Source organism: Acaryochloris sp. 'Moss Beach', assembly GCF_021497025.1.
GTDB classification, from domain to species: Bacteria; Cyanobacteriota; Cyanobacteriia; order Thermosynechococcales; family Thermosynechococcaceae; genus Acaryochloris; species Acaryochloris marina_A.
The window spans coordinates 1-57671 of the sequence record NZ_CP071717.1 but is presented as its reverse complement, the minus strand read 5'-3'; the positions used below and the strand labels follow the sequence as shown (position 1 = coordinate 57671).

Annotated in this window: 50 protein-coding genes, 1 tRNA gene and 7 pseudogenes (1 of these 58 running past the window's edge); 37 read left to right on the top strand and 21 right to left on the bottom strand. The window is 47.1% G+C overall.

Translation table 11 applies throughout. The features are described 5' to 3' along the window. Positions 1 to 11: the final stretch of a hypothetical protein gene (locus HRE53_RS00315; RefSeq protein WP_212661702.1), read on the top strand. The gene continues 277 nt to the left of window position 1, outside the view; 11 of the gene's 288 nt are visible here — the last part of the coding sequence; its start codon lies beyond the left edge, outside the window; its stop codon occupies positions 9 to 11. A gap of 245 nt (positions 12 to 256) precedes the next feature. On the opposite strand, the gene HRE53_RS00310 is transcribed toward HRE53_RS00315, so the two are convergent. Both HRE53_RS00310 and HRE53_RS00305 read right to left on the bottom strand, forming a co-directional pair. Further along, on the bottom strand, positions 257 to 1048 hold the full coding sequence (locus HRE53_RS00310) for a PD-(D/E)XK nuclease family protein (protein ID WP_235108657.1): 792 nt from the start codon (positions 1046 to 1048) through the stop codon (positions 257 to 259). A gap of 89 nt (positions 1049 to 1137) precedes the next feature. Beyond that, the gene (locus HRE53_RS00305) at positions 1138 to 1485 is read right to left on the bottom strand and encodes a hypothetical protein (RefSeq protein ID WP_212661700.1); all 348 of its coding nucleotides are present in this window, start codon (positions 1483 to 1485) and stop codon (positions 1138 to 1140) included. A 387-nt stretch (positions 1486 to 1872) separates the two neighbouring features. On the opposite strand from HRE53_RS00305, the gene HRE53_RS00300 reads away from it, so the two are divergent. The 3 genes and pseudogenes from HRE53_RS00300 to HRE53_RS00290 all read left to right on the top strand — a co-directional run bounded on the left by HRE53_RS00300 (position 1873) and on the right by HRE53_RS00290 (position 4923). Continuing rightward, the gene (locus tag HRE53_RS00300) at positions 1873 to 2415 is read left to right on the top strand and encodes an SRPBCC family protein (RefSeq protein WP_235108656.1); all 543 of its coding nucleotides are present in this window, start codon (positions 1873 to 1875) and stop codon (positions 2413 to 2415) included. Positions 2416 to 2477: 62 nt separating this feature from the next. Further along, positions 2478 to 3701, top strand: a complete 1224-nt coding sequence (locus HRE53_RS00295; protein ID WP_235108655.1) for a leucine-rich repeat domain-containing protein — start codon at positions 2478 to 2480, stop codon at positions 3699 to 3701. A gap of 3 nt (positions 3702 to 3704) precedes the next feature. Next, positions 3705 to 4923: pseudogene (locus tag HRE53_RS00290) on the top strand (DUF790 family protein). Positions 4924 to 4939: 16 nt separating this feature from the next. Here the strand turns inward: HRE53_RS00290 and HRE53_RS00285 are convergent. Then, entirely contained in the window at positions 4940 to 5446 is a 507-nt protein-coding gene (locus HRE53_RS00285) for a PH domain-containing protein (RefSeq protein ID WP_235108654.1), read from the bottom strand. Positions 5447 to 5686: 240 nt separating this feature from the next. Between HRE53_RS00285 and HRE53_RS00280 the strand changes: the two genes are divergently transcribed. The 3 genes from HRE53_RS00280 to HRE53_RS00270 all read left to right on the top strand — a co-directional run bounded on the left by HRE53_RS00280 (position 5687) and on the right by HRE53_RS00270 (position 8185). Then, entirely contained in the window at positions 5687 to 5989 is a 303-nt protein-coding gene (locus tag HRE53_RS00280; RefSeq protein ID WP_212661695.1) for an SH3 domain-containing protein, read from the top strand. A gap of 575 nt (positions 5990 to 6564) precedes the next feature. Beyond that, complete coding sequence (locus HRE53_RS00275) at positions 6565 to 7176, top strand: hypothetical protein (RefSeq protein WP_235108652.1); 612 nt, start codon at positions 6565 to 6567, stop codon at positions 7174 to 7176. Between the two features lie 244 nt (positions 7177 to 7420). Further along, entirely contained in the window at positions 7421 to 8185 is a 765-nt protein-coding gene (locus HRE53_RS00270; protein ID WP_235108651.1) for an SDR family oxidoreductase, read from the top strand. 611 nt (positions 8186 to 8796) lie between these two features. On the opposite strand, the gene HRE53_RS00265 is transcribed toward HRE53_RS00270, so the two are convergent. Genes HRE53_RS00265 through HRE53_RS00250 form a run of 4 tightly spaced genes read right to left on the bottom strand, consistent with a single transcriptional unit; the run spans position 8797 to position 11260 of the window. Beyond that, the gene (locus HRE53_RS00265; RefSeq protein ID WP_235108650.1) at positions 8797 to 9363 is read right to left on the bottom strand and encodes a DUF2062 domain-containing protein; all 567 of its coding nucleotides are present in this window, start codon (positions 9361 to 9363) and stop codon (positions 8797 to 8799) included. A 49-nt stretch (positions 9364 to 9412) separates the two neighbouring features. Then, entirely contained in the window at positions 9413 to 9865 is a 453-nt protein-coding gene (tsaE, locus tag HRE53_RS00260) for a tRNA (adenosine(37)-N6)-threonylcarbamoyltransferase complex ATPase subunit type 1 TsaE (RefSeq protein WP_235111290.1), read from the bottom strand. A 59-nt stretch (positions 9866 to 9924) separates the two neighbouring features. Then, entirely contained in the window at positions 9925 to 10605 is a 681-nt protein-coding gene (locus tag HRE53_RS00255; protein ID WP_235108649.1) for an SDR family oxidoreductase, read from the bottom strand. Then, the gene (locus HRE53_RS00250) at positions 10595 to 11260 is read right to left on the bottom strand and encodes a HEAT repeat domain-containing protein (protein ID WP_235108648.1); all 666 of its coding nucleotides are present in this window, start codon (positions 11258 to 11260) and stop codon (positions 10595 to 10597) included. Before HRE53_RS00250 ends, HRE53_RS00255 begins: the two co-directional genes overlap by 11 nt. 723 nt (positions 11261 to 11983) lie before the next feature. Here HRE53_RS00250 and HRE53_RS00245 point away from each other — a divergent pair. The 8 genes and pseudogenes from HRE53_RS00245 to HRE53_RS00210 all read left to right on the top strand — a co-directional run bounded on the left by HRE53_RS00245 (position 11984) and on the right by HRE53_RS00210 (position 21866). Next, positions 11984 to 13780 (top strand): iron uptake porin, encoded by a 1797-nt coding sequence (locus HRE53_RS00245; RefSeq protein ID WP_212661690.1) that lies wholly within the window; start codon positions 11984 to 11986, stop codon positions 13778 to 13780. A gap of 659 nt (positions 13781 to 14439) precedes the next feature. After that, the gene (locus tag HRE53_RS00240) at positions 14440 to 15606 is read left to right on the top strand and encodes a coenzyme F420-0:L-glutamate ligase (protein ID WP_235108647.1); all 1167 of its coding nucleotides are present in this window, start codon (positions 14440 to 14442) and stop codon (positions 15604 to 15606) included. Positions 15607 to 15845: 239 nt separating this feature from the next. Continuing rightward, positions 15846 to 17060, top strand: a complete 1215-nt coding sequence (locus HRE53_RS00235) for a GNAT family N-acetyltransferase (protein WP_235108646.1) — start codon at positions 15846 to 15848, stop codon at positions 17058 to 17060. 5 nt (positions 17061 to 17065) lie between these two features. Further along, positions 17066 to 17500, top strand: coding sequence for a Holliday junction resolvase RuvX (gene ruvX, locus HRE53_RS00230; protein WP_212661687.1), 435 nt, complete (start codon positions 17066 to 17068; stop codon positions 17498 to 17500). Positions 17501 to 17624: 124 nt separating this feature from the next. After that, the gene (locus tag HRE53_RS00225; protein ID WP_212661686.1) at positions 17625 to 18179 is read left to right on the top strand and encodes a DUF3727 domain-containing protein; all 555 of its coding nucleotides are present in this window, start codon (positions 17625 to 17627) and stop codon (positions 18177 to 18179) included. Positions 18180 to 18207: 28 nt separating this feature from the next. Then, entirely contained in the window at positions 18208 to 19308 is a 1101-nt protein-coding gene (mltG, locus tag HRE53_RS00220) for an endolytic transglycosylase MltG (RefSeq protein ID WP_212661685.1), read from the top strand. 22 nt (positions 19309 to 19330) lie between these two features. After that, positions 19331 to 19769 (top strand): annotated as a pseudogene (locus HRE53_RS00215) (YqeG family HAD IIIA-type phosphatase); the annotation flags it as partial. A 630-nt stretch (positions 19770 to 20399) separates the two neighbouring features. Continuing rightward, positions 20400 to 21866: a Rieske 2Fe-2S domain-containing protein gene (locus HRE53_RS00210; RefSeq protein WP_235108644.1), complete on the top strand. Its 1467-nt coding sequence runs from the start codon at positions 20400 to 20402 to the stop codon at positions 21864 to 21866. A 34-nt stretch (positions 21867 to 21900) separates the two neighbouring features. On the opposite strand, the gene HRE53_RS00205 is transcribed toward HRE53_RS00210, so the two are convergent. Both HRE53_RS00205 and HRE53_RS00200 read right to left on the bottom strand, forming a co-directional pair. Continuing rightward, complete coding sequence (locus tag HRE53_RS00205; protein WP_235108643.1) at positions 21901 to 23352, bottom strand: pentapeptide repeat-containing protein; 1452 nt, start codon at positions 23350 to 23352, stop codon at positions 21901 to 21903. A 209-nt stretch (positions 23353 to 23561) separates the two neighbouring features. Continuing rightward, complete coding sequence (locus tag HRE53_RS00200) at positions 23562 to 24257, bottom strand: helix-turn-helix transcriptional regulator (protein WP_235108642.1); 696 nt, start codon at positions 24255 to 24257, stop codon at positions 23562 to 23564. A gap of 64 nt (positions 24258 to 24321) precedes the next feature. Between HRE53_RS00200 and HRE53_RS00195 the strand changes: the two genes are divergently transcribed. Continuing rightward, the gene (locus HRE53_RS00195; RefSeq protein ID WP_235108641.1) at positions 24322 to 24825 is read left to right on the top strand and encodes an MAPEG family protein; all 504 of its coding nucleotides are present in this window, start codon (positions 24322 to 24324) and stop codon (positions 24823 to 24825) included. Here the strand turns inward: HRE53_RS00195 and HRE53_RS00190 are convergent. The 3 genes from HRE53_RS00190 to HRE53_RS00180 all read right to left on the bottom strand — a co-directional run bounded on the left by HRE53_RS00190 (position 24793) and on the right by HRE53_RS00180 (position 26720). Beyond that, positions 24793 to 25800 (bottom strand): adenosine kinase, encoded by a 1008-nt coding sequence (locus HRE53_RS00190; RefSeq protein WP_235108640.1) that lies wholly within the window; start codon positions 25798 to 25800, stop codon positions 24793 to 24795. The genes HRE53_RS00195 and HRE53_RS00190 overlap by 33 nt on opposite strands. Positions 25801 to 25925: 125 nt before the next feature. Then, a tRNA-Arg gene (locus HRE53_RS00185) sits at positions 25926 to 25998 on the bottom strand. An 89-nt stretch (positions 25999 to 26087) separates the two neighbouring features. Next, positions 26088 to 26720 (bottom strand): hypothetical protein, encoded by a 633-nt coding sequence (locus tag HRE53_RS00180; protein ID WP_235108639.1) that lies wholly within the window; start codon positions 26718 to 26720, stop codon positions 26088 to 26090. A 157-nt stretch (positions 26721 to 26877) separates the two neighbouring features. Between HRE53_RS00180 and HRE53_RS00175 the strand changes: the two genes are divergently transcribed. The 13 genes and pseudogenes from HRE53_RS00175 to HRE53_RS00115 all read left to right on the top strand — a co-directional run bounded on the left by HRE53_RS00175 (position 26878) and on the right by HRE53_RS00115 (position 42808). Continuing rightward, a complete protein-coding gene (locus HRE53_RS00175) occupies positions 26878 to 27828 on the top strand; it encodes an RsmB/NOP family class I SAM-dependent RNA methyltransferase (RefSeq protein WP_235108638.1) in 951 nt (316 codons plus the stop codon). A gap of 313 nt (positions 27829 to 28141) precedes the next feature. Further along, positions 28142 to 28795 carry a hypothetical protein gene (locus tag HRE53_RS00170; RefSeq protein WP_235108637.1) on the top strand — a complete coding sequence of 218 codons (654 nt, stop codon included), beginning with the start codon at positions 28142 to 28144 and terminating at the stop codon, positions 28793 to 28795. Beyond that, on the top strand, positions 28731 to 29525 hold the full coding sequence (locus HRE53_RS00165; protein WP_235108636.1) for a tetratricopeptide repeat protein: 795 nt from the start codon (positions 28731 to 28733) through the stop codon (positions 29523 to 29525). The genes HRE53_RS00170 and HRE53_RS00165 overlap by 65 nt, the downstream gene beginning before the upstream one ends. Before the next feature lie 23 nt (positions 29526 to 29548). Beyond that, positions 29549 to 30484, top strand: a complete 936-nt coding sequence (locus HRE53_RS00160) for a caspase family protein (RefSeq protein WP_235108635.1) — start codon at positions 29549 to 29551, stop codon at positions 30482 to 30484. Beyond that, positions 30471 to 30764: a hypothetical protein gene (locus HRE53_RS00155; protein WP_235108634.1), complete on the top strand. Its 294-nt coding sequence runs from the start codon at positions 30471 to 30473 to the stop codon at positions 30762 to 30764. Before HRE53_RS00160 ends, HRE53_RS00155 begins: the two co-directional genes overlap by 14 nt. Next, positions 30724 to 32688, top strand: a complete 1965-nt coding sequence (locus HRE53_RS00150) for a WD40 repeat domain-containing protein (RefSeq protein WP_235108633.1) — start codon at positions 30724 to 30726, stop codon at positions 32686 to 32688. Before HRE53_RS00155 ends, HRE53_RS00150 begins: the two co-directional genes overlap by 41 nt. A gap of 143 nt (positions 32689 to 32831) precedes the next feature. Then, on the top strand, positions 32832 to 33296 hold the full coding sequence (locus HRE53_RS00145; RefSeq protein WP_212661675.1) for a hypothetical protein: 465 nt from the start codon (positions 32832 to 32834) through the stop codon (positions 33294 to 33296). Between the two features lie 299 nt (positions 33297 to 33595). Then, positions 33596 to 34921, top strand: a complete 1326-nt coding sequence (locus HRE53_RS00140) for a PhoH family protein (protein WP_235108632.1) — start codon at positions 33596 to 33598, stop codon at positions 34919 to 34921. Between the two features lie 214 nt (positions 34922 to 35135). Next, complete coding sequence (locus tag HRE53_RS00135; protein WP_212661673.1) at positions 35136 to 35537, top strand: response regulator; 402 nt, start codon at positions 35136 to 35138, stop codon at positions 35535 to 35537. 12 nt (positions 35538 to 35549) lie between these two features. After that, complete coding sequence (locus HRE53_RS00130; protein WP_235108631.1) at positions 35550 to 37874, top strand: ATP-binding protein; 2325 nt, start codon at positions 35550 to 35552, stop codon at positions 37872 to 37874. 93 nt (positions 37875 to 37967) lie between these two features. Beyond that, on the top strand, positions 37968 to 40208 hold the full coding sequence (locus HRE53_RS00125) for an EAL domain-containing protein (protein WP_235108630.1): 2241 nt from the start codon (positions 37968 to 37970) through the stop codon (positions 40206 to 40208). Between the two features lie 145 nt (positions 40209 to 40353). Beyond that, complete coding sequence (locus tag HRE53_RS00120; RefSeq protein WP_235108629.1) at positions 40354 to 41454, top strand: hypothetical protein; 1101 nt, start codon at positions 40354 to 40356, stop codon at positions 41452 to 41454. A gap of 102 nt (positions 41455 to 41556) precedes the next feature. Beyond that, positions 41557 to 42808, top strand: a pseudogene (locus tag HRE53_RS00115) (uracil-xanthine permease family protein). Between the two features lie 14 nt (positions 42809 to 42822). On the opposite strand, the gene HRE53_RS00110 reads toward HRE53_RS00115, so the two are convergent. Next, complete coding sequence (locus HRE53_RS00110) at positions 42823 to 43890, bottom strand: DMT family transporter (protein ID WP_235108627.1); 1068 nt, start codon at positions 43888 to 43890, stop codon at positions 42823 to 42825. A 369-nt stretch (positions 43891 to 44259) separates the two neighbouring features. Here HRE53_RS00110 and sppA point away from each other — a divergent pair, with 369 nt between their 5' ends. The 3 genes from sppA (at position 44260) to HRE53_RS00095 (ending at position 46232) form a co-directional block, all read left to right on the top strand. Further along, on the top strand, positions 44260 to 45081 hold the full coding sequence (gene sppA / locus HRE53_RS00105) for a signal peptide peptidase SppA (protein ID WP_212661667.1): 822 nt from the start codon (positions 44260 to 44262) through the stop codon (positions 45079 to 45081). A gap of 192 nt (positions 45082 to 45273) precedes the next feature. Next, entirely contained in the window at positions 45274 to 45684 is a 411-nt protein-coding gene (gene aroH / locus HRE53_RS00100) for a chorismate mutase (protein ID WP_212661666.1), read from the top strand. 56 nt (positions 45685 to 45740) lie between these two features. Then, on the top strand, positions 45741 to 46232 hold the full coding sequence (locus tag HRE53_RS00095) for a CBS domain-containing protein (protein WP_235108626.1): 492 nt from the start codon (positions 45741 to 45743) through the stop codon (positions 46230 to 46232). A 47-nt stretch (positions 46233 to 46279) separates the two neighbouring features. On the opposite strand, the pseudogene HRE53_RS00085 reads toward HRE53_RS00095, so the two are convergent. The 6 genes and pseudogenes from HRE53_RS00085 to HRE53_RS00045 form a co-directional block, all read right to left on the bottom strand. After that, positions 46280 to 47058 (bottom strand): annotated as a pseudogene (locus HRE53_RS00085) (hypothetical protein). 106 nt (positions 47059 to 47164) lie between these two features. Continuing rightward, a pseudogene (locus HRE53_RS34825) lies at positions 47165 to 48199 on the bottom strand (isochorismatase). Between the two features lie 14 nt (positions 48200 to 48213). Continuing rightward, positions 48214 to 48543 (bottom strand): hypothetical protein, encoded by a 330-nt coding sequence (locus HRE53_RS00065; protein WP_235108620.1) that lies wholly within the window; start codon positions 48541 to 48543, stop codon positions 48214 to 48216. Between the two features lie 69 nt (positions 48544 to 48612). Continuing rightward, on the bottom strand, positions 48613 to 50097 hold the full coding sequence (locus HRE53_RS00060) for a hypothetical protein (RefSeq protein WP_235108619.1): 1485 nt from the start codon (positions 50095 to 50097) through the stop codon (positions 48613 to 48615). Positions 50098 to 50255: 158 nt separating this feature from the next. Beyond that, positions 50256 to 51067 (bottom strand): annotated as a pseudogene (locus HRE53_RS34820) (ADP-ribosylglycohydrolase family protein). Next, positions 51045 to 51896 (bottom strand): protein phosphatase 2C domain-containing protein, encoded by an 852-nt coding sequence (locus HRE53_RS00045; RefSeq protein WP_235108608.1) that lies wholly within the window; start codon positions 51894 to 51896, stop codon positions 51045 to 51047. The pseudogene HRE53_RS34820 and the gene HRE53_RS00045 overlap by 23 nt, the downstream one beginning before the upstream one ends. Before the next feature lie 84 nt (positions 51897 to 51980). On the opposite strand from HRE53_RS00045, the pseudogene HRE53_RS34815 reads away from it, so the two are divergent. Continuing rightward, positions 51981 to 52674, top strand: a pseudogene (locus HRE53_RS34815) (NUDIX hydrolase). Between the two features lie 222 nt (positions 52675 to 52896). Here the strand turns inward: HRE53_RS34815 and HRE53_RS00030 are convergent. After that, the gene (locus HRE53_RS00030; RefSeq protein WP_235108614.1) at positions 52897 to 53712 is read right to left on the bottom strand and encodes a hypothetical protein; all 816 of its coding nucleotides are present in this window, start codon (positions 53710 to 53712) and stop codon (positions 52897 to 52899) included. Positions 53713 to 53799: 87 nt separating this feature from the next. Here HRE53_RS00030 and HRE53_RS00025 point away from each other — a divergent pair, with 87 nt between their 5' ends. The 4 genes from HRE53_RS00025 to HRE53_RS00010 all read left to right on the top strand — a co-directional run bounded on the left by HRE53_RS00025 (position 53800) and on the right by HRE53_RS00010 (position 56373). After that, positions 53800 to 54321, top strand: a complete 522-nt coding sequence (locus HRE53_RS00025; protein ID WP_235108613.1) for a winged helix-turn-helix domain-containing protein — start codon at positions 53800 to 53802, stop codon at positions 54319 to 54321. A 189-nt stretch (positions 54322 to 54510) separates the two neighbouring features. Continuing rightward, complete coding sequence (locus HRE53_RS00020; RefSeq protein ID WP_235108014.1) at positions 54511 to 55458, top strand: transposase; 948 nt, start codon at positions 54511 to 54513, stop codon at positions 55456 to 55458. A 14-nt stretch (positions 55459 to 55472) separates the two neighbouring features. Continuing rightward, a complete protein-coding gene (locus HRE53_RS00015) occupies positions 55473 to 55706 on the top strand; it encodes a hypothetical protein (RefSeq protein WP_235108558.1) in 234 nt (77 codons plus the stop codon). A gap of 187 nt (positions 55707 to 55893) precedes the next feature. Beyond that, on the top strand, positions 55894 to 56373 hold the full coding sequence (locus HRE53_RS00010; RefSeq protein WP_235108611.1) for a transposase: 480 nt from the start codon (positions 55894 to 55896) through the stop codon (positions 56371 to 56373). A 464-nt stretch (positions 56374 to 56837) separates the two neighbouring features. Here the strand turns inward: HRE53_RS00010 and HRE53_RS00005 are convergent, their stop codons facing one another. Further along, complete coding sequence (locus HRE53_RS00005) at positions 56838 to 57182, bottom strand: hypothetical protein (RefSeq protein WP_235108612.1); 345 nt, start codon at positions 57180 to 57182, stop codon at positions 56838 to 56840. Between the last annotated feature and the right edge of the window lie 489 nt (positions 57183 to 57671).

Below are 57671 nucleotides of genomic sequence, written 5' to 3'. Positions count from 1 at the left end.
AACGTCTTTAGTTCACGACTATTAACCCTGCCAATAACTTCCGAGCTGAAAAACCTAGTTTGCATCAGGATTACTCTTCATCCTGGATGTTTTCCGATCTGAATAAGGGGAAAAGCTTGGATGTTTGGTACTGAGTTAATTTTGGGCAATAATATTTCAGATGATCAAAAAAAGCTTTCAACCAGAATTAGCGAGATCTCGGGTGAGATTATGGCCTGCTCTCAATGCTTTACTGCAGGGGAATGAAAAAAACTATTCAAAGGAATGGCAGAGCTAATTGGACCTTTTGCGGAGGTTTTGCGGTTTGTGGGAGAGGTTCAGGGTTAGGCGTTTGGGCACTGCAATATTGTCGATACCCGCAGCGATCGCATTGTGATCCTTCCTGAGGATGCCAGTCTTGATCAGACCTGAGTTTCAAAGCTAAGTCCCCAATCAAATCTTTGATTTGCTCTAAATGATCTGGAGTCACCTCATAAGAAATGCATTGATTACTGCGTAAATAAAGCAAACTCAGTCGTTTAAGAGCATGGTGATACGTTTGCTCCAATGCCAAATAATAAAGCCCCAACTGCACATCAATGGCTTCTGGGGGCTTTACGGTTTTACTGGTTTTGTAGTCGATCAGTTCTAGACCATCGTCTAGCCAATCTAATCGGTCATAGCGACCGGACAAGGCAAACTCAATATTACTAACTTGAAAAGAGGCTTGAATCTTGCCCTCAATGCCCACTGGTTTTCGCAGCATGGGTTGAGGGGCCACATATTGGTGATAGTAGGTCTCTAGGGCTTGCCAGCCTTCATGAATTTGAGACTCCTTTAGCTCACTAATATGCTGTTGCCAACAATCAGCAAACCATTGCAAGGGCGGAAGAGGGTCGGCATAGGACCAGTCCTGGTAGATCTGGGCCAAAGCTCGATGGATTGCCTTACCGAAGGTGGGTGAACCGAAGGCAGAGGGGACCGTTAACCGTCGCTCATGCTTGAAATAGTAGGCTTGAGGACATTGACGATAGGTCTGAAGCTTGGTTGCTGAAAGTGGGTAGGCCATGACCCCGATACCCGCTAAATAGTTTATTTGTACTTATATTTTAGCGGCAATTGAGAATCATGACTGTCAGGCGTTAACCCTCAATGTAGTTATGCTTTGCAGCCTACGAAGTAAGGAGAGAGGGAAGTGGGCAATCCAGTGGCTTTATCTTTGGAAAAGCTGAACTGGGACTTAATGAGCAGACTAATGGCTTCGTTCTCGTTGAGTTGGCTTTGCATATTGCTCATGGAGCAGCTGCACATCTGCTTGGCTTGGGCAGGAGTGTAACCTTTGCCCGTCACTTTCTCGACGCAACCAGAGTTATAGCGTTGAACCAGGATGGGGTCGTAAGTGTGCTTTTGACCGGCCAGGGAAATTTGGGGGAAGGCGGCAACCACTAATCCAGCGACGCTTGTAGTGGCGAGCAAACCGGCAATCATTTTAATTTGGCGAGTCATAGGAGTCTCCTTCAATGCAGGGGGTAAAGAATTAGTGTTTGCTTAGGCTTTGTGTCGTGGCCTCGACCAGATTGTTCCTGGGCTGTGGCTCACTGAAATTAAGAATATAATTTACGCTAGATGAAAAATATGATGTGCGTCACAAGAGAAGGTGTTGTTTATCACTTCTTATGTAGTCAAGCAATCATCTATCCCTAGCAGGTTATAGCTCACTGTCATACCCAAAGTGAGGTTCTAAACTAAATCATGCCCTTCTATATTATTCCTGCGTATGAATTGTAACGATTAGTAATCTTGAGGGCTTAAAACAATGTTCAATCTTGATTCGAATTCTGTATTCTCTTTTTACACTGAAAGCGAATAGACAATCTAGGAGATCCCTCGATTATGGCTATCTTCAGAAATGCGATTGGTGGACTGATAGGGCTGTTTTTACTGGTGGTGATAGGAGGCTTGATCCTTCCTAGCGAAGTGCATGTTGAACGAAATATCTTAATCAATGCGTCTCCAGCTGCCATTTTCCCCATTGTCAGTGATTTATCAGAGTGGTCTGCTTGGTCTCCCTGGGCAAAAATGGATCCCGACATGGCTTTAACGATTGAGGGAAATGGTATAGGGCAGACGATGCACTGGCAAAGTGAGGATCCGATGGTGGGGACGGGTACTCAAGAAGTTACAGCTATGACTGAGCCCAGCTATATCCAGACCCATCTAGATTTTGGACCACAGGGAACTGCGGATGCAGCGTTACAATTGACGCCTCAGGACAATGGTACGCTGGTTGCCTGGTCCCTAGATACAGATATGAGTGCGGGGGCGCCTCCTTTAATGAAGCCTGTTAGTTCCTACCTTCGGTTTGTTCTGGATAGTGCTGTGGGGCAAGATTATGAAGCGGGGTTAGGGAATCTCAAAGCATTAATAGAGCAATAGCCTATTGATGATTCTTGAGAGGCAGTGTTTTTTCCGGTTAAAGGGCTTAGATATCAGAAGTAATGGAAAAAAATTCGGCCTATCGAGAAGCCGAGAGGCTGATAGATATTGCTCGTCTTGAAGGAGCAACGGAGCTAGATTTAAGTGATATTGGGTTGAGTGAGTTACCAGAGTCGATTGGTTCCCTCTCTCAGTTGAAATCTCTTTACCTATCTGAAAATGAACTGATGCGACTGCCCAAATCCTTGGGGCGATTAACTCAGCTCCAAGGGTTGGACTTAGCCCGTAACCATCTGCCTATCCTAACGGAGGTTCTGGGGGATTTAACCCAGTTGAGATCGCTGGATCTCACGGGAAATGCCCTTGTGGAACTCCCGGAATTTATAGGTGCATTATCACAGTTGCGATCGCTAAATCTAACATCCAATCAACTGGTTCATTTGCCCTCTTCCATCGGGAAGCTGGAAACCCTCAAAGAATTGCAGCTTTCCTACAATCCCATTGCCCAGTGGCCAGAGGAGTTGGGATTGTTGACGGGGTTACGATCTCTTGAAGTTGCCAGTACCGGACTCCATGAAATCCCGACTATCTGGAAATCTTTTCAGGGATTGGCATCTCTGAACCTTGCTTTTAATCATCTGGAGACTCTCCCGGCATGGTTGGGGACATTGGCGGAATTGCGTTCCTTGGACCTGTCTTTTAACCAGTTGACTGAATTACCCACAGTCCTGGGCGCGCTCACCCAACTGGCGAGTTTGGATATTCAATCTAATCAACTTCAATCTTTGCCACCGCAAATTTGCAGTTTAGTGAATTTGACCTCATTGTTGGCCTATAACAATCAGCTCACCCATCTTCCCGAATCCTTTGGTCACTTAGTGGCCTTGGCTAGTTTGGGCATTGCTGGCAATAGCATTCGTCAGCTGCCAGAATCTATCGGTAAACTCCACAATCTTAAGCAGCTAATTTTCAATCTAGACCCAGACCAACCCGTTCCTTTGCAAGCGTTTCCATCGGAACTACGGGGTTGCCGCTTATTGGAACAACTGACGTTTGTCGCTTGTGAGTTAAGGGCATTACCCCATTGGATAGGGGAACTGACTCAGCTAAAGAGTCTGAATGTGAGCCACAACAATTTGACGGATCTCCCCCCTTCTTTAGGGAAGCTAGACCATCTCAAAACCCTTGATCTATCCAATAATCCCCTTAGATCTGAGCTAGATGTGCAGTGGGAGCGAGGGGCTAGGGCAGTTACAGACTATTTGCGAAAGAGTGTTGAGGGTTAGGACATGTTGCCCTCTGACTTACTGATGCATCGCTATCAGGGTGAAGCGATTATTCCGAAACGGCTGGCGGTGAATGCGGGGAATGTTGAGATCGCAACAGAAGCCATCGATTGTTTTAACGCGGCCTGCAATCAAACCCGAGGCGAACTCAGCCAGCAGTTACTAGATCTTGAAGGAGATGGAACAGACTATCGGGTGAAGCGGGGACTGGCCCATCTTTTATCCAGTGGCTTTTCCACCTTTGAAGTCATTAGTCCCCTCGATCCACCCATGTTGCGGCAGCGAGTCTTTTCTCTGTCTGCCCAGTCAGTGCCAAGTCCTCAAGCGACAACCCAGACTCTAGAACGACTAGCCGTTAACTTGAGCCAAGAGCTAGAGCGAGACGTTAGTGCGATTCAAATCCAAGAAGGGCTTTATGCCGATCGACCAGACAATCAAATCTTGACTGCCTTTGATGCCCCTACCCCTGAAGCGTTGCTACACCGCTATAACTTATCTCAGGCTCAAGGCGTTTTTTACAAAGCAACTCAAATTATCATCAATGCCCATCGGAATGACCCCGGAGAGTATAAGCTTCTATTTCGCTATCTGAAGCTGTTTTGTCTAATGGCCTATATCGAGGGCGATGCTGATCAAGGATTTACCCTCAAAATTGATGGGCCTGCCAGTGTATTTAGTGCTAGCACCCGCTATGGCTTAGCTTTAGCAAAGTTGCTGCCAGCATTACTGCATGTGACGAAGTGGAGCCTGTCTGCAACCTTAACCAGCAAAGACACCTATTCCAAACAACAGCGAACCAGTCGATTTGCCCTTGATTCTGAATGTGGTTTGGTCAGTCACTATCCACCGGGTAAGCCCTATGACAGTATGCTGGAAGCCAGCTTTGCCGAACGATGGCAGAAGACTAAAACGGAGTGGAAGCTAGAGCGAGAAATTGATCTGATTCCGATTCCGGGAAGCGTCATGATTCCAGACTTCCGCCTAGTTCATCCGGACGGTCGGACATTCCTCCTAGAGATAGTGGGGGTATTGGCGGCCCGAGTATTTAAAGAAAAAATTCTCTCAAGTGCAACAGGCTGATCGATCAGACTTGATTTTAGCGATTTCTGAACGACTCAACCTAGATAAAGCAGGCGTCAATTTCAGCAATACCCCAGCTCGATTGGTGTGGTTCAAAGACAAGCTTGCACCTAAAGCTGTGTTGCAAGTCTTGGCGGATTAGAATTTTAAAACCATCTTTAAGTCATGCCCTTTATTGCCTTGACCTGATTGACGAATGCTTGAGGTTTGTCAGGCGTAATAACAATCACCTTTTGATCGAACTTGAGGACAACACATCGCCGCATATCGGTGGCCAAAGCTCGATAGGCCCCTAAGCGTTTATTGCGAAAGGAGCCAGAGAAACTGAACAAACCTCCGTTACCCATCGTTTTGAGAGAGCTTTCCATGGCATTAGAATCGGCTTCAATCGTCTGTAGCCCTTGTAATGGTATTTCCGTATTCCAGACTAAGCGCTTCACAAGCAGAGCATCAGGCGTAAGGACATAGCCTCGAACTGTAAACAAAGCCGTAATTAACAAGATGCCAAGAGGGATAACTACCATACTGAGGATCCAAATCCAGTTACTTTTGGGGCCCGTGAGTAGACCAATAACAGCTATGCCGATCAGCAGCAGTGTTATTCCTCCAGAGATGGCTTTTAACGAAACTCCCCAAGGTGCAGGATAGCTGGTTGCGGCAAGCATCTTTATAACCTCTACCTAGAAAAAAATTGTCTACCTGAAATGGTTTAGTACCTAAAATATGGATATTAAAGGCAAATCACACCTTAAAAACATTTATCTACGAAAAAAATAATAAATATTTGCTACTTAGATACTATATGTTCTGATTATAGCTAAGTTACGCATTCTCACTGACGACGACTTTATTTCTCAGGATTAAATTAGAAGAACGTGGACACATGCAGACTTTTTCTAAAGTAGATGAAACTTACCCGATCACTTCTCTCTTTTGCTTCAATTTCTTTCTTGTCAATCCTAGCTGCCGTTCCAGCACTTGCTGCACCTGCCTACCTAGTAGGGGCTCAGCCAGGAAGTCGAGTGAATGTGCGTTCTGGCCCAAGCACCTCATCCTACTCCCCTCATTATGGATTGGTAGGCGATCGCGTACAGGTGATTGAATCTACAACGGGCAACGATGGTTATTACTGGTACCACGTTGAATTCGCTTCTGGTGCCCGAGGATGGATTCGGGGTGATTTTATTCAAGTACAACAACCTCGTTAATTCTAAGTCTTTTGTGAGCAAAGATTTATTTTTGGTGGTCAAACCGACAACGAATTATTTTTGCTAATTGATTAATGATTAGAAGATAAATTAAATAGGATACAACTCTAGGAACTTAATCATCAGCTAAGGTATTTATGTTTTGTTGAGTTCAAACTCATAAGATTCTAAATGGTGATGATTAACTGTTTCTAGGAGTATCAGGAAATGGCCTTCTAAGAATAGTTCTAAAAAATTTGCTAAACCTCGTATCTCTGTTGTTCTGTGGATAGAGATTAGGTGGCTATTTCATGCTTGATTTTGGAGAATTCGGGTTTCGGATTTCTCGCAAAAATCTATTGGTTTATTGAGCTTGAAATAGTGAATTTTTGATGAAAACTCTCCTCTGTCTACTGTAGCTGAATATATAATAATTTTTTATCTGATGCCTAACTATAAACTACCCCTAAAAAAGCCTACTATTTTCTTCTGCTCTGTTTGTCGCGCCTCAAGTTGCCCATGCGGCTCCCACAGGCACATGGCTCTCACAACCTCAAATTCGATACCATGTCTCTTCCAATACGTTGACTGAGGCAATGGCCAAGATTAAACAGCAAAAGTATAAGGTTGTTTTTCTGGATTATCGGAATGTCTCAGATGACGTTCAACAAAAGGTCAGTCAAGCTGCTCGGGACAACCAACTGAAGCCCGTGGTGTGGATTCAGTCGCCACAGTTGCGATCCCTAACGGTATCACAACTGATCAATGAGGCAAAGCATACGGATGGTCTTCAAGTAGATGATCACTATTTCAAGCACTATTCCGCAAAAGATTTTGTTGAGCTTCGATCGGCTTATACCAAGCCAATTTACTGTAGTATTCAGCCTTTTCAAGCTAAACAGTTACCTGCCCGGGGCTGTAATCAAGTTGATGTGCAATGTTATACCCCAAGTACCCTCCGACGATGTATGGGATTGGCAGATCGACTAAATGCGGTTACTAGTTTGGCTTCTAAGAGAACCTTGAAATATAAGCAAAAACTTGGCAATCGAAAGTTCAATGTTTTTCTTTGGCCTAATAGTAATGACTTTCATAAGAAAGCCCGTCAAGTGAAACCTCGAAATAATATGAATAATGTAGTAGAGGTAACTTCCCTAATGCTCAGTGAAGCGGCCATTTCGACGGTAATTCCGACTGAGTTTAGATAACTCTTTCCAGAGGTCTGCTGAAGTTAAATCAGGCTTGAACCTTGGCTGAATTTTTTGAATCTGCTTTCATGTATGCTTCTATTTCTCTCCTAGGCCATCAATGGCCTAGGGATCCATCACCACTGATCAGAAATAATTTATAGATTCGCCCTGGGATTCGCCCTTGGTGAATCTGCTGATCAGCTTCTGATAAAGTCAAGGAGAGACAAGTTGGTCACTCTTAAATAGACAGAGTTCAGAAGCTATGGCGACTAAAAAAGTATTGGTAACTGGGGCAACGGGACAAACCGGCTCGATTGTGGTGCACAAACTCCGCGAACGTGCCGATGAATTCGACGTGGTTGGCTTGGTCCGTTCTGAAGTGAAAGCGCAGAAAAAGCTGGGCTCTTTGGACGGTGTGGTGGTAGGAGATATTACTGATCGGGCCAGTATTGATTCTGCGATCGCAGATTGTGATGCCTTGGTAATCTTATCTAGTGCTGCACCTGTGATGAAAGGTCCGCCCCAGCCCGGACAAAGGCCCGAATTTGAATTTCCGCAAGGGGGCTACCCTGAAGACGTTGACTATAACGGCCATAAAAACGTGATTGATGCGGCGGCAGCTGCCGGTGTAAAGCATATTGTCATTGTCGGTTCGATGGGGGGAACTGATGAAAATCACTATCTCAATACCCTGGGTAATGGCAATATCCTGATTTGGAAGCGAAAAACTGAACAATATCTGATTGATTCAGGCATCCCCTACACCATTGTCCGAGCCGGTGGACTCATTGATGAGCGGGGAAGTCACCGCGAAATTATTGTCGGTAAAGACGATTCATTCTTTATCCCAGATTGCAATATGCCCCATAAGCTTCCCCGGGCAGATGTAGCTGAAGTGGTGGTTAAGGCTTTGCTAGAGCCCAACGCCCAGAATAAAGCCTTTGATGTCGTCACCCGAGAGGAAGGTGAAGCGCCCCCCACCTCAGATTTTGCAGCTCTTTTTGCCCAAACCACACCGGGCTTATAAGCTGAAATTTCTCTAGCTTGTATCTCCACCTAAGATGCACCTTGGGTGGAGAGCTTTTTTGGGTCTTGCGTACTGATTGAGTTGGGTTGATTTGTGGAGTCAAGTTCCCGGCTTTCCAGATAGAAGGTAGATGAGCCGTGCTGTACCCACTAGGAAAGCCTCTATTCTTAAGCAATCGAGCTTAAAATACTTCTATACAAGGACCTTGGGGATCTTTGATGCCATAGAAATGCTACTCTAGCACCCAAAGACTTGAACCCGTTCTAGGAGATTATTCATGGCATATTGTCTTGATTTTGGTTTAAAGAATTTTCTTGTCCTTTTATCTTCTACAAACGTTGGTTTGGGACACTTTAATCCTTTTGATTTTGTATTGATACTATCGTTGCTGGGGTTATTGGGGTTTCTAGTCGTCGTAGGACGTTAATGAGAGCTTGTGCCTTCTGAGAGGCGGTTATCTTATGCTTGAGAAGTTTTTGGTAGCAGACTCTCAGAAAGTCAAACGAAATTACTCCGGTTTCTCTTCACTTATTTTGGGTGGTTTGTGTAGAGCTAAAGATGTTCATGGGAGTTGATCAAAAATTCCCAGGGTCTGTTGAAGATGCTTTATATCAGGTCTTTTGACGTTGGGCAGCGTATTTGTGCCTCAATCGTAGAACTAACCATAAGCCGAGACCATAGCCCAGAATTGCGGCTAAACATCCCATGACAAAACAGCCCGTAAACCAAGTTGCGATAAAACCGGGTCCTAAGGCCAGGAGTTCTTGCCAGTTCAGCTTTTGGAGCTGATTGAACTCAAATCTCTTGGCTTGTAGAAGCCATTGCCCTACCTGAAAATTAAAGGCAAATAGAGGCAGATAGGTAAAGGGATTACTAATCCAAGTTGCGGCGGCGGCAGTTAACTTATTGCCTCGGACACAGGCAGCTAAAAAGATGCCAAATAAGATTTGGAACCCAAAAATGGGGAACATGCCAGCAAAAGCACCAACGGAGAGTCCCCGTGCGATCGCATTTGGGCTTCCCTGTAACCGTATAAACCGCAAATAGATATAACGCCCTCGCCGTTTCCAAGTTATTCTCTTGCGATGAGATGTTGTGCCCCGGAAGAAGCGTTTTGGATTAAGGCGTTGATGGGGCTGATGCATACGGTATTGTGGCCGCACAAAAATATTGATCAAGGGCTATTCTCTCTCAGCCCAATATAACCAACCCATGAAGCTTTGAGTACTAGGCTGAAGTAGATCTCAATGCTAATGGCACTTGCTCTAGGCCTAAGTTGTGGACAGAACCGACCGTTTGCAAGGTTGCCTGTCTTGCCCCTTTTTTGTGGTTTAACTTGATAAATAGGTAGCTAGAAGGTCGATGAAGAAGTCGCTCAGACCATTCAATGGCAACAATTCCAGGTGGTACTTCAACTCCTTGCCAGTAGGTTTCCAGATAGAGTTCATCCACTTGTTGCGGGGTAAGGCGGTAAAGGTCTAGATGGTAAAGGGGGACTCGTCCGTCATGGTACTCATTAATTAATGTGAAAGTAGGACTGACGATCGCATCAGAGATACCGAGTCCCTTCCCCAAACCCTGAATCAGGGATGTCTTACCAGTTCCCAAATCACCTTCTAGCAATAAGATATTTCCCGCAGGTAATATTTGGCCCAAGACTTTCCCTAATCGTTGGGTCATTTCTAGGTTTTCTAGGAATAGAGCGATTTCAGTCACGAGGGGGATAGCAATCAGGTTTGCTAATAAACAGTTAAGGCTTGACCGTTGTCGTTTTCAGAAAGTCTAAGGATAAATGGGACTGCTTTTTGTGCCCATGCAGTAGGAGAGGGATAACTGTGAGCTTGTTGACCAAAACAAGTTTCCAGCATTTCAGTATGAATGATGCCAGGGTTCAAGGCAATTGTGGCGATACCGGGGGGAACCTCTTGGGCTAAAGCCTGGTTAAGACCTTCAATAGCCCATTTAGAAGCGCAATAGGGGGCCACCCCAGGGGAGGTTGAACGTCCCCAGCCAGAACTGAAATTCACGATTATTCCTTGACCGTTTGTTTTCATGCTGGGGAGAAAACTACGAATGACGTTGATGGTGCCTTTGACATTGACATCCAATACATCGCTAATTTCTTGTTCAGGTACTTCCCATAAAGGGGCCACTTCATTGATTAACCCTGCATTGTTAATGATAATATCTGGTGCTTCCCAGGCCTCAATGATCTGGTCTGCCCAAGCCTGGACTTGTTGAGATTGAGCGATATCTACCACCGTAAACGTGTGAGGAGCCGCATATAGCTGAGTTAGGTGATCGATAGCGGTTGATGTCCGACCGCAGCCCCATACGGTCTGCCCTGCTTGAATAAACCCTAAGGCCAAGGCCTCGCCTAGCCCCTGGGTGACCCCGGTAATCACAATCTTATGATTCATGAATCAGTTCTAAGGCGATAGTGGCCGCAGAAGCAACATGAGGATGATCGTCTTTAGCTAAGTATTTGAGAGCCGAGATGCTTTGGGGGCTGGGAAGGTTTCCCAAGGCGGTGGCGAGATACTGCCGAACCATCCAGTCTTCAGACTGTACAAAGGGAAGAAGGGTCTCAAGGGCATCGAAGGCTTTAATTTCTCCGAGGGCTGCGATCGCAGCTTGTTGCACAATCACTTCCGAATGCTCCAGGGCATGTAATAGAACTGCATAAGCACTTGGATCCTTTAGGTTTCCTAAGGAAACAGCGGCACTAAAGCACACTAACCATTCCGTATCTTCAAGGAAGACTCTGGAAAGAGCTTGGACAATATTTTGATCGCCTACATATCCCAAAGCCCCGGCTGCTCCAGCTCTGATTTCATAATTCGGATCGTCCAAAAGCTGTATCAATAAAGAGACTGATTCGGCTGAGGGATGACTGGCCAGAGAGCGAATTGCCATTGAGCGGACTGGTAAGGAGTCGTCAAACAGCATTAGTTTAATCAGAGGGAAGGCTTCGGTCGTGGGGAGGTTCCGCAAGGCAACCAATGCCAAAAGGCGATCGCAGTTATCATCACTCTTGAGTTTTGAAGTTAGCTCTTGCAGTCGAGGGTGAGCCATAGGCCTTGTCCGTAGCTACACAAATTTTAGAGGAAAAGGGCAATTAGATGCCCTCAGTAGAGTATGGCGATGGGGCTAGAACTGGAAAATGGAACACAAAATTTGATTTTACTGTTCCAGCCAGGATCAACAAAAGATGCTCATGATGATATGTACTAGGTGTGTTAGCCCATATGGATGATGCTCATCCTGGCACTTTTATCATCTAGAGTCCGACTCAAGTTTTGAGTAGATGAGAATATTCACATTACGCCTGGTGTTATCTGGATCTTGAATCCTGAACGATATAACGATGTGAGTGCGCTTCTGGTGCGGGCTACCTTTAAGTTCTAGTTGAGATTGAACACCTTAGTTCTGTCACCAGTAACCCGTGGTCAAGTTTGCTGGTGAACTCTTTCACCCTCAAGGCCAGTCGAAATATTTTAGACTCTGCAATCTGGAGCTACGTTTCTTAACCTAACCTTTGTTGTGTCAGGCTTTTTTCGGATGGTATTGATTGCTGGGGAAGATCTTGGTCCACCCTCAGGGATGTGATATCGGAATATCTGATGAATAGTTGTTTATTGATAATAATTATCTAAAATAAAATCTCCCAAGATTTCGAAAAGATACGTATCATATGGGGTGGTTGTCCTGGTTGCAATCATTAGAGGTGTAACCAAGATTGCCTCAGAATTAGCGATTTTGTTGGTTCTTAATATTATGTGTGAGGAGAATTCTTTTATGTCGACTATTTGGCGTAAACTCGGGTTTTTTAACCCTGCTTTAGTTGGATTAGCTTTGTTAGTTCCCACTACTGCGATCGCAACCGAGTCTTTAGAACTCACTGAAGAAGTCGTTCCTGAAATTTCTGCAGTTGAGACAATTGAGACTGATGCTCTAGAAGAGACTGAGCCCCTAGTATTAGCTGATGCTGATGTGCCTACAACATCAGTTTCAGAGCTGATGAACGAGACTCAAGACGACGACTTAGCTCAGGTCACTTCTGTTTCTCAATTGTCTGATGTCCAGCCTGATGATTGGGCTTTCCAAGCCATTCAATCCTTAGTTGAGCGGTATGGTTGCGTCGCCGGTTATCCCAATGGAACCTTCCGCCCCAGTCGAGCCATGTCCCGCCGAGAAGCGGCTGCTCTAGTCAATGCCTGTTTAGATAACCTCAGCAATAGATTTGCTACTAAAGAGGATCTAGACGCTCTCAAAGCATTGCAAGATGAGTTTGCTGCTGAACTTGCGACCCTACGTGGACGAGTGGATGGTTTAGAAGCTCGTGTGGCCACCGTCGAATCCCAGCAGTTTTCCACCACTACCAAACTCAAGGGTGAAGTCGTATTTGGTTCTGCCTTCGTATTTGATGGAAATAATGATCCATTAGACAGCATCAATGGGGTTGATACTGATTTAGGTAACACCCAAAGTGGTGGTGTGGATGTTGCAGACCGTTTCTTCTTCGGTCATCGAACTCGACTGAACTTTGATACCAGTTTCAGTGGTACAGATCGGCTTCGTGTTCGTCTAGAAGCAGCTGATATTCCTGAGTTGGATGAATTTGGTTCTGCAGGTACAAGCTTGGCCAGATTCGGTTTTGATGAGAATGATCCTGCTGGAAATACGGTCATCCTAGACGAGCTGAACTATCGATTTAAGCCAGTCGAAGATTTAACGCTTAAAGTTGCAATTTTGGGTGGTGACTACAAGGACGACGTCGAAACCTTTAACCCCTTCTTGAAGAGTAGTGGTAGTGGTGCATTATCTCGCTTCTTCCGCTTCAATCCATTAACACAGCGGGGGCCAGGAGGAACGACCCTAAGTGCCGTCTATGATGTCAGCGAAAAGGTCAATCTCTCTGTTGTCTATGCAGCTGATGATGCCCAGTTTGCCACTACAGCTGGTAATGGTGCTAACAATGGTTTATTTGATTTTGAAAATGGCACCTATGGGGTATTTGCCCAGATTGGCTTTAATCCAACCGATGATATTGGTATTGGTGTCCAATATTCTCGTAACGAGTACACAGCGGGTAATGTTGACATCACCTCCGATACTGGAGATGCACCGACTACATCACTGGCACCTATAAATGGAGGTTTTGGTGATACTTCGGATCCTTTTAATGGACTGGAAACTATTACTGATAACTTTGGCCTTTCATTTAATGCCAGAGTCGTAGATGGGTTCCATGTAGCCGGTTGGGGTGGTCTCACTTTAGCCCGTACTCCTGACATTGCAAATTCTCGAATTACGTTGCTCAACTGGGCCGCTAACCTCGTCTTCCCTGACTTGCTCCTAGAAGGTAGCAGAGGATCACTCTCGTTTGGTCAGCAGCCTTACATTATTGATGGAGGTACATTGGGGATTGATGATGGAACTTCTTCCAACTTTACTGCTGAGGCACAGTACCAGTTCAAGGTTAATGACAACATCAAGATCTCTCCTGGATTGATTGTCGTTTTCAATGCAAACAACACCTCTTCGAATGACCCCATCTTTATTCCAGTTATTCGAACCACATTCAAGTTCTAACTTAGGAACTTAGGTCAACCTTAAGCCCCAAGTTCTGAACAAAGAACTTGGGGCTTAGACGTTAGATTCGTGAAGAATTGGAATAAGAGCAAACGTATATCTTTAAAAATGCGAATAACACCCAGAATCTTTCGCTTAAAGACTTCCTTGCATCAATAAAGGGCATTTGGAGACTGGGGCACTCCAGGAAATTAATCCTTGAATCCCATCTCCCATTTCTACATTTAAGGATGCTTAGCGATAGAATTGGGTGTCATTCTTATTTGACGAGACAGATGTTTGTATCAACAGCTCATTAACCTCTTTTATGGATTTGAATTTGGCTGTTTGATCTGCCAGGAAAGCATATCTGCTTCACCTCAGAGTATAGGTGTTTATGTATTAGTGGCGGGGCTTTTGCAAGGTAAATTTATTTCCGCGAAGCATCCACTATAACGAGTATTAACTTCAGTGAAAAATAGTGCGGACTATCGAATATAAAGGTTGCACTCACTCAATTAAGAGGTCTGGCAAAATTCTAGTTGGCTGAAATAAGTGCCGAACTGTCAGCCTTATGGCATGATCATCTCGGTTTGATACTTTTTTCCTTGTGAAAATAAAGTAATTAAGTCAATAGCCAGGTCTTGCAGGAGTCTCAAGGTAAGGATTCAAAATACGGAATGATCATCGAAAGCATTGGAATTGGTATTGTTGCAGCCTTTCTCATCGCATGGGGGGGCTTAGAGTGGACTCATCGTCGTCGCCAGGGGAATGCCTTACAAGCCTTACCAGGAAATTGGCAGTTTGAAAGTCGTGAGCCCCAGCATTATCGATTAGTCGGAAAGCAAACCTTTTTTAATCCCACCCATAAGCTGGAAGTCATGATCCCTGAGTTATCAGTGGATGTGACCCTGCTTTCGAAGGGCAGTCTAGATGAGATTCACCATAAGATTAAGATTTTACCGCAGCATCCAGATGCTGAGCCTCGAGAAGATGGTTATTGGTTTGCTTATATCGTCAAATCTCGATACGAGACCTCTGCAGAAATTACCCTGGATATTACGGGTCCTGACTTAACTCAACTCAAAGCAGTTTGGGTGCGAGTCAACTATATTTCCTATGGCCCGAAAGGCCGTATCCATAATACCCACCATGAAGTGGTTCCCCTTCGCTTCCCCGACCCCCAAGAACCTTTGCAGTGGCGTTCTGTTGCGGATGGTCAAGTCTTACCGGTCCCCACTCACTTGTTAACTCAACTGGATACCTGTCCCGATATTGTCCGTCGCTATGTCAGTCCCCATGCCCAGCCCGGTGATATCGTCACCATTGGCGAGACTCCCGTAGCGATTATGCAAGGCCGTATCTTCCATCCCAGCACCATTAAGCCTGGATGGGTGGCGACACGATTGGCTTACTTCTTCTTACCGACTTCCAGTTTAGCGACCGCCTGTGGCTTGCAAACTCTGGTCAATATTGAAGGGCCAGTGCGAGTCTTTTTAGCGTTTTTTGTGGGTGCGATCGCAAAGGTATTTGGTCAAGCAGGGGTCTTTTATCGCCTGGCAGGGGAACAAGCCCGACTGATTGATGATGTGACTGGGACCCTCCCGCCCTTTGATCAATTCATTGTTTTAGGTCCAGACGATCCTCAGAAAGTGGTCAACCAAATCCAAGCAGAAACAGGGTTAGCTGCAGCCATTGTTGATGTAAATGACCTGAAGCGGGTGAAAATCCTGTCAGCAACCAAAGGGGCTCCCTTATCTCTGATTGAAGAGGCACTGAGGAGTAATCCTGCGGGTAATGCGGATGAACAAACTCCGGTTGTCTTGATTCGTCCCAATCAGTCTTAGGGAATTACTTTTTTGCTCAGAGATTTTCCCTTGACAAAAGTCTGACAATTTGTTGTCTCTATCCCCGTTTTGGAGAGAGATCCGATACCATAGAGTCAGATAAATACTTCAAATTTCCTTCTTCGAGCTAATTTTTATACCTTGTTATGTCTCTTAAGGAGTAAATTAGCAAGCTGGTTTCGGTTGATACATCCATACACTCTCTCAGGACTATTAGTTCGGCAAGCTTAGCAACTCGTATGACGACAGTAGCTCCAAAGTTAGAACCCATCATTCGTCCCGTCCAGTACCGCGATCTTGAAGCGATCAAGCGGTTATTGGTGGATGATTATGATCAGTCCAGCATTGGCACCTTCTACGGACATGAGCGGCAGTTACTGCAGCTCCAGCGCTGGTCTGAATTATTGAAGTTGTTGAGGCTGTTTCCCAATCGACTATCTGATCAACAACGAACCTATGTCTGGGAACAAACTCATAAGTTGGCTGGGGTGGTTCAGGTTTCGCCCTTTAACCATTCCCGGAGCACCTGGCGGTTTGATCAAGTTAGTGTAACCCCTGCTGTTGGTCAGCAAGATGTGGGGACGCAATTATTACGCTACTGCCTAGAAAATATCTGGGAGGCTCGCACCTGGTTGACCGAGATTGATGTCAGCCAATCGGCAGCCCTAGCCCTATATCGTCATAATGGTTTTCAGCCCTTAGCGCACATTACTTATTGGTCCCTAGCGCCAGAGCAGTTGAGTCGCCTCGCTGAGCGGGAACCCGTACTGCCCAATCTTTTACCCGTCAATAATGCTGATGCTTCTTTGCTGTATCAGCTAGATACGGCATCCATGCCTCCGCTGGTCCGCCAAGTCTTTGATCGGCATATTCAAGACTTCAAATCGAGTTTGGTGGACTCTTTGTTGTCTGGGATTCAGCTTTGGGGAGATACCAAAGAATTGGTGCAAGCCTATGTCTTTGAGCCCCAACGCAAGGCTGCCATTGGTTATTTTGAAATGAAGCTGTGCCGTAATGCATCCCACCCCCATGAAGCTCGACTCACGGTGCACCCTGCCTATACTTGGCTATATCCAGAGCTGCTAGCCCATATGGCCCAGCTTACACAGGCCTATCCTTCAGCCCCATTGTGCTTAGACTCAACGGATTATCAACCCGAGCGCGAAGAATATCTAAAGCAAATTGGGGCTGAAGATTTGGAGCAAACATTGATGATGTCTCGTTCGGTTTGGCATAAATTACGAGAATCTCGCTCTATTTCTTTTGAAACCCTGCAGCTTTCAGATATGTTGCAAGGATTGCAGCCTAACCATAATCCAGTTCCTGGCCGCATGACCTATTGGTTGACTCGGACGCCTTCTGTAAAGAAGCGTCTTCGCCCAGGGGCTAAAAAGAGTCAGAAAAGTCAGTCCTCCTCCAAGCGAAACCATCGCGCCTGGCCGTCAGAATTTTAAGCTGTATGCAGCGAATATCCGCATTAGGGCTAGATCTAGGGCATCGCCGGATTGGCGTTGCCGGTTGCGATGGTACGGGTTTAATTGCCACTGGATTAACCACGATTCGACGCACTTCTTTTGCCAAGGATATTGAATTGCTGCGGCAAATTGTGACAGAACGCCAGGTCAAAACATTGGTGGTTGGTTTGCCTTATACGATGAATGGTGACGTAGGGACTCAAGCCCAAAGAACACAGAAATTAGCTAAGCGGATAGCTAAAGCCCTCGATTTGCCTTTGGATTTTATAGATGAGCGTTTAACGTCCCATGAGGCTGAGTCCATGATGCGAGAACAGCGTATCAATCCAGCAGAGCAAAGGGGCATGATTGACCGTAAGGCAGCCGCTTTGATTCTGCAACGCTGGCTGGATCAAAAACCATGGATATCTTCGACCTAGCCTAGGTTCCATTATTTCGTTTTTTCGTTTAATTTTCTCGCCCATTAAGTCCATTACCCCCTAAACTGAAGCCTATGGGTCCCGATGGTGGGCCAGTAATCTGGGGAGTAGAGGTAAAATACCCATGGAAATGGACCGTTCCACGGTAACGTTGATGGATGAATCAGGACGTTCCTTGACCTGCTATGTCGAGGTGTCTGTTCCAATTGATCAGGAAGAATATGCTCTTTTAAACCCCGTCGATTACCCAGTAGATATTTTTGGTTGGGTCGTTAGCGATGAAGATGATGAGATTATTCAGCCTGTAGAAGAGCAAGAGCTTGCTAACATATTCCCCACTGCCCAAGCTGTGTTGGCAGAACAGAATTTAAAATTAAAGCGAAGTGCTCTGTCTTTAACTGTAGAAGGTGATCTGCCTGATATTGATGAAGAAGAAATTCTAGTATTGGAAATGGAAGAGGGAGATGAGGTTTCTGAGCAAGAAGAGTATCAGCTATTAGCGACTTTTTTTGAGAAGGAACAAGAGTATTCGATCTATACTCCTATCGATCCAGTGCTGTTTGTTGTTAGACTGCGTGAGAACATGCAGCCGGAGCTGCTTTCTCCCAAAGAGTTTCAAGCTTTACAACCTAAGCTTCAACCTCTTTTGGAGGAACGTCTAATGGACGATTTAGACTAACTGCTGACTTGATAGACGACGTCTGTTTTTGACTGTGAACAAAAAGAAATCATTTCCTTTCCGCAAATTGGCTATAACCTCGGTCGTTGCCCTTGTTGCTATAGCAGGTGGAGTTGGAGGGGGAGGCTGGTATTGGTGGCAATCTGCGATCGCACCAGTTGAGATCAGTACCCAAACCCCTGAGGATATACTTCAGGTCCAAATTCCAGAAGGTGCATCTGCTAACGAAATTGGTCAGATTTTAGAAGAGGCAGGGCTCATTCGCTCTATTACCGCCTGGAAGGTCTGGACTCGGTGGCAAGGGGTGTGGGAATCTTCCGGTGGATTCCATGCGGGAACCTACCAGCTTTCCCCCCAAGCTTCTATGGCAGATATTGCCCAAACGATTTGGTCTGGAAAGGTCCAGCAGATTAGCTTTACGGTGCCAGAAGGCTGGTCCCAAAAGCAGATGGCTAACTATTTTGAAGAGTTAGGCTGGTTTTCGGCTCAAGAGTTTTTAGATGCAACCAACAATATCCCGCGCGAACGCTACCCTTGGTTACCGGAAGACATTCCCTTTCTAGAGGGATATCTCTTTCCCGATACCTACCAAATCTCAATTGATCAACGCACCCCTGATGCCGTAATTGGTGTGATGTTGAATCATTTCGAAGGGTCTGCCTTACCGGTCTATCAGAACCGCACTGGCTATACCGATTTAAGCTTAGAGGATTGGGTCACTTTGGCCAGTATTGTGGAAAAGGAGTCGGTGGTTGCTGAAGAGAGAGCTCGAATTGCTGGCGTTTTTTGGAATCGATTGCGAGACAATATCACCCTGGGTTCTGATCCGACGGTTGAGTATGGTTTAGGTATTACTCAAACCCCTGATCAACCCCTCACTTATGCTCAAGTCGAAACCCCCTCTCCTTACAACACATACATCAATGCTGGATTAACCCCAACGCCTATTGCGAGTCCGGGACTTGCCAGTCTTAAAGCCACTGTTTCTCCAGAAGAAACAGAGTTTCTCTATTTTGTTGCTCGGTATGATGGGACCCATGTGTTTAGCCGGACTTTGACAGAGCACTTACGAGCCCAAGCCAGAATCCGTGATCAACAAGATGCCAAGCAAAACTCCACTAATCTTTAGTTCGTCTTACTGATATAGCCCGATGTCTCCAGCTTCTTCCTGGATTTCTCTTTTACAACCAGATCTACTGCTTCAAGATTCTATTCTCCAATTGACTCCTTCTCTATTGGACCAACATCAGCTTAAAGGGTTGGTATTGGATGTTGATGATACCGTTGTGTCTTCTAGAGCTGCCGATGTATCTCCTGAAATATTGACATGGTTAGCTGAAATAAAAGCAGAGGTTCCCATTTGGTTGGTCAGCAACAACTTGAAACGTTCGCGCATTGAAAGAATTGCAGTGGGTCTTGACTTGCCCTATATCTATGGGGCTGGTAAACCATCTCGTCGAAAATTGCGTCAGGCAGTGACCGCAATGGATTTGCCCTATGAGAACGTGGCAATGGTTGGGGGACCGGCTATTTACCGATGTTCTTGCTGGAAATCGTCTGGGTGTTTTTACAATTTTGGTAGAGCCAGTAGGGCACGGAAGCACACTGCGCAAAAATTGAACTGTGGATCTACCAAAATTTGAAACGGATATTGGATTAAATATCCATTTTTTTAAGGATGATTACGAAAAAGTTATGGAAAGTAAGAATATAAAATAAATATTATAGAAATCGAGAAATAAGGAAATATTTGTCAATATATAAACATAAATTATTGGAGCCAGCCGAATAAAGGCTCTAAAAATAACTTTTAAATACCTTAGCAAATGGCGGTCTTCTGTTTCAGAAGACCGCCATTTGCTTTGTTTAACCTTGGACCTAGAAATGCTGAACTAGATGGTGTGGACGCACTGTAGGTTGAAGAGGTGACTTATCCTAGGCAGATTTGGATGAAGTTTTTGGCATAAAAGTTTAGCCCTAACAACTTTAGGGAACGATGTGAAGATAAGGTGCTATGTATACTGCAAGCTTATAAGCACAATATGCTTTTATGGGCAATAGTTATGGCATGAATTGAAATAAAAAAACATAAATGCTTGAAATTTTGTTACATTGCAGTTATGCACTCAAGAGTGAGTTGCGTTATGACTAGTCGGGCACATTGAGTACCTGATTTGACAATCCTCACTTTTTTTTCAGACTCCTACCCCCATTAATCCCATGAAATCTTCTCTGACTTTGGTTGATGTTGAGCAAACCCCTCCACATTTGTCAGATACACCATTGACGACTGCTGACATTGCTAGCAAGGGTCAAACATTGCCTGCGGGTGGCGATGATCCCAACCGCTTTGATTGGCAAGAAGTTTGGTATCCCATTGCCTACGTTAGTGACCTAGATAAGGACAAACTCACTACCTTCACCTTGTTAGAACGAGATTTGGTGATTTGGTGGGATCATAATGCCGATACTTGGCGCGTTTTTGCAGATCAATGCCCACACCGATTGGCTCGATTGTCTGAAGGCCGGATCGATGAAGATGGGTTGATTGAATGTCCCTATCACGGCTGGGCTTTTTCGGGTACGGGTGATTGTGAACGGATACCTCAACAGGTAAGTGGACGCTCTGCAGAAAGTTCTCCCAGAGCCTGTGTGGACTCTTTTCCGATTAGTATTCAACAAGGTTTGTTATTCACCTACGCTGGGCAGCCAGAACGAGCTGCTTCAACGCCTGTCCCCATTGTGGATGCACTTGACGAGTCCCCTGAAGACTGGATTATTCTCAATGGATTTCGCGATCTGCCCTACGATGTCCTCACGCTGCTCGAAAATGTTTTAGATCCTAGCCACTTGCCCTACACTCACCACCGCTCAGTCGGAAACCGCAGCAATGCGGGGCCGGTTGAGCTGGAAGTCATGGAATCAGGGAAACAAGGATTTTCAGGAGTGTGGGAAGAAGGTCCTCGCCAAGGAAAATTGGGAACTCAAACTACAACGTTTGTGGCTCCTGGTTTGATGTGGCATGACTTGACGTCTAGTCAGTTTGGTCGCACGTTGACAGTTGTTTATGCCACACCAGTGCGTAAAGGTGAGTGTCGTATTTTTGCTCGATTCCCGTTTCAATTCTCATCTAAGGTGCCTGCTTGGATGATTAGTCATACCCCGACTTGGTTTTCTCATCTGGGGCAGAATGCCATCTTAGAAGATGACCAAATCTTTTTGCACTTTCAAGAGCGATATTTAGAGCGTACTAGAGACAGTAAGTCGATTGCTCAAGCCTTTTATCTGCCAACGCGAGCGGATCGGTTTGTGCTGGCTTTGCATCAATGGCAAGAACGATTCCATGCCAATCCTTTCCCAGGCCAAAGTCTGCCACCGGAGCAGACTCGCGATCAGCTGCTCGATCGGTACTATTCCCATACGGTTAACTGTGCCAGCTGTTCTCAAGCCTTGAAAAATGTCAAACGACTGCGGAAGGCGATGGTGGGGCTAGCCCTCATTGCTTGGACCCTTACCCCACTTCTTGTCTTTGGCTTTGGTATATTCTCGATTAAGCTATCCATTGCAGTGACAGCGCTGATTTTCTCTTCGGCTGTTGCCTGGTTGAGTTTAGGACAGTTGGAAAAAAGATTTTACAAAGGTCGGTCTATCCCCCCTCGAAACCACCCAGAAAAAAAAGGTCGTTAGGGTTTTAGCACCGAGAAGGCGAGGTTGGCATCGACTACCACAATAGGTGTACACCCACGCCAACGGTCGGTTCGTCTTGGTCACGGACCCTAAGCTGGTTCCAGGGTGATGTACCTACTCTGTTGGTGGCGTACAAATCAAAAATGAGTTGTTTGCTGCCGGGTGTAAATCCAAACAGGGTTGAGGAATCATACCGGAACCCGACGTTCCAAGGAATAGCATCCCCCAAGGTGTTATTGAGGAAGGCGTTGCCTCGGCCGGCAAAACTAGCCCCGACTTCGGCAATGAACTTTAGATTGTCAACGACTTCGTAGGAACCGCCAAAATTAAAGCCGCCGACCGCAATGTCTCTATCCTGGACGTAACTAAAAGTAGGGGTCACCCATAAATTTAAGCGGTCACTTGCTTGATAATGAACGGGCAACGAGACGCTATAGATCAGATTATTGCCGGCATTGTTATCTGTTCCTTGGAAGATCGTGGGAACTGCTTTATCCAGGCCCCGTTGCCGGAACTCGTTTCGGTTATTGGTGGCATAGTTGATAAAGGTTTCACCGGTGAGACCCACGTTTACGGCTGCGCTAATGGTTAAGGGCTTGCCTTTTGCTTGGTCTAGGAATCGGTACTTTAGACCAAAACCCTGCTCGGACTCGTCAACCACACCGAAGGAGTAGTCTAGATAGCCTATCGCTTCGAGATCTCCCAAAATGCCATACCTTACCGTGCTTTGAATACCTTGGGGTCCACCATTAAGACTCACTAGGACTCTGCCTTTGGGCACAGTTCCTCCATCAATAATGCCAATACCATCTGTGGTGAGGGTTGCTGCTTGGCTCGGATCATCCGCTCCTCCAATGCTGTTATCTGCCACTGCGGGTAGTTCTGTGGGAATCGGTGTTGCGGATGGAGTGGGTAATGATGGGGAACGAGTTGCGACTTCAGTCGGTGGTTGATAGCCGGATTTCGGTGGATTTAATACACGCCCATAGATTGGAGGTGGGGCTTGGGCGATGGGAGAAATAGGGCTAATGTCGGTGGACTCTGCTGGCGGATTGTATTGACTGGCCAAAGAGGATTGTGTTTCAGCAGGTGCTTGAGCGTTTGCGGTAATTTGTACATTTGCTCCCGCTAAGTTGGTGTTGTTGAGGCGAGCACCCGTTAAATTAACTTGATCTAAGTTGGCATTCGTTAGATTGGCATTTGTGAGGTCGGCACCACTTAGGTTAGCGCCGGATAAGTTGGCACCTGAGAGATCAGCACCTGATAGATTAGTGCCGGATAGATTGGCATTGATAAGAATGGCGTGATTCAGCTTGACATCCGACAGATCCAATCCAGATAGATCGGAGTTACTGAGGGTACAGGCTTGGCAAAATCCCTCATTGAGTAAAAATTGTACTGAGTCTAGTGCTTGGGCTGGTGCTTGCCAGCTACCGATAGTAAGTGCCAGCAAGGGGATGCTTCCCCACTCCAACAAACGCTTCATTCTGTTGACCCCCCCGTCACCAATGATTTAAACGTAGTATTTAGAAGTATTGACCAATTGATTCTAAAATTTACTGTGAAATCTAAATTTGTCAATTATATAAGGTCTGATAGCCAAAATGCTCACTATTTCTTGAAATATATTCCTTTTTCGCATAATATTTACCACCCTTGACTAGGCTAAATCGGTTGGCTTGAAATCGAGAGGTTCTATTTCAGCTTGGCAACTAGGGCAGCTCGATTAGAAACACCGACTTTTTTGTATAGTCGCTTCAGCGCTTGCTTGACCCCATCTGTACTGATGAATAAGCAACGGCTAATCTCCCGATTGGTGAACCCTTGGGCCACAAGATCGACAATTTCTGATTCTCGGTGGGTGAGTGCAAAAGGTTTCGTCGAAGTGTGATGAATAAAGCGAAGGGTCGTCAATTGGACGGCTAAATGCTGGCAAAAAGTGCTGATATGCAATAAATCGCGGGCTTGAAAGGAAGGATAGCCTGGGTGACGCAGGAAGTAGATGCCACCCAATAATCGTCCTCCGCCCAAAATTGGAGCTACGACTCCATGTTCTATCTGGTAGATCCTGAAAAGATCTTGAATCCTATTGGGGGACTGCTTTTGAGCAGAAAGGGAGCACATCTGCACTGGGATTTGTTGGCGAATCATTTTTTGGCTGGTGAGATCTTGATCTCGACCAATCCTTTGATAGCGATCGCAAAAAGATACGGGGAGCCCGACCAAATCTGAAGTCATGATTTGTTGGCGCTGATCGAGAAGATCTAAGCCCCAGGCTTGGGCTCTTGCACAATGCCCGGCTTTATCCATAAACTGCGATCGCAACTCAGATTCTGTTTTGGCAGAAACAATGCCATGGATTAAGGGCGTTAATCGCATATTTGTACCCATTTGGGGACTCGAAAGTCAGTGTAGATCTGGATAAGGTGGACCCATTCAAATCTATCTCAATCCTATGTTTCTCCCAATTTCCAGCATTTTTTTGAGTCTCAACGGCTTGCTAGCAGTGGTCTTATCCCTAATAGTTGTTTGGGAGCGAGCTGAAGCTAGACTTTGGCATGGTATGAGTCCAGAAGATATCGTCTATCAGCGTGACTACCTGGATGATCCAAATCTATGGGCAGCTTGGGTTGAGAAAATCTTGAAGGGATGGTTTTTGACTCCCAAACCTGACCAGGGACGTTTACAACGAAAGGTGCGAGCGTTTGGCAACTTCGTTGAATATACGCCGCTGGCGTTGCTATTTCTGATTGCTTTAGAACTTATGCAGGCTCCATCCCCTCTTATTTGGGGATTGGGGATGACCTACAGTGTGGGCCGAATGGCCCATGCCTATGGTGTGATTGTTATCTATGGTCCCTCCCCAGGGAGGGCCATAGGTTTCTTTTTGACTTTGCTGGTGTATGGGGTCGGTTCTATTGCTTGTCTAACCTTTGGAATCCGTTTTTACTGCAGTTAAGAGACTACGAGTCACATCCGTTGGCATCCGGGGACCAAGACTCGCAACGAGTTTGGCTGCAGCGACTGATCCGAGCTGTCCAGCTTCGGTGTAGCTCATGCCATTGGTAATGCCATAGAGAACGGCTCCGGCATACATATCTCCTGCTCCGACGGTATCGATAGCTTGTACCGGTGTCGGTGCAATCTCTAAGACCTGCTGGCCATCGTAAATCAATGAGCCTTGAGGCCCCCGAGTGATGGCAAAACAAGTTGCCAGGGTCTTCATATGTTCAATGGCTGCAGACATATCTTCCGTCTCGGCCATTTTGAGGGCTTCGCTTTCGTTGGCAAAGATTAAATCTAAGCCGGAGCCAATCATCTCCAAAAGACCGTCTTTGAAAAAGCTGACCATGTTGAAGTCAGAGAGGGTCAGGGACACTTTTTGACCTGCCGCTTTAGCCATATCTCTCGCCTTAATCGCGGCCGCTTTTGCGTCGGGTGAGGTGACCAGATAGCCTTCGATATAGGTGTAGGCGGAGTTTGCGATCGCATCCGGCAACAGTTCAGCTTCAGAAAAGCGTCCTGAGATCCCCAAAAAGGTATTCATGGTTCGATCTGCATCCGGGGTAACGAACACCAAGCACTTGCCGGTGACGCCAGCCTCTGGTTGGTGCTGCTGCAGGTTGGTAGCCACGCCACAACGGATTAAATCATCTAGATAAAACTGACCGGGTTCATCATTGGCAACTTTGCAAGAGTAGCAAGATTGCCCTCCAAACTGGCTAACGGCAATGAGGGTGTTGGCCGCCGATCCACCACATCCTCGCTTCAGAGAATAGTTGCTGAGATGGTCAATAATTCGCTGTTGATCAGCTTCTTCTAATAGGGTCATCACACCCTTGTCGACCCCAAGGTTCTGCAATACCTCTACAGAAACTTCGCATTCAATATCTACGAGGGCGTTGCCGAGACCGTAAACGTCGTATTTTGCCATCTGTCATCCTGTACTCATCAAATCGCTGATTCTTCAGCGGATCATGAACACTGTAATGCATTTGCAAGGATTAGAGAATCCAAAGGGTTGGGAAATAGGCGAACCCATTACTTTGGGATAAAAAACGCGCTCGGCAGGACTTGAACCTGCGACCAATTGCTTAGAAGGCAACTGCTCTATCCGCTGAGCTACGAGCGCTTATAACTCTAACTAGACTATGCTAACTATCTAACTTTGTCGATGCTAATTTGCCCACTCTTTCGGTAATAGGGAGTGAAATAGAGGTCCTAGGGCTTAGTTTTTGCCCATAATGCAATCCCTCCGCCCCGGCCCCGAGCGGCCAGAACCTTTTCATGGATGAGAAAATAAACAAAAAAGGCTTGGGTACGGACATGGCCATCCCAAAAAGTCTGTTCGCTTTCCTGGCCGCCGCGAATAAAACCTTGATAGATCGTTCGACCAAAAGCTTTAAATTCCATTCTCGTAAAGTCAAAGGCCATAATATTTTTTTTAGCCCAACAACGAGCAGGGCCAGTCAAGGACAAGCTCAGGCCTGCCCATTTCACCTGGTTAGCAATTTGACCGACGGTGTCTGACGTTTGTGGCCCGTAATTAGTTGGGTTGCCGGGGGAATAGACGATTGTCATCTTGACCCAGCGGGGGATGTAGAATCCGTTGCCAACCCTTTGATTTTGATGTTGATGGGGTTTCTTCCCGGTAACAAAGCAGAGTCGCCAGGTGCCCACAAATTGTTCGAATGTATGATCGGACTTGGGCTGAGCTATTTTCTCCCGTTGCAACAGCGACTCTAGTAATGACTGGGTAGGGATTTTGCGGGCAGATCCCATCAATGCAGCATAGGCTGCTTGAATACATTCCTGATCCAGGGTAGGAAGTTGCTTTTCTGTTACTCCAGACATTTCAAATGGCCCTAGCGATGGTGTTGATAAAACCCGTTATTGACCCGACACGAGAATAGTAAATCTTAGTCACACAAATCATAAACGGTAGTCTTATACTAAGAGGCAGTTTACAGGGGACTTGCAAGACCCTTGCCCTTATCTTCAAAGGTTTGCCGTGTCTAAGTTGTTGACAAAATTAAGTCTGAAGCTATGGTCAGACCCTCAGCAACAACAAGCCTTTATTCAAGCTTTGACGGACCCTAAACCTTATGGTCCTTGTATTGCCTGGGCCACAGAGCGACTGGATGAAGACTCGTTTCAGCGAGTTGATGCCCTCCCCTGGCAGCTCCCATTTGTAGATCGACTGGTGATTGGGGAGCGTCCAGGCAAGCATGATCTACACAACCAGGGAGCCTATTATTGCCTAGATTTTTCCTCTGCCTTTGCTGCAACGTCCCTCACTGCCATTAAGGAACAACCCAACGTCGTCCTCGATTTGTGTGCAGCCCCAGGAGGCAAAAGTCTTTTAGCTTGGCGATTGCTGCAGCCCCACTTACTCATTAGTAACGAAGTGATTGGTAAGCGCGTGGGGCTGCTCATTAGTAATTTGAAACGATGTCAAATCAATCCTGTGCGGGTGTTGAGTGCGGATCCATCCGTTTTGGCAGATGCTATCCCTGCCAGTGCTGATGTGGTGTTAGTCGATGCCCCTTGTACGGGGCAATCTTTACTGGCGAAAGGAGAGTCTGCGCCAGGTTGCTTTCATCCCGTTTCTATCAAACACAATGCGAAACGACAAAGACGAATCCTAGCTAATGCCTCTCGTTTAGTTGTTCCAGGAGGATATTTAGCCTATATGACCTGTGCTTTTTCTGAAGCAGAGAACGAGCGGGTCTGTCGTTGGTTTACTCGCCGCTTCCCGCACTTTGCACCTCAACCAGTTGACGCTTTGTTGGCCTTTCAGTCTCACTTAACGGAGATGCCTTGTTACCGGATATGGCCCCAGTCTGGTCTGGGGGCGGGTGCTTTCACAATGTTATTTCGCAGGACTCAAGAGACAGAGGCAATAATGCCTCAACCCTTGGATGCATGGTTAGATGAGAACGCTCGTTGGTCTTCTGAATAGAGAGTGTACCTGTGGATTTGGGGAGAGGTTTGCGATCTCAATGCAACAATTAATCCTCTAAATCTGTCCATTACCTATTCCTTGACTCCGCTAGGTTGCCAAGGTGGCCAGAGACGTGACTAGCAAGATGATACTGTCAATAAGTTGTGAGAGGTGGACTAGAGACAATCCTGAGCGTTTGGGTATCAAGCCTATGCAACAATGATTAACAAAGCTTCCCTAATAGATATTGCTCTATGTAAATTAGAGGCAATAACCTAAATCTTGATATTGATATTTTTACTTGCCCCCACTTTTTCGCTAGTACTAACTTATGAATGCTCCGTCAAAAACAAAAACGCAGACGTTTAACTTACTCAGCATTGGTCATCGGGGTGTGGGTAAAACCGTCTTTTTAGTGGGTAGCTATGCCGAACAAAAAGCGAATAGTGGGTCGCGAAAATCATCTACCTGGTTTGACTGCCAGGATACCCAGGTTCAACATAATCTGAACACATTGCTGGAATATATTGCCCAAACGGGTCAATACCCGCCAGCAACCATGAAAATGACTAATTTTGAATTTTCCGCGAAAACTCAAAACCTTTTTGGTGAGAAGGATCTCTGTCAGTTTCGCTGGTGGGATATCCCTGGAGAAATTTGCAATAACGACAACCCCAATTTTCAGAAAATGGTGATGGACTCCCATGGTTGTTGTGTCTTTATTGATACCTATACGCTGTTTAATAATTCTGCTTACAGCCAGACGCTTCAAGGCATTGTTAAACAGGTCGAAACCATCGCTTCTCTCGCTCGGCAAAGTGGTTTGACCTATGTCTTTGCTATTGTGCTGACCAAATGTGATCTTTTGGCAGAAAATCCCCAGAAATTACTAAAAAATAGAAGAAAATATTCGACCCTTAATGGCCCGTTTGGATGCCAATCAAATTCAATATCGCAGATTTTACTCTACGATTCCCATCGTTAAAAATGGAAAAATGTCGGTATTGCAGGCAAAAGGAGCCTCTGCGCCATTGCTCTGGTTGGCGACAGAGTTAAGTAAAATTCATCGCAAAGGCCGACCTCAGTCTTTGGCTAGTGGATTTAACCGTTTATTAGACAATAGTGCCCAGCCTTTATCTCTCTCTCGTCCCAGAGGAGGGGGGAGAGCTGCCTCTAATAAACAGCTTTGGGGAGTGGCAGCCATCGCTGGCCTTCTCGCCGTTGGCGTGGCGGTGGCGGTTGGATTTGGAACGGGCTTGCTCGGCAATTCCTCTCCTGAACAAGCGAACTTGACTCCTAATGAAAAGGTTCAACAATACCAGGAGATTTTGGAGCAGTCCCCGACTGATCCAGAAGCATTGCTGCAGCTCTCTCGGCTCTATTCGGATTTGACAGAATTTGATAAGGCTCTACCCCTTATGGAAAAGTTGGTGGACCAACAGCCGGAGAAGGCTGATTTTCTATTTGAACTAGCGGGGCTATATGCCCTGAATGGGAACAAGCAGAAGGAAGAAACGGTCTACGACAAAATCCTGAAGATAGATCCAAACAGCATTCTAGCTCTCACCAGCAAAGCTACATTGCGCGTTGAACAGGGGGATAATGCAGCTGCCAAAACCCTATTTTCTAAGGCTGAGGTTGCTGCGCCAACGGATTCGTTAAAGAAAGAAATCCGGAAGATGGCTGATAAGGCCCAGTCCAAACCTAACCCGTAATCTCACTTTAGGAAGACCCTCTGATGCTAACGCTAGATCTTGGTCAACTGGTTTACACTAGCTTCCCTGATCAGGGCTTTCAGACTCTCAGTAGTGCTGATGTCCCGGAGGAAGTGAAACAGGTTTTTTTAACTCAGGTGGTTTATAAGTATTGGAATTCTTATGCGCCGCCTCAGCCGGGGTATCGAGCAGCATACCTTGCCCAAATCTCTCCTGAGCTCACTTTATTTGGCTGGATGTATAACCAAGGGGATGATGACTTAGGCCGAAGTCACATCCCCTACTTTATTGCCTATTGTTTAGCGGGGCCTCTGGATAATCCCCTGTTGGATAAAATCTATGCCTGCTTAGAACGGGGCCCCGTCACGTTGATAGAACGGCATAGTGTTTCTCCAGATCTGCAAAAGGTGGTCATTGATCAAATAGAAGATTTACCACCGACATTACCGGGGGTGACGATTCCTTCGGGCTCTCGGGCTCGGTGTCGGCTGTTGCTCAACAAAGGTAAGCTTCTTAGTTTCTCAGTGGCTATTCCAGGAGAGTCGGAGCTGGCGAAGGGGAAAGAGACTGATTCGGAAATACCGCAAGAAACATCCGCTGTTCCCCTCTCTCCAGAAGTAGATAATCAGCCCCTACTGAGTTCTCTTGAACGCTTGCTAGAGTCTCCGAGAATTACCTTAGACTCGATGGCTCGGGTGCCCACGACCAAGAATGCCCTGTTGATTGGGGTCAGTCATTGTGAACATGGATTTGAACCCTTGCCAGGGGTACAGCAGGATATTGCTGTTATGAAGCAAGTCCTGGAAAATCCCAAAATAGCAGCCTTTGATGAGGTCCAAACCCTACTCAACCCCAATCCCCAAATTTTGGCAGAATCCCTAGAAAGTTTTTGCCAAGATCGGGATGTTGATGATCTGCTCGTCATCTATTTTTCGGGACATGGGGGTGGTACTGGATGATCATGGTCGGTTTGGTTTAACCACCAGTATGAGCCGCACCAACTCGAAAGATAAAGTGGTGCGTTCAACCCTGGTTTCGGCTGATCTGCTGCAAGATATTTTGAATGACAGTAAAGCAGAACGACAGGTTGTTCTGTTGGATTGCTGTTATCGGCAACCCTCTACCTCTGCCTCAAATCCCCATCTAGGGGGGGGTAAACCTCCCTCAATATTTAGGGGGGGGGGTGGGGCGGACGATCATGACATCAGCGACCCAGGCCCGCCATGCGTTTGTCCATAAGGGGGCTGATCTATCTCTCTACACGTTTTATTTAGTGGAAGGGCTCAGAACGGGGGCTGCGGATCAAAATTGTGATGGCAGTATTTCGGTGGAAGAATGGTATGCCTATGCGAAGCGCAAGGTCAAACAAGAGATTCCGGCGATTGAACCTCAAATTTACAATGTCAAGGCGGTGCAAAATTTAGCCTTGGCCCAAGCTCCCATCGATCAGCCCCAATTTGCCTATCGCCGCCAGTTCGAATTCTATGCGGGCCGCGGTGAAATATCGCCGGTCAATCGGGTGATTTTGGATAATCTCCAGTCCAGCCTTGATCTTGATTTAGAGATGGCCAAGACGATTGAAGCGGAGGTGAGTAAACCTGGAAAGGCGTATCAAACGAAACTGCAAGAATATGCCATGGCTTTTGTGGAGGCCGTGCGACAAGAATACCCGGTCAGTGATTATTTGCAGGATCAGTTTCGACAGTTTCAAGCGACTTTGGGCTTAACGGATGCGGATACGATTCCGGTCGAATCCGCGATTATTCGTCAGGTTCAGGTGATTCAATTTCCTGGACAAGCCCCGGAAGTGCCTAGACGAGTAGCGCCCAGTTCAACTTGGTCGAATCAAACGGTGATTCAGCCGCTGCACCAAGCTCTGGGGGTGGGACAACAGACCCTGCAGACTTCTGCTCAGCGCCTCAGTTCCATGGGGCAAAACCTGTCCACGACTGTGAGTCAGTATGTACGAAACGCTCGATTGCGGGGGAATCTGTCTTCCCTGTCTTGGCGTCAATTGCAGACAATACCCAAGCGGTTATGGTGGTTTGCGGGGGCTGGTGCGATCTCACTGCTGTTACTCATGTCTATTCTGCGTCAACAACAAGAGGGGCAACAGCGTCAGAAAGAAGCCCAGCAGATGGAATTTTGGCAGTCCCTAGCCCAACAGAAACGCTATGACAACTGCATTGCCCAGACCCAAAATATTCCCAAAGATTCTCGACTCTACCCCTCTGCCCAAAAACTATTTTCCCAGTGCCAAGCGGGCATCAACTGGAAGAATGCTCAATTAAAAACCTTGTCGAATGCTCCGAAACAGGCGATTTGGTCCGTTGCCCTCAGTCCGGATGGTAAGACCCTGATCGGCAGTGGTGACCAAAACGATATTAAGTTGTGGAACTTAGGTAAAGGCCAGCTGATTCGGACCCTGTCGGATCACAAAGATCAGGTTTGGACCATTGCCCTAGGCCCCAAAGGTAAGATTTTGGCTAGTGCCAGTGGCGATTGCACGATTAAGCTATGGGATGTGCCGACAGGGAAGCTCCTAAGAACCTTTGCGGCCCATCCAAAGACTGTATGGTCTGTGGCTATCAGCCCTGACGGTACGTTGCTGGTCAGTGGAAGTGAAGATCAGACCCTGAAAGTATGGAATATAAAAACGGGCCAGTTAGTCCGCACCCTCAAGGGGCATTCGGGACAAGTCCGGTCTGTGACCATTAGTGCCAATGGCCAGATGATTGCCAGTGCCAGCAGCGATAAGACGGTGAAGCTTTGGGATCTGAAGACAGGCAAGCTCATGCAGACCTTCAAAGGACATACGGGCCGGGTGATTTCCATTGCCTTTGGACCTTCCAGCCAGCAGTTAGCCAGCGCCAGCCAGGATAAGACCGTGAAGCTCTGGAATCTGGAGTCTGGAAAATTGAGTCAAACCATTCAGGAACATGCCAAGCCTGTAACGGCGGTGACCTTTAGCCCCGATGGCAATACGTTAGCAACGGGGAGTTTGGATCGTACAGTTAAACTCTGGAACCTTTCGACGGGCGCTTTGCGTCATACCCTTACAGGCTATCAAGGTGATATTTATTCCTTGGCCTTTGCTGCCGATGGTCAGTCTTTGGTCAGTAGTAGTAAAAATAGTGCCATTAAAGTCTGGAGTCGGGATTAGCCCCTGCGCTAATTGTTGGGGTTAAGGGAATAATTGGGTTGGAATGGGGTGAAAGATTGGGAATTAATCGGTAGGATAGAGCCAATCTCAAAGTGTTTGGTCCTGACACCTTAGTTGAAAACGAAACCTTAGGAATAATGCAGATGAAATCTAAAGTATTAATGCCGCTCCTGCTGTTGGCTGTACTGGGAGTTCCTGTTCGCGCTATGGCCCATGCCCTGCAGACGAACTATGTATTAGAAGAAGCGAATAAGGTTCAGTTTACGGCGGTATTTAGTACGGGTGAGCCCCATAAGAAGGCCAAGGTCAAAATTTACTCCCCTGACAATCTGACTGAGCCAGTGATGGAGACCGAGACGGATGAAAAGGGTCAGTTTACCTTTGATACCAGCGAAAGAATGCCGGGAGAATGGGAAGTCAGCATTGGCGAGTCGGGGCATCAAGATATTTTGACGGTTCCGGTGACCCCCAAGGGTATCAATCTGAATGAGATTAGCGAAGTCCCTCAGCACCAGTCGCCTCAAATTCCCCTGGTGGCGATTGTTCTCTCTGGTGGCATGGGATCGGCGGCTGTGCTATCTCGCAAACTCCGTGCTATCAAGTCGTAAGCGTTGTGCGGGACATAGAAAGAGATATTGCTGGGTGACAGGCTATCTTTGGTAATTTCCCTTGCAATAGAAGCTTCCAATGTCTGCCGATTCTTTTGGTTGAAGAGAAATGAGTCCTGTAAAGCCCACCTTATATAAAGGTGGGCTTTCTGCTACTTTTTTATGGAGAAATTTTGTGTGTACGCTATAAAATCTGCAGCGGTATGGCTTCAATCGGGACGCTAGGTTTTAGATCAATGTGCTGTAATGAAGTATCAACTTTCGGCTGCCCATTTTCTTGCTAGGTTATTATCTCTCCTATGAAAAAAGCGTTTGTCCTCGATACGAATGTACTGCTGCATGATCCGAATGCCATCTTTCGCTTTGAGGACAACGACGTAGTCTTGCCGATTACGATTATCGAAGAACTTGATCGGTTCAAAAAGCAACCCCAAGAAACGGGGCGGAATGCTCGTCAGGTATCGCGAACCTTAGATGATTTAAGGGCTCAGGGCCAACTCACAAATGGGATTGACCTGCCGAAGGGAGGAACGATACGGGTGGCCTTGTGCGATCGCATCACCCTCAAAGAACTTCCACCTGAATTAGAAGGGGACCAAGCCGATAACGCGATCCTGGCCGTGGCCCTGGAACTGAAAAATCAGTGCCAATGTCCCGTGGCCTTGGTGAGTAAAGATACCAATCTCCGCATCAAAGCCGATGTCTTAGGACTAGCTGCAGAGGACTATTCCACGGATAAGGTTGATTTTGAAGGGCTTTATACCGGCATGACTGAAGTCATGGTGGGGAGCGACACGATCAGTCAGCTATTTCAAGCAGGACAGACGTCTCTACCCGAAAAAACATGGCCTAATCAGGCGGTCACTTTAGTGGATAGTCTAAAGCCTTCCCACACGGCCTTGGCCCTAGCGGGGGATCAAACGGGGGAAGTGATTCCCCTGCCCAAATTTCCCCATAACGGCATTTCTAGAATTCGAGCGCGGAATCGCGAACAAAAATTCGCCTTTGAATTGTTGATGCGAGACGATATTTCCTTAGTGACTTTGGTGGGGAAAGCAGGAACGGGAAAAACGCTGATTGCGATCGCAGCAGGGTTACATAAAGTAGCGGATGAGAAGAACTATAGCCGTCTGTTAATTGCCCGTCCCGTCGTGCCCATGGGACGAGATTTGGGATATTTACCTGGAGATATTGACGAAAAACTAACCCCTTGGATGCAACCCCTCTATGACAATTTTGATCTGATTTTTGGGACTCAAGAAGCGGCAGGGCAACCTCAACATTGGCGACGGGGCCATGAGGAGTTAATGGACCAAGGGCTACTCCAAATTGAACCCCTTACCTATATCCGTGGACGGACCATTCCCAAACAATTTTTGATTGTGGATGAAGCTCAAAACCTAACCCCCCATGAAGTCAAGACGATTTTGACTCGGGCCGGGGAAGATACCAAAGTGGTGCTCACTGGGGACCCTGAGCAAATCGATAATCCCTATGTAGATGCGGCCAGTAATGGGTTGACTTACGTAGTGGAGCGATTTAAGTCTGAGTCCATAGCGGGCCATATTACTTTGTATCAAGGTGAGCGGTCTGATTTAGCTGAACGGGCGGCCGCTTTACTGTAGAAAAGTAAACTCCTGTTCCTAAAGTTTCAAGTCAGAAGAATAACTGGGCAAACTGGGTATGGTCCTGTTGTTTGTGGGATCACAATGCCCAGCTTCCTATACTGGCTCTTTTGAACTGTTTAGAATAAATAATTTTCAAAGGACAATAATCTATTGCTCTGTTTATGAATAAGGATTATTGAGGTAATTGTCTAGAGGCTTAATAAAAATAGAAATGGCAAATTCAGCAATTATTTGTGTTGATGATGAATCTGTAGTGCTAAGAAGCCTGCGTGACCAAATTAGTAAATATTTTGGTGATCAGCATACCTGTGAAATCGCTGAGAGTGTTGAAGAAGCCTGGGAAGTCATTGATGAACTGAAAGAAGATGATGTTGAAATTCTGATCATTATTTCAGATTGGTTAATGCCCGGAACCAAGGGGGATGAATTCCTGATCGAGTTAAATCAAAAATTTCCAGAAATTGTGACGGTGTTGTTGTCCGGGCAAGCAGACCAATCTGCTGTCGATCGAATTCATCAGAATATGAAACTCCATGCTTATGTTTCAAAGCCTTGGAATGAAGAAGATTTAATGGATGTGATAAAAACCGGCTTGTCGGCATTTCAAGAATAGAGATAGGGGTTGATGTTTATCCAAACTTTGCGATCCTTTCCAGGAAAACTTGCTCGTCGCCAGAAGCTCAGAACGGTCCTGGTGGTGCCCTTTGTATTGCAGGTTTGCGGTGCTGTTGGCTTGGTGGGCTATTTATCATTTCAGAATGGTCAACGATCGATTGAATCCCTAGCTCAGCAACTAACCGATGAAGTGGAAGTCCATATTGCTGAGCGAACCCAAACCTATTTGGCTGCTCCCCATGCCGTCAACCAACTCAATCAGCATGCTTTAGATTTAGGGCAGCTCAAAGCCAATACCCTAAACAGCATGGAACGTCATTTTTGGCGGCAGATCCAGGTGTTTGATCGGATTAGCTACATTCAGTTTGGAACGCCTCAAGGTGAATTTGTGGGGCTGGCTGCGAATGATGATGGCAGTTTTACCTATCAAGTAACGGAGTATTCTGGAGACTTACAAACTTACTCCATCAAACAAAATGGGCAACGGGGGACAAAATTAGAAACATCCCCTAACTTTTCGCCTCAAAAACGCCCTTGGTACCTAATTCCCGAGAAAAAAGATAAGCCGACTTGGACCGATATTTATGCTTGGGTGAATCCACCGACCTTAGCAATTACCCTAGGACAACCCTATTACGATCAGTCTGGAACCTTTCAAGGGGTCTTAGCAACGGACCTATCGATTGCTCAGTTTAGCGATTTTCTGCGAACCCTCAAAATTGGTAAATCCGGCAAAAGTTTTATTCTGGAGCGCTCAGGATTATTGGTGGCGACGTCCACTTCCGAACAGCCCTTTACTCCGTCCGAGAAAGGACCTCAGCGTTTACCTGCCCTAGAAAGCCAAGATCCTGTCGTTAGGGCAACCACTGAGAAATTATTGAAACGGTTTGGGACCCTGCAGGAGATTTCAGTGCGCCAACAGCTGGCGATCGATATTGAGGGTCAGCGTTATTTCCTTCAAGTTAATCCCCTTAAGGATCAGCATGGCTTAGATTGGCTCAGTGTGGTTGTGGTTCCAGAAGCAGACTTCATGGAACAAATCTATGCTAATAACCGCTCAACTGTTGGTCTATCGGTTGCTGCTCTGCTGTTTGCGATCCTAATTGGGGTTGCGACCGCCCGATGGGTGACCAGCCCGATCTTAAAAATTAACGAAGCTGCCACCGCGATTTCTTCAGGAGACTTACAGCAAAATGTTGCCCTCAACCGCTCTGACGAGTTGGGTGAGTTAGCTCGATCATTTAATCAAATGGTCCATGATCTACGCCTCTCTTTGGAAGAGCGAAACGTGGTGGTCGAAGCCCTGAAAAAGAGTGAGCAACAGTTAGCAGAATATAATCGGTCTCTGGAACAGGAAGTTCAACAGCGAACCCAGGAGTTGGTTCAATCTGAAAAAATGGTGGCTTTAGGCCAACTGACAGCAGGGGTGGCCCATGAAATCAATACGCCCTTGGGAGCCATTCAAGCGGCTGGCGAAAATATTGCCTCTTCCCTAGAGAAGTCAATGCAGCGGCTCCCCCAAATTCTGGATCAATTACAGCCAGAACAAACCGACGCGTTTTTTGAGTTACTGGCGGTGGCCCAGCAACAGGAGTTGTTGACCTCTCGCGAGGAGCGTAAGCTCAAACGAAGCTTGAAGAAAATCCTGGTAGAGAAAAGCTTAGAGCCTGCTGCTGACCTGGCCAGCACCCTCAGTAAGATGGGGGTGTCTGCTGATCTGTCACCGTTTATGCCCATTCTAGAGCTGCCGAACAATACCGAGGTTATGAATGTTGCCTATGATTTGACGGTCATTCATAACAACACTCAAAATATCCGCTTGGCCGTGGGACGGGCAGCCAAAATTGTGTTTGCCTTGAAGAGCTATGCTCGCCAAGATCTGAGTAATGAGAAAGTCAAAGCGTCTGTTCCCGCTACCGTAGAAACGGTGCTGACCTTGTACCATAACCAGATTAAACATGGCATCGATTTGACCAAAGCCTTTGATGATGTGCCAGACATTCTCTGCTACCCAGAAGAACTGGCTCAGGTATGGACGAATTTGCTGCATAATGCCATGCAGGCTATGGATTACAAAGGACAGATTGAATTAGCGATTGGTCTGGATCAACAGGGAATTCTGGTCAGCATTACGGATTCAGGAGGTGGCATCCCTGAGGAGGTGCAAGCTAAGATATTTGATCCCTTTTTCACGACAAAACCTGCGGGTGAAGGGAGTGGTTTAGGGCTGGATATTGTCCGTAAAATTGTTGATAAACACCAAGGAAAGGTCGAATGTCAAAGCCAGCCAGGGCATACTAGGTTTGAGGTTTGGTTACCGCTTGAAGTGAGCTAATGAGTTGAGAATTCGCTTTATTTTTAGGTTAATCCTCATTGTATTTGAACGGAATGTGCCCAAAGTGACAGCAGCGACGATGGTGGAGCAACGGTGAGCAAAGGCACGATCATTTGCATTGATGATGACCGATTGATTCTGAATAGTCTTCGAGATCAATTGCAGCGAATCATCGACGATACCTACGACATTGAGGTGGCAGAAAGTGGCGGAGAGGCCCTCGAACTCTTTACCGAGTTAGAGGTGGACCAAATTGCGATTCCCTTGGTCATTTGTGACCAAAATTTGCCGGATATGGGGGGGGATTCTCTTCTCAGCTATTTACAGATTCAATATCCGAAAACCCGAAAAATTCTGTTGACGGGTGAGGCTAATCTAGATGCTGTGATTCATGCCGTTAATTCTGCTAATTTATATCGTTACATCGCTAAACCCTGGGATGAAACTGACTTAAAACTAACGGTAAAGGCAGCATTAAAGAGCTATCTGCAAAATGAGCAGTTAATTGAGCAGAATAGAACTCTCCGAGCTATGAATGCTCAATTAAAAGGGGAAATTGATGAACGTCAGCTCGTACAGCAGAAATTGCAGGAGAGCGAAATCCGATTAGAAAGCATCCTCAATTCATTAGATGATGTGGTGTGGTCAGCGGCTGTTGAAGAGTTTCAGTTGTTGTATTTGAATCCGGCGGCAGAAGCGGTTCATGGCTATCCTGTATCGTCATTTCTTAGTAGTCCTGATTTATGGCTTGATGTGATCCATCCTGCAGATCGCCATCAAATGGTCCATTTCTTTGATCAATTGCTAGCAGCCGGTTCTCTGAACATTGAATACCGAATTTTGCGGCCCGATGGAGAAATCAGGTGGCTGAAAAACCGGGGCCATGTGATTACGGATGATCAAGGACGCCCCAGCCGCCTAGATGGAATTATTTACGATATTACGGAGCAAAAACGGGCTCAGGCTCAATTGCTCCATGATGCCTTTCATGATGAGTTAACGGGGTTGCCGAACCGTAATTTGATGATGGAGCGGATCTCTCAGTCCTTAAAGCGCCAACATCGCATTCCCGATTATCAGTTTGCATTGCTGTTTATCGATCTGGACCGATTTAAGATTATCAACGATAGTTTGGGACATCTTGTCGGTGACCAATTACTGGTTGCGATCGCACATCTATTAGAAAACTGCTTGCGCACCTCTGATACTGTGGCTCGCTTAGGGGGAGACGAATTTACCATTCTCCTGGATGGCATTCAGGGCATTGATGATGCGATTCATGTGGCAGAACGTATTCTAGAAACCTTAAAAACACCATTTCAGGTGGGAGATCATAGTGTCTTTACCGGGTCCAGCATCGGTATCGCCTACAACTCCGTGCAGTATGACGATGCAACTTTACTCTTGCGGGATGCAGATATTGCCATGTATCGCGCTAAATCCTTAGGTAAAGGCTGCTTTGTGGTGTTTAGCCCGGAAATGCATGCCCAGACCCTGAGCCTGCTCAAACTGGAGCGAGATCTACGCTCTGCGGTCGATCGGCAAGAATTGGTGCTGTATTATCAACCGATTATTGACCTGACGACGGGAGACCTCAGCGATGTTGAGGTATTAGTCAGGTGGCAACATCCTGAGCGGGGGTTAGTGATGCCATCGGATTTCATCCCCTTGGCAGAAGAAACGGGGTTGATCGTGGAGATTGGTCAATGGGTTCTCCAGGAAGCTTGCCAGACCCTGCGGGCTTACCAACAAAAGTTTGCCTCTGCAACGGAGTTGAAATTTAGCGTTAATTTATCCAGCGAACAACTACAAGATCCCAACTTTATCCAAATTGTTGATCAGGTTTTATCTCAGTCAGAGTTAGACGGACAATATCTAAAGCTCGAACTTACAGAAAGTATGCTGATGTCCCATGAAGAGAAGCATATTAAAACCTTGCAGCAATTGCGCGATCGCAACATCACCATCAGCCTGGATGATTTTGGTACGGGCTATTCGTCCCTGAGCTACCTCTACCGATTTCCCCTAGATACCCTCAAGATTGATCAATCCTTTGTGAGTCGAATGATCTCTGAACCGAAAGATGCTGAGATTGTGAATACCATCATTTCCCTGGCTCGCACCTTAAATATGGATGTGATTGCCGAAGGCATTGAAACAGAAGACGAGGCTCTACACTTAAAGAAATTGGGCTGCGAGCGAGGACAAGGATATTGGTTCTCTCCACCCATGTGTCAGCAGAAGCTAGAAGAACACCTGCAAGCCGGACCCCAATGGCGAATTCAGCAACAGCCCATAGACCCTAACCTATCCGTCTCAGCGCCATCTTCGTAGCCTTTTATTGTTCAGAATTAAATTCCTATAAAGACTTTTTCCAGTCTGGCTTCCCCAAAGGGAGAATAGGAATAAGAGCGAGAGAGGGGCAAGGTATAGCGATAATCCCGAACTTTGATGTCCAAGGCATGTAAGACGAACAGCCATGACGGGCCTATCCCAACGAGCTAAAGCGCAAAGTACCAGACTGAAGGGCCTAGAGTTTTTCTCGGCATTGATGGTCATGGCTGGAGGGATTGCGACCCTTGTCACTCATAACATGGTGTTGGCTGCAGCCCCCCTTAGTTGTGCCGTTGTTCTCAATTTGCATAATCGGCGTCAGATGGATCGACTCACTGACTACTATGCGGGATTAAGACTGAATAAGATTCGAGTCTTCTTACACCAAGACCTGCAGGCGATTCAGGCTAATGTGTCTGGGCATCAACGAGATGGCAGGGAGTCTGAGGCAACTCAAATTCGTCAGTACCTTGCTGACTTATCCGGTGAACTTAAGCGCCTGGAGACCCAAAAGGAGGATGGTGCTCAAACACGACCGGAGTGGGTGGAACAGATTGAGATTTTAAAAGAGCAAGGGCAGGATTGCAGAAAGTCTCTAACCTCCCTCATGCAGGACTTACAGGAAATTTCCGCCCCAAGGGTTGAGTTGCCTTCAATGCTGCCAGTGAAGGCAACCCTTCATCATTACCAAAATGCTCCACTCTCGATCGATAGGACTCAAATAGCCGAACTGGTTCAAACTTGGTCGGAGCAGGTGCAGTCTTTGCAGAATCAGCTAGAGACTTTCACTTTCCCTGCGGAACAACTGATATCCCCTGATATTGCAGCTTCTCAGGGAGACCCCTTAAGGAACCTGCACGAGCAAATGGCAACGTTGAACCATCAGTTGGCATTCATGCAAACAGATTTTTCTGAACGATTGCTCCCTTTTCAAAAGGATCAACAGAGGTTGCAGTCTTCTCTCCATCAGCTGCAAGAGCAGACGGCAAGTTTGCGTTTCGACCTCAATAGCGTGAAATCATCAACACTCAATCCCCCTCTTCCTCAGATCCAGATTGAAGAACAGATCGAAACGGTATTGATACCGTTGCAGGTTCAGTATGTGTCCCTCGCCAATGATCTGGATCTGTTTGAGGTGGATATACAAGGGCTGGTCTATCAAACTCGCCAGCTACAGCAAATCTATCGGCAATGGTTAGCTATTCATCATCAGGTGCAGGGGATTGCCAAGATGGGCCAGGATTAAAGCTTAAGCCAAGTATGAAGAAAACCCTAGCGCTATCTTGATCCCCTTAAAGGCTGACTGATACTGGGAAGACAGAAATTTCGGAACCGGTACTGTTTGTTTATGAACCCCAGCCTTCCTCAGCCGGTTGATTCATCCTCTTCCTACTCCTTTCGTCTCCAGGATATGCTCCTGGGTGCACAAATGCTGTTTATTGCCTTTGGGGCGTTGGTCTTAGTCCCCATCCTGGCAGGCTTAGATCCCAATGTGGCTTTATTTACGGCGGGGATAGGAACCCTGGTATTTCAACTGATTACCAAAGGGAAGGTCCCTGCTTTTTTGGCCTCTTCCTTTGCCTTTATTGCGCCGATTACAGCTGGCATCCAACAGTTTGGCTTGGCTGCAACGATGTCGGGTTTGGCAGCGGCTGGATTGTTGTACATGCTTTTGAGCTTGTTGGTTTTGTGGCGGGGGCCAGACCCGATCTTAAGAGTGCTGCCACCCATCGTGACAGGGCCTGTGATCATGGTGATTGGCCTTTCTTTGGCACCCATTGCCATTCAAATGGCGTCCGAGGCCGGCTCTAATTATGGTGTGGGAACGGCACAGTTCCTGGCTGCTTTGGCATTATTTACAACGATTGTAGCGGCTCTGTTGGCCCGAGGAACGTTTCAATTAGTGCCGATTTTGATGGGAATTAGTGTGGGATATGTCGGTGCTCTGCTGTTGGGAATTGTTGATTTCGCCCCGGTTTTGGCGGCTCCTTGGTTTATGTTGCCTCACTTTACCTCACCGACTCTGCATTGGCCTGCGATCGCATTCTTCATCCCCGTTGCCATTGCCCCGGCCATCGAACATATTGGCGATATTCTCGTGATTAGCTCAGTCACCGGCGACCCTTTACTGCGTGACCCAGGATTACACCGCACCTTATTGGGGGATGGTGTAGCCACCTCCATCGCAGCTATGTTGGGGGGCCCTCCCAATACCACCTACTCAGAAGTAACCGGTGCAGTCGCTCTGACCCGCGCCTTTAACCCTGGCATTATGACTTGGGCGGCCCTCATTGCCGTTATGCTGTCCTTCTCCGGTAAATTAGGCGCTTTGTTGAGGACGATTCCCCCTCCCGTGATGGGAGGGGTATTGGTCGTGCTGTTCGGCACCATTGTCGTAGTGGGAATCAACAGCTTGGTGCAGTCTGGTAGTAACCTGCTGCAGTCGCGAAACATGATTATTGTGGGGGGTGATTCTAGTGCTGGGGGCTGGGAATATGAGCCTAGCAATCGGCCAGTTTTCCTTGGAAGGCATTGGGCTTTCCAGCTTGATGGGGGTGCTGTTGAATAGTGCCCTGCCAAATCCTAGTCCCGGTGAATAGAAGGTGAATTCCTGTTATTTAGCGGTAGTTTTGGCATCTACTCGAACTGTGATCTCAGCAACCTTAGATTTTTTGGTGCCCAACACCCGAAGTTCTAGAGATGACAAAAGCTCTCCCAGGGTGGGTAGCTGCTCTCTTTGGTTAACAAAATAAATACTGACGAGAGTGAGGCAGACGCCAAAAGTTTGGACTGGGCTGAGGACTTCTGACAAAAACAGGTTGCCAAAGATCAGGGCAAAGACTGGCGTCAAAAATGTTAAGGAACTGAGGCTAGTTAAGTTGCCTTTGGACGCAAAGTAGAAAAAGAGGCCATAGGCAATCGCACTGCCAAAAACAGCAGCATAGCTAATGGATAGCCAATCAGTATGGGTTAGATGGACCCATTGCTCAGATTCCCAGAGTCCAGATCCTAAAAACAGGGGAAGTCCCCCAATCACCATATGCCACCCGGTTGCACTGATGGGGTCGGCATAGCGGCAAACTTGACGGATCATCACAGTACCCACTGCCATGGATAACGCCGCGAGCAGCATCAGAAACTCTCCACTTTGGGTGAGTTGATTGAGGTATTGCCAACTTAGAAACTGCTGCCAGTCTTGTTGCAGCCATTCCCCAGACCCCAACTGCAAAATCCATTCGTCCGGCAACCCAATACAGCTAATCCCGCCCACACCAATGCCTAATCCTATCCATCCCCAAAGCCCAATTCGCTCCCCGTAGAGGATCAGTGCCAGCAAGGCCACCACGAGGGGTTGTGAATCGATCATCACAGATCCAAGCCCAGCAGAGGTATGGGATAGTCCTAATGCCAGAAAACCTTGGAATAAGGTGACATCGACTAGGGCAAAAAGCGATATCCATAGCCAAGCCCGCCATCCCTTGGGTTGAGCTTTACCCAGTAGCAGGGCTACTCCGATGACCAGCAGCCCTGCGGGTGCAATGCGCAAGCCACCCATAAAAAGGGGAGTGGTGTGGGCTAAAACTCCCTTCATTGCAACCATCGCCGTTCCCCATAGGAAGAAAGGTGCGATCAGGGTCAGACGATTGGGAAAGCGTTGGGAGTCTGGCAGACTAAATTGCATAATTATCCGTAGCAAGGATCGAAAAGAAAAATAGGCTTTAGTTACGCTGGTCTCAAAGCACCAAGCATGAAAGAAAGCCACAAAAGCCGCAGACCTACGTAAATCTAGTCTGAGAAACTTAAACTTTTTGTAACCTTTGCTTTGATTATAAGATGTATACTTCGGTGTTCACAATTTAGTTGGGCGGTTATCCGATGTGAGCATTGTAGAGATGACCAAGTTACAATACAGGCTTTGGGAACCTTGATGGCGATTGAATGGACGGCATGCATTCACAATCGGCTAGGCCTGGAGTGATACGCATAGACCGATCATTTTCAACTTTCTGTTCCCAATAGCGTTGAAAACAATCAGTGATAAATATTGCCCATGATTTGGCCGTTTAAAGGTGCCCGCAAACAAATAGCCCGTTTAGAAATAAAAGGTGCGATCGCAGGAGCAACCCGAAAGCATGTATTGGAAGCCCTCAAAACCATTGAAGAGAAAGGCTATCCAGTGCTTCTCCTCCGCATCGATAGTCCAGGAGGAACGGTCGTTGACTCCCATGAAATTTATAGTGCCCTAATTAAACTGCGGGAAAAGGTCAAGATTGTTGCGAGCTTTGGCAATATTTCTGCTTCTGGCGGAGTTTATATTGGCATGGGGGCTGAATACATCATGGCTAACCCAGGCACTATAACTGGCAGTATTGGGGTGATTCTCCGAGGAAATAACCTGGAACGCCTTTTAGACAAGGTGGGCGTTTCCTTTAAAGTCATCAAGTCTGGCCCCTACAAAGATATTTTAGCCTTTGATCGAGAGTTAACCGAGCCGGAGAGGCAAATTCTCCAAGATCTGATTGATAGCAGCTACTCTCAATTTGTGGAGATTGTGGCAGAAGGGCGCAACTTAGAAGTGGATGCTGTAAAGCAGTTTGCTGATGGGCGCGTATTCACGGGACAACAAGCCCTTGAACTAGGCCTAGTGGATCGATTGGGAACGGAAGAAGATGCCCGGTGTTGGGCTGCTGAACTGGCAGGTCTCGATCCTGAAAAAGCTAAATGTAACACCATCGAGGAAGAAAAATCTTTTTGGAGTAAGTTGCTACCCGGTAGCCGGCAATCTTCGTTGTCTGTACCTCCCCAAGTTCTTAATTGGGTAAATTTTGAGATAGCAACGAATGGTTTACCCTTGTGGCTCTATCGACCTTAAATATGGTGTCCCTCAGAGGGTTAGAGTTGAATTGATATCGCAATTCAATTTAGCTTTAATGAGCCTTACATGTTTCAATAAACAGGTAAGGTGGGGAACCGTAGATTTTCTGTGATGTGGGCTAATTCCCTGAAGATGTCAAGTTTGCTAACATGGCGCAGGTTTTCGTAAATCCTGAGGCATGATTTAGCTATGGAGGATAATTCTGTGTCATGGAAAGTACGAGCAATTCGTGGGGCAACGACTGCTTCTGAGAATTCCGTTGCCGCAATACGGGAAGTCGTTACTGAGCTCATGTTGGCCATTGAGTCAGAAAATTCTCTGGATGTGAATGAGATTATTAGCGTAACGTTTTCTGTTACTCGGGATTTAGATGCCGTTTTCCCTGCAGCAATTGCTCGTCAGCGTCCCAACTGGGATACTGTCCCCCTGCTAGATGTGCAGCAAATGTATGTAGAAAGTGATTTGGATTTTTGTATACGCTGTTTGATTCATTTCAATACTCCTGATCCGAATCAACCGATTCATCACATCTACCAAAGAGGCGCCAGGCATTTACGTCCTGATTGGGGGTTTGTTAAAGCTAGAGTTCCCACTCACTAATTTATAGAATAGTATCGCTTCAGACTGAGCAATTAACACATCAAATAGGTGAGCTAATGGCTATTTCTCGTCCCGTGGTCAAAGACTTTATGACCCCAGATCCTATTGCTATCTCTCCCACAGATTCTTTAGAGACGGTAATTAAGCTGTTAGAAGACCACCGAATTAGTGGTTTGCCAGTTGTTGATGATGTAAATCATGTTGTTGGCATTATTTCTGAAGGTGATTTGTTGGTTAGAGAATCTCCTATGAAACCTCCTCTATATATGACATTGCTTGGAAGCGTGATTTATTTTGAGTCACCGAAGCAATTCCATCAGCATATGCAAAAAGCATTTGGGATGTTGGTTCAAGATGTGATGACAAACCAGCCGATCACAACTCAGCCTGATATGCCTTTGACGTCTGCGGCCAACTTGATGTTGACTAAGAAGATTAACCGTTTACCTGTGGTTGATAAAGATCAATGTTTGATAGGCATCATTACTCGTCATGATTTGGTTTGTGCATTAAAGCCTGCCATAATCTCTGAATCGCCCCCTGATTGATATTGGCCTTTGCCCCCAGGATCATTTTCTCGCTTCATTTCTCATATCTAAGCCGTGAATCCGCCCAGGGGATTAAAGTTATGTGCCGACTGACTGGCCGTGAGCGCCGCCTGGGAGAAGAGCTGAAAAGCCTTCCGAATCTCATGATGGGAATTGCCCGGCGTCAAGATCCATTGTTCACGCACCCCATCTCTCGAAACACCCGTTTAAAGTCCGTCTGTCCATCATCGATGCCCATTGCTGCAATAATATGGTCTTCCGTGCGCAGCATATCCTCGACCATTATCTTGACCTCCCGGACAGAACGCCGAGAATGGGCATCCGCTCCATCCGTAATAATCAGAGATACCGTCCGCACCGGCACCCCATTATCGATAAAAGCTTGGGCCTTCGCTAGAACCGTAGCCAGTAACACCAGAGTTTGGTCATAGAGCGGCGTTCCCAGATTCGGATCATAATTGTGTTGATCCATCCGCATCGCTTGGTCAACAGAACAGTAGGGATAGAGCACCGCCCCATTGAGATAGCGGTTGTGAACAAGAATATGGTCTTTCTGTGGGGACATGGCCAACGTATCCAGCACCGTATTATGTCCAGCCCGGACCACCGCCCCATGGCCGGCAAACCGAATCGAACCCGAATCATCCGGCATGATTGTCACCAGCACCACCTCACTAGCCATCACATCATCGACTGGCGTTCCCAGGCCAGCCTGGATCTGTGCCCCAATATCGACAATATTGAGGGCCTGCATCGACGCCTGTGAGAGTACCCCATCCGCTTGGGCTGATTGGAATAGTGCATTTAGATTCGGAACTTGAGACATAACATTCTCCTTAAAAAGTGAGGTGTATAGAGAGGAAGTGATTGACGCATTATTGAGAAAAGCCAGCAGACCCAGCAGACGCTGATCGAGCCATGGTTTAATCCGTCTAAGGATTGATGCCAGGCCAACCTGCGATCTCATCCGTAGAACGCACCAAATGCATACCCGCTTGTTGAAACCGTAGAAACGCCTCATTGGCCTGCTCCGTAAAATCGACCACCCCTGGCACCACCACCGGCGAAGAACAATCTTCCAGCAAGTAAATTTTCTTCGCCAAGTCCGGGTCATGGGCTTGAATTTCCGTGAGCAAGTCATCGATAGTCCAGGCGACACAGTGACTCTTGGCCTGCCCAGCAATAATCACCGCATCAAAATCCAACAGCTTTTGGATAAACCGGATATTCTTTTGGGCAATCGGCCGTCCCTTCGGATCATCGAGAACCTCCGGTCGGAGTACCGAGTAATTTTCTGTCAGAGGATTACCCCCCTTGATTTCAAAATTGGTCTGACTATGGCGAGCTAGATTATGGAAAAAGCAGGCCTCCTCCACCGCCGCCACCAGGGCATGGCCAATGCCCCCCAACATCGAGTGATAGGGCCAAATAGTCAGGGGATATTTCCCCTTCTGGGAAAGGCGTTGGACATAGTGGCGGGCAAAATTCTGCAGAGCCATATAATTGCCCAGACTATAGGCCATTGCCGGATTCACCTTCCAGACCCCCCTGTTCCACCTCTGCCAAAGAAATCATCGTCAGGGGGCGTGGGAGACTCGCCGCGATCATTCAGCCAAAAAATCAGCATGGAAGATCTGCATCGCCGTATGAGTATCCATCGTCGGTGCAATTTCCGTAATCGTCCCCAAATTGCGGTAGATAAACTCGCAAAGTCGGCGATTATCCTCCACTGCCCCCCATTCCAGACGGTCCTCCCACAAACAGCTCAAACTCGGGAATACAAAACGTATTTTGGACATCAATTGCCATCAGACAAATCCGCATTTTATCCTTCGCTGCTGGCTGTACCCCCCTGTTGGCTTGCCCAGTCCCGGGCCTGTTGGACTCTGTCCTGGTAAGGGACCCGCCACACCTCCCCCCACCCGTTGAGGGTCAAAGAAATTAGGAATGGGTAACTGAGTGAACATCATTTTAAAATCTCCTACAACTGCAATAACTGAATGGTTTGGGCCCCTACCGTATAGAGTCCCTGGGGAGCTGCCAATACCTGATAGCCCGTCTGCACAAACGGCTCCGTTTCCGGGAATTGTCGCTGCAGGATCAATCGCCCTTGATCTACCTGCACCCGAGCAATGCCCTCATCCGTCGCCACCAGCAGGGCATCTTCCACCGCCCAATGGGGGACAAATGGGCGATCTCCCTGCCGTCCATTCCCCCCACATCGGCCTGAGCCACCACCTGACCCGTCGGTGCGATTACCCAACATTGCTGTTGAAGTACCCCTTGGTCCTGGATCGTCACGAAGAGCCATCCCAAAGATTGACTAAACGTGCAGTTGGCCGCCACTATCGTCCCCGCTCCCATGGACAACGACAGCCGATCATTTATCCCTGAGCGCTGGACATCGAAGACGAAAGCCCCGTTCAGCCGTCCGGCTCGATAAAAACCCAGTCCAAACCGAGGTCCCACCCAAAATTGGGTTTGTCCGGCCAATACCTCCCCCCACCACTGCGTGGTCCCGCATCAACTGTCCTTGACTCAACCAATAACAATGCCGATTATTCACCGCAACCTGGGGCCGACCTTGATAGCAATCCACCGAGATCCGCTCCGTATCTGCCGATAATCTCACCACCTGACCCTGCTGTGCGATCCAAGTAGTTTGACCCTGTAGATACCAGTCGGACTCAGGACTGAGATCGCCCGTGAGCATCACCGCTCCGTCTTCCCGCTTAAACTGCCCCTCCTCCCAGACCAACCACTGCAGATGCCCTGCTGTCAACGTAGCCGCCAAGATCACCCCATTCGTTTGTAAGACCGTCGTGACCTTAACCTGTCCCTGCTGAACGGGTGGAGCAACCCCTATAGATTGCACACAGCTGGGACAAGCAGATCGAGCATGTTCAACCCCACAGGACGGACAGGTTTGCCAGCGCAAATTTTCCAATAGCGATCGCGGAAATGCTCCCCGCCAATCCTGTTCAAACACCCGCTGAAAATGATCTAACAATGTTTCCGGTAAGCGATCGCACGGTAAAGCCGGCTTCGGATAGCGTACCTGGGGATGAAACACCGTTATCCGATGTAAGGGGCGAGCTGCCGCAGGCAATCTCTGAGCTGGATCAGACGGTCTATAAACACCACCATAAGGATTAACAAACAGCAGTGCCTGCATCAGCATTACCGTAAAGGCGTACCAATCTGACTCCCAGGAATAGGGTCGACATAAAATAGGCTGTGTTCCCTGCGGATCACACAGTAGTGGATCGACAAAGCGGGCTGTAAACACCGAACAGGGAAATGAACCAAACTGGAATGAATCGGCATCAATCAGAAATGCCTGGGTGCCCTGCACTAAAATATTTAGGTCATTAAAATCCCCAATCACCACATCTGCAACATGCAGCTTGGCCACTGTCTCGTGCAGATCCAGAAATAGATTGACCACCACCTGTGTGTCTATCGTCTGCCGAACCTGGCGATGGTCTCCGACCCGCCGTCTGCGATGGTCCCCGACCCTCCTTCGGAGATCGCAATACCGTAACAGCACCTCCGCATTCGCCACCAGCGGCATCGTATAGCCTAAAATTCGCCGTCCGCCTTGATTCATCACCAATCCCTGTGGGGCAATCACCCGCTCAGGTAACGACTGGGGAAACTGCCGCAGCTTTTGCTGATGCAGCGCCAACCGCTCCCGTGCACCCTGCTGAGCCTCAGCCATGCCCACAAAATCAGGATGACTGGGAGGCTTAAAGAGCTTCACCGCCGTGGTTCGATTGAGGCGATACACATCCGCTTCTCCCCCCTTCCCAATGGCTTGCTTAGGGCGTAGGCGAACTCGTTTTTGATTGATATAAACGTCCATAGAAATTTAGAAGTAGCATGAGCTTCGTATCGCAATACCAAGTGACGATACGATCTTGTAAAATACGGTATTGCCCTAAAACCTCTTCACAGAAAAGAGATTGAGCTTTCTTTTGCTAGCGCACCTAAAATAAATCCGTATTGCAATACCGTATTGCTTTAAACTTGTTTGATCTCAAAAGTCTGTATAAACGTCGTGGCCACCTGCTGTAAGTCTGCATCGAGCCGTTTCCAAGTCTCCTGGGCAATCCTTTCTGGTACCCCACCATAAAACCCTTGAGCAATACCACCTGCAATACAGGCTTGGGTATCACTATCACCTCCAAGCGATACGGCATTGCGAATCGCATCTTCAAAATCTGTAGATTCTAGAAATGCCGTGATCGCCTGGGGTACCGACCCCCTGACAGGAGCTATCAAACTGATACTGGGGTCGAATCTCTTCCAGGCTCAAACTCAAGTCATAGCCAAAGGTTGCTTCGATATAGGCTTTAATCTCCGCCTTAGACTGCCCCCTGTCGCCCTAGGTAAATGGCTGCCGCAGTTGCCTGTGCTCCCTTAATCCCTTCTGGGTGATCATGGGTGACGGCTGCACTTCGCTCCGCTTCTCGCAATACCGTCTCTAAATCATCAAAGGCAAATCCAACAGCACTGACCCGCATGGCTGAACCATTCCCCCAACTGTGATACGGTTCCAAGCTGTCTGATGCCCCCCATTCTCGAAAGGTTCTGCCATAGCCAGCTTTGGGATAGCGCCGATAATAGTCCTTGATGGAATGGACATACTCCTTCTGATGGAGAATGGCATCAGCAACTGCGATGGCCGAAGGCCGGTCGGGGACCATCGTAAGTACCGTATCGTCTGTAAATTTCGATTTCTTACTAAATAATTCAAACTCTTTCCGTTTCATTCGTCGCCAATGGGGCTCAAAAACTGACCCAATCATGTCACCTGCGATCGCACCTAGCATCACTGCCTCCTTCTTCCGTCTCTTTCCGTCTAATACTGATTAATGTAGTGTCGTCCGGTAATAAACCTGGAATCTTCCGTACCTGCTGAGCATCCCAGTCCGGCTGTATCACCTCTCGATTGATTTGATCGAGCCGTCGTCGCACCTGATCAGGATTCTGGAAATAGCGATCGCAATGCCAGAACTGATTCAGTGGTCCCACAGGTTCCAACTTTCCAGGGAGATACTCTTCCGCTACGTTCATTAAGTCCCCTACCCCATCGCTTCCAATCAGCACAGACTGCACCTGCTCAGTAGGTTGTTGAGCATAAATCTGGAGTTGAAATGGATCGGGGCCTTTCTCGGCTTCCCATAGCAAGCTGTATGCCAAATAGGGCGGGGCATTATTGGCAAATGGACCAATCTGATGAAACTGCTCATTGATAGCAAATACCCCATCCCCTAGACCAAAAATCCAGGTTGTTTCTGAGGTCACTAAACACCCAATCAGGGTGAATAAGAAGTAATCCAACAGCCCTTGTGCATCCGCTCCTAACTGCTCCTGCAAAGTCTGCATCTCCTCTAATAGGCGCTTTCTCAATGCCTGCCAAAACAGCTCATCTTCTGTTCGTTCCTCTGCCACTAATTGAGCAAGAGTGTTCACCGTTAACTGAGCACCTAACTGCGCTCCAAATTCACTTTTAGGTCGACTTCCGCACCCATCACATACCACTGCAATGGTTGCTTGATCTCGTGTAAGAATGCCCCAAGCATCCTGATTGTTCTGACTGACTCGTCGATGCTTCTGGCCCAAAATAGATCCAGCCGCGACTTCAAAATGCTGTTGCATTGCTCTATAGTGTAAAAGTAACACTAACTTGACTGAATCTATCATAGTGTCACTTTTACACGATGTCAAGATTGACCCTACCCTATGCCCTATACCTATGACTATCCGCGCCCTAGCCTTACCGTTGACTGCGTGGTGTTTGGCCTAGATGAACAGATTGATCTCAAAGTCTTACTCATTCAGCGCCAGATTCCTCCCTTCCAGCATCAGTGGGCACTGCCTGGCGGCTTTGTGCAGATGGATGAATCTTTAGAAGAAGCGGCTCGCCGGGAACTACAGGAAGAAACGGGTGTTCAAGGCATCTTTCTAGAGCAGCTCTATACCTTTGGTGATTTGGGTCGAGATCCGCGCGATTCGCATCATCTCCGTTACCTACTACGCTTTAATCAACCTAATTGAATATCCCTTACAGGCCGCTACTGATGCTGAAGATGCAGCTTGGTATTCCCTTGGAAATTTACCATCCCTAGCCTTCGATCATGCTCAAATCTTGAAACAGGCTATCCACCGCTTGCAGGGCAAAGTTCGTTATGAACCGATTGGTTTTGAATTACTGCCGCAAAAATTTACGCTCACCCAAATCCAGCATCTCTATGAAACGGTTTTGGGTCATCCTTTAGATAAACGTAACTTCCGTAAGAAATTTCTAAAAATGGATCTCTTAATCTCTCTGGATGAGCGACAAATTGGAGTTGCCCATCGTGCTGCTAGGCTCTATCAGTTCGACCAAAGCAAATATGAGCTATTGAAGCAACAAGGATTTAACTTTGAAGTTTGAGATTAAAGCCTTTGAAAAAAAAGCTGTGTAGTAGTCGATATATCTTGTACTCACGGTTCGCCCATTTTTGAAATGACCTTTACTCGAAAAAGTGGACATTCCCGAAGAGTCGATAACCAAGGAGAATGTTCACATGACACAAAAACCCCGTCGAACCTTTACGGTCGAACAGAAAGCTGAGGCCGTCAAAATTGGGTAGTTAGGTGAGATTATCTCAGCCCCCTATTCTTGAGAAGCTATATAAACCGGTGCTCTGAGGATCTGAGCTTCGGTCCAAATGTGTTCAGTTAATCCAACTGCCATGGCAGGAGTTCTCTGTTGAAAGCGCTTTTTACCCTCGGTTACTTCTAGAGGAGTTCGTAAACTGCGATGCACTCTCACCCAGTTGTAAACTGTAGCACTCCACCAAGCAACGGCCTGACGAGTATTACTGCGATGAGCGAAAGCAAGTGAGCGTCTGACTTGATGAGCATTCATCCGTCGTGCAGTGCCATTGAAACGCTCCACAGTTGAGGTGTTGGGAATGTTGTACCCTATTTCATCTAGCGCTTGATTGATCCGTTGCCAGCTCCCATGAGCTTTGCTCACCTCTACGGCTTCTAACTTTTGTCCCTGACGATGCTTGATGACTTGGACGTGGGCAAGGGTTCGAGGAATCCGATACTTGGGGTTGGGAGGTCGACCCATCGTGCTTTGACGGGGGGGGGGAGGTAAGACACCCCGAAGATGACCGGAAAGAGAGTGCGATAACTCGCTTCTCCATCGGTCATCAGCACCAGGTCTTGGGGGGTGAGCTAGTCGTCTGTGACTGCCTTGCATCAGCCTTTCTATCAGGTCTGTGTTACGGGGACCAACTGCCACGTGGACAATGAATTTACTGGCGGCATCAATGGATGCCGCATCCCAACACTGCTGCTTTTTGCTGGTGACGTATCCATGACGTTCGTCCATCTCTAGTATGTCGATATCCAGTTGCTGAGCTTCCTGCTCATGAAAGTTCTGGGCATGCTGACCAAACTTGAGGGTCAAACGTTTCACCGTATCCGGATGGGTGTAGGTCAGACCAATTTGTGTTTTGGGATGTAATTTAGATAGGATCTAATCCTATGTTCATTCCATAAGTATATGAGTCGAGTTAGTACAGTTAAACCGCATCTAACAGTGGATGAGGTGAAAGACAAAATTGCCACGGCTCCGACTGCCCGCTGTCAGCAAAAATGGATGATTATTTATAACGCCCTGGTAGATCCTCGCCCAGCTATCGAAATAGCCACGCATACTGCAACTAGTCTTCGAACGGTCCATCAGGTGATTTCCGCTTACAATCGCCTAGGAGCAGCAGCAATTGCTCCTAGGGCTAAACGGAAGAAGAATCCCGGTGCTTATCTGAGTATTGAGGAAGAGATTGAATTTTTAGAATCGTTTATTGAACGTGCTCAACAAGGTCATTTAACAACGGTTCAAGAGATCCAAACGGCCTTTGAGACTAAAGTGGAGACGTCAGTGGCACCCAGTACTATCTATCGTTTGCTAGACCGACACGGATGGCGCAAACTCATGCCTCGTCCCTCCCATCCCAATGGGAACAAAGCGGCACGAGAGGCTTTTAAAAAAAAACTTTCGGGGGGCTGGTCCAAACCGCTGTAGCAGATCGCTCAGCCGAAGACCAACGTCCCATTGTGATCATGGCAGCAGACGAAGGGCGCTTTGGTCGTCTAGGACAAGTAAGAACACGACTTGGCAAAGTTTCCCATTGAGGCCATCAATTTATGTCGCTAATGGTGTTAGTTGCGTCATGCTTGTTTCAGGTTTGTAGCGTAATGAGCAACGTCAACAATGCTTCCTTTTGTCGGCATCCCCAACACGATTAAGCAGGGCATGAGCGCTTACCGCGACTTATTTCCTCGACAAGCCGGATTTGAGCATGTGAGCCGATACCTCAGTGGCTTACTACTCAGTGAGAACAAAACATTGCAAGGGATTCACAGTCAGTTTGTCTCGACAACCGAGCAGCCCCTTTCAGGTCGTCGAGCAATGCACGCCGGGGTGTTTGAATCGCCATGGGAGCAGGAGGCATTGATGGTGCGCCACCGTCTACAGGTATCACAGCATTATGCCCCCAGAGCACGTGTAGTGATTAGCCTAGATTGGACACTGGGACATCACGAACGGAGCAAACAGATTTTTGGGGTCAAACGTCAGTACGATTATGTTGATAATTGCATGAGCTGTTATCAGACGATTCTGACCGCAGTGGCGGCAAATCGAGTGCGACAAGATGGGATAGGCGTCGCCGTGCAAGCGGCCCAGTGGGAAGCCGCAGAACTGGAGTATCTGAAGATGACCCGTCAAGGCGAGTATGAAACTATCGCAGCGGCGATGGAGCGATTGAGTGAGTTGGTGGCCTACCAGCATAATCGTGACGCCTATCAAACGCGAACGGAACTGCTGAGTGCCATGATTGAGCAAATTGAAGGGGAAGGGCAGTTTCCGACAGCGGATTATGCTTTTGATGCAGGCGTATGCGCAGCGGACTTAACGACCGTCATTGAAGGATTCGGCAAGCATTGGGTGAGTGAGCTGGCGTGTAATCGTTCCGTGCTTTGGTTCAACCAATGGACTCGCATTGACGCAGTGGCTCAACAACTTCGTAGCACCTCTGGCCAGTCGTTTCGGCACTACCGCATTCATCAACGCAATGGCGAAGTGAAGGAGATTTGGGCCTTTAGCAAAGTCGTACGCCTCAAAAAAAATCGGACGCAAACGGATTGTCATTGTTCATGAAACGGAGGATTTGAATGATACCCCTCGCTTTTTTAGTGACTGACGCGCTGCACTGGGATGTCTCGCGCATTGCCATCACCTGGAGCTATCGCTGGCCCTGTGAAGTTTTTCATGAGTTTACCAAAGGCATCTGTGGCCTGGAATCGGCTCAGCTACGCAACGAGGATGCGGTCAAACGCCACATCGCTTTAAGTTGTCTGGCGCAGTCGTTGCTCCAGGATGCGCCTGTCGCTGGGGGGAACATCTGAAAAATTTAGCTTTGCAAGTAAAACGCCAAGCATTGGCCAGAAGCTCTACGGATTGACTCGTGAGGTTTTGCATCCGCTCGTACAGTTTTGTCAATCACTCTTTGAACAAGGCCAATCTGTCGAGCAAGTTGTGGAGGTAATAATGCCAGCCTAGACCTAATTATCCCTCTATAAAAAATAAAGAAGTTTGCCAAGTCGTGTAAGAAGAGCTTGGTGTGCGCCTGGAATTCGACCCGAAAGTGGGCAGCAGCTTGTCCGTGAATATCTCTATGGCTATGTTGCTGTTGCTCCTGCGTTAGGAAAGATGAGTGCTTTAGTCTTACCCTTTTCCAATACTCAGATGATGAACTTATTCCTAGCACAAGTGGCGGATGACTTTTCAGACTATTTTGTGGTGATGCAGGTCGATGGAGCGTCTTACCATACCGGAAAGAAGCTCGTCATTCCAGACAATATACGCTTGATTGTTCAGCCTCCTCGCAGTCCACAACTCAATGCTGTAGAGCATATCTGGGAGGAGGTGAAAGAAAAGCACTTCTATAATCAGGTTTTTGATTCTTTAGATGCGGTATCCGATACCTTGTGCAAGGGACTCAAAGAACTCATGGATTTACCCGATAGGCTGACTTCTATGACCAATTTTCCTCATATGAGAATTACGATTTAAAACGCAAATTGGTATCAGACGTGATGTTCCTTTGATAGACGTTCCTTCTGCAATTTGACGACCTACTTCTATTGCTCGAGATTCAGGGCTTTTTGTATTCCAAAAGGCAGTGTTCTTGCGTTCACTGAACTCTGCTCCACAGCTATGACAGCGCAGATACCGTATTCGATCTTGTCCGTAGACTTTACGTACTGTTAAATTCTCAAGGCCCGCTTGACCATAGCTTTCACAGTTAGAGTTCACGCAAGCTAGCTCTGAAAGTAATGGCCTTTTTTTCTCTTCCATGGGAGTATCTTGGCTCAATAACTCCCTTCAGCAATACCTTTTTCGAGCCTCCCTTAGCTAGAGGGGCTGAGATAATCTCACCTAACTACCTCTCTCTGCAGATGTGATCTCTGGATTGAACTAGATCCTGATATTCCTAGAGAAGACTATGCAATCGACAACCTCTGTCTACGTAATTGTCACTCAACTCTCTGGCTCAGTCCCATCCCTAGATTTAGCTCCTGGAGCTTCCCCAAGCAATCGTCGTCAAGATGCCGATTGCTTGGGGAAGCTGGGCAAGACCGTGAAGACGGCTCGACAGCGCGTTCGGCAGATAGGGAGGGTCTCGACTGGTCCCAACCATCCACTTGACGTTCTCGTAGAGCATGGAGCGTATAACGACTGGTATCACGGCAATCGGGCTTATGACGTTCTGAAGAAAGTTGGGCTGTGAGGGGTGCTTGCACCAGGTCCAAATAGTCTTGTGTGGTTGCGCCAAAATGAACAATTGCTGTACGATTTTGGTGGGCTTGTTTTTCAGTCATGGCTAATTCGCTACGCTCATAGTCACTGAAGTATAAGCTTTTTAGACTTTTGCCAGCTCAGACACCATTTCCTGATCTATCTGAGTATTGAATGGCCAACCCAGAAGCTAATAATGGTACATCTTGCTCTGCTCAATATTCCCATGTCGATATTGCCGGAATAGTATTGCTGTTTGTACACCTAATACACGTTTTCACACCTAAAATAATTTTCATGAGCACGACTTATTTTTTAGGCGTGTTAAGTTGTGGCAATCCTGTGTTGGTTTATATTTTTTAAAGGGGGGGGTAAACTGCTTCTAAAACATAAGATTTTCTCAGTAAAGATCCATTTTGTATATCTTATTGAGAATATATATATAGAGTTCTACGCTTGTAAGTTATTTATAGAAAGAGTTTTAGGTGGCATGCTCTATAAGTATTTATTTGGTTTTATTGACATACAAATATGCATAGAGAGTTTAGGAAGATTGTTTTTTAGATGCTATT

Coding starts and splice junctions, on each gene's coding strand:
- HRE53_RS00020 (WP_235108014.1), top strand. CDS start 54,511: ATGCTTCCTTTTGTCGGCATCCCCAACACGATTAAGCAGGGCATGAGC.
- HRE53_RS00110 (WP_235108627.1), bottom strand. CDS start 43,890: ATGCAATTTAGTCTGCCAGACTCCCAACGCTTTCCCAATCGTCTGACC.
- HRE53_RS00255 (WP_235108649.1), bottom strand. CDS start 10,605: ATGAATCATAAGATTGTGATTACCGGGGTCACCCAGGGGCTAGGCGAG.
- sppA (WP_212661667.1), top strand. CDS start 44,260: ATGATTTGGCCGTTTAAAGGTGCCCGCAAACAAATAGCCCGTTTAGAA.
- aroH (WP_212661666.1), top strand. CDS start 45,274: ATGGAGGATAATTCTGTGTCATGGAAAGTACGAGCAATTCGTGGGGCA.
- HRE53_RS00300 (WP_235108656.1), top strand. CDS start 1,873: ATGGCTATCTTCAGAAATGCGATTGGTGGACTGATAGGGCTGTTTTTA.
- HRE53_RS00295 (WP_235108655.1), top strand. CDS start 2,478: ATGGAAAAAAATTCGGCCTATCGAGAAGCCGAGAGGCTGATAGATATT.
- HRE53_RS00250 (WP_235108648.1), bottom strand. CDS start 11,260: ATGGCTCACCCTCGACTGCAAGAGCTAACTTCAAAACTCAAGAGTGAT.
- HRE53_RS00190 (WP_235108640.1), bottom strand. CDS start 25,800: ATGGCAAAATACGACGTTTACGGTCTCGGCAACGCCCTCGTAGATATT.
- ruvX (WP_212661687.1), top strand. CDS start 17,066: ATGCAGCGAATATCCGCATTAGGGCTAGATCTAGGGCATCGCCGGATT.
- HRE53_RS00305 (WP_212661700.1), bottom strand. CDS start 1,485: ATGACTCGCCAAATTAAAATGATTGCCGGTTTGCTCGCCACTACAAGC.
- HRE53_RS00310 (WP_235108657.1), bottom strand. CDS start 1,048: ATGGCCTACCCACTTTCAGCAACCAAGCTTCAGACCTATCGTCAATGT.
- HRE53_RS00145 (WP_212661675.1), top strand. CDS start 32,832: ATGAAATCTAAAGTATTAATGCCGCTCCTGCTGTTGGCTGTACTGGGA.
- HRE53_RS00240 (WP_235108647.1), top strand. CDS start 14,440: ATGATCATCGAAAGCATTGGAATTGGTATTGTTGCAGCCTTTCTCATC.
- HRE53_RS00130 (WP_235108631.1), top strand. CDS start 35,550: ATGTTTATCCAAACTTTGCGATCCTTTCCAGGAAAACTTGCTCGTCGC.
- HRE53_RS00170 (WP_235108637.1), top strand. CDS start 28,142: ATGAATGCTCCGTCAAAAACAAAAACGCAGACGTTTAACTTACTCAGC.
- HRE53_RS00280 (WP_212661695.1), top strand. CDS start 5,687: ATGAAACTTACCCGATCACTTCTCTCTTTTGCTTCAATTTCTTTCTTG.
- HRE53_RS00205 (WP_235108643.1), bottom strand. CDS start 23,352: ATGAAGCGTTTGTTGGAGTGGGGAAGCATCCCCTTGCTGGCACTTACT.
- HRE53_RS00275 (WP_235108652.1), top strand. CDS start 6,565: ATGGCCAAGATTAAACAGCAAAAGTATAAGGTTGTTTTTCTGGATTAT.
- HRE53_RS00235 (WP_235108646.1), top strand. CDS start 15,846: ATGACGACAGTAGCTCCAAAGTTAGAACCCATCATTCGTCCCGTCCAG.
- HRE53_RS00160 (WP_235108635.1), top strand. CDS start 29,549: ATGCTAACGCTAGATCTTGGTCAACTGGTTTACACTAGCTTCCCTGAT.
- HRE53_RS00065 (WP_235108620.1), bottom strand. CDS start 48,543: ATGGCTCTTCGTGACGATCCAGGACCAAGGGGTACTTCAACAGCAATG.
- HRE53_RS00120 (WP_235108629.1), top strand. CDS start 40,354: ATGACGGGCCTATCCCAACGAGCTAAAGCGCAAAGTACCAGACTGAAG.
- HRE53_RS00225 (WP_212661686.1), top strand. CDS start 17,625: ATGGAAATGGACCGTTCCACGGTAACGTTGATGGATGAATCAGGACGT.
- HRE53_RS00165 (WP_235108636.1), top strand. CDS start 28,731: ATGGCCCGTTTGGATGCCAATCAAATTCAATATCGCAGATTTTACTCT.
- HRE53_RS00060 (WP_235108619.1), bottom strand. CDS start 50,097: ATGGACGTTTATATCAATCAAAAACGAGTTCGCCTACGCCCTAAGCAA.
- HRE53_RS00200 (WP_235108642.1), bottom strand. CDS start 24,257: ATGGGTACAAATATGCGATTAACGCCCTTAATCCATGGCATTGTTTCT.
- HRE53_RS00135 (WP_212661673.1), top strand. CDS start 35,136: ATGGCAAATTCAGCAATTATTTGTGTTGATGATGAATCTGTAGTGCTA.
- HRE53_RS00285 (WP_235108654.1), bottom strand. CDS start 5,446: ATGCTTGCCGCAACCAGCTATCCTGCACCTTGGGGAGTTTCGTTAAAA.
- HRE53_RS00270 (WP_235108651.1), top strand. CDS start 7,421: ATGGCGACTAAAAAAGTATTGGTAACTGGGGCAACGGGACAAACCGGC.
- HRE53_RS00015 (WP_235108558.1), top strand. CDS start 55,473: ATGATACCCCTCGCTTTTTTAGTGACTGACGCGCTGCACTGGGATGTC.
- HRE53_RS00095 (WP_235108626.1), top strand. CDS start 45,741: ATGGCTATTTCTCGTCCCGTGGTCAAAGACTTTATGACCCCAGATCCT.
- HRE53_RS00140 (WP_235108632.1), top strand. CDS start 33,596: ATGAAAAAAGCGTTTGTCCTCGATACGAATGTACTGCTGCATGATCCG.
- HRE53_RS00195 (WP_235108641.1), top strand. CDS start 24,322: ATGTTTCTCCCAATTTCCAGCATTTTTTTGAGTCTCAACGGCTTGCTA.
- HRE53_RS00005 (WP_235108612.1), bottom strand. CDS start 57,182: ATGACTGAAAAACAAGCCCACCAAAATCGTACAGCAATTGTTCATTTT.
- HRE53_RS00210 (WP_235108644.1), top strand. CDS start 20,400: ATGAAATCTTCTCTGACTTTGGTTGATGTTGAGCAAACCCCTCCACAT.
- HRE53_RS00025 (WP_235108613.1), top strand. CDS start 53,800: ATGAGTCGAGTTAGTACAGTTAAACCGCATCTAACAGTGGATGAGGTG.
- HRE53_RS00150 (WP_235108633.1), top strand. CDS start 30,724: ATGACATCAGCGACCCAGGCCCGCCATGCGTTTGTCCATAAGGGGGCT.
- HRE53_RS00245 (WP_212661690.1), top strand. CDS start 11,984: ATGTCGACTATTTGGCGTAAACTCGGGTTTTTTAACCCTGCTTTAGTT.
- HRE53_RS00045 (WP_235108608.1), bottom strand. CDS start 51,896: ATGCAACAGCATTTTGAAGTCGCGGCTGGATCTATTTTGGGCCAGAAG.
- tsaE (WP_235111290.1), bottom strand. CDS start 9,865: ATGACCCAACGATTAGGGAAAGTCTTGGGCCAAATATTACCTGCGGGA.
- HRE53_RS00180 (WP_235108639.1), bottom strand. CDS start 26,720: ATGTCTGGAGTAACAGAAAAGCAACTTCCTACCCTGGATCAGGAATGT.